A 56,448-nucleotide genomic window follows, 5' to 3' on the forward strand; every position below is an offset into this window, starting at 1 on the left:
CCTCATGCGGTTGTACGTGCTGACCGCCGGACTGCTCATCACCAACGCCCGGCGCTGGCAACGGTCACGCGACACCATCGCCCAACTCGGCGAAGCACTCACCTCGCGTTCGGTCATCGATCAGGCCAAGGGTGCGCTGCGGGCGGTGCACGGGTGCTCCGAGGAGGAGGCGTTTCAGCGCCTGGTCAAGGAGTCGCAGAACACCAACACCAAGTTGCACACGGTGGCGCTGAACTTCCTCGACTCGCTCAACCGGGCCGACTAGCTGCGGCGGTGCTCGGCGGGATCGGTGACCGACTCGCCGATCGCCCGTAACCGCGCGAGGTCCTCGGGGTGCAGACCGGGCTCGGCGCTCACCGAATCCATCAGCAGCCGCAGCTGTGTGCGCAGGGCAGCGATGACGTGCGGGCGGTCCGTGGTCTCCGCGTGCGCGATGAGCATGCGCAGCACCCGGATGAGCGCCGCCACGAGGTGGGGCTGCGTCGTCCCGGTCTGGCGGATCTGGCCGAACGCGTGCGCGATGTACTCGTCGTGGGACAGGTCCCATGGCCGCAGGAGCACTCGTCCGTCGGGACCCGACACCGAGGTGGGCGGCTCAGGTGACGCCAGCAGCGTACGCATGAGGCTGCCCAGCCGGAGCACCACCTCGGTCGCCGTCGTCGGATCGTTGATGGCCGAGCTGAGCGCGCGCAGTGCGATGTCGACGAGCTGACGGATCCCGAAGTCGATGTCCTGCTGCATGGTGCGGATGTCTGCGATCTCCACCGTCGAGAGCAGCCTCGCGCGTACCTTCTCCGGTTCCGCCGGCGCCGGCCAGATCGTCATCAGCACCTCGCCGCGGTGGATGTAGGCGCCGGTGCGGGTCTCCAGCCGAACGACCGTCGCGGGTGGGGCGGCGCCGAGAATGCTCTCGCTGGGTGACTGGGTGACCCACCCGTCGCGCAGCGCCGTCACCACCAACCGATTCTCCGGATCCGCGGACGGCACATCGGTGGCCGGTGTCTCCCGGCTCGCTTGACGTGCGATGTCCTGGATGACGGCGTCGGCCTCGGCGGCGATGGTGCGCACCACCTCACCCACCTGGAGTCCGTGGGCCAGGCGGTTGAGGTAGGCCATGATCAGCAACACGGCGGCCACCGCCAGCAGGATGGCCACCGTCATGGAGATCTGCGGCGCGAGATCGGCTGGGTCGGCAGGGATATGCCGCAGCAGCAGGACGCAGAAGACGAACGTCGCCACCAGCACACCGATGACGGACTGGCTCAGCCGATCCCGGATGAAGGAGCGCATCACCCGCGGTGAGAACTGGCTGCTTGCCAGCTGCAGGCTGACCACCGTCAACGAGAACACCACTCCCGCCGTGGTGATGGTGGCGCCGGCGACGGTACTGAGCAGCCAGACCGCGGCGTTGCTGTTGATGTGAATGGCCAGCGGTATCGGTCGGTCGAAACCCAACAGGCGGTCGAGGTAGGCGGTGACCTCGGCCAGCACCACGCCACCGACCACGACGAGGGCCGGTAGCGCGAACAGGCTCTCGCGGAAGCGGTAGACCGCCGTGGACAGGCGTAGCGCCGGCAACGGCGAGGCTTGTCGCGTCATGACTGTGGTGAGCCGCTCGTCATACCGTCCCCCTGCACGTCGCCGCACCCGTATGAGGAGCCGCGCTTACATGGTGACCGACCGTCAGCGACGCCTCAACACCGCGTCAGCTCACGCTCGACGATGGAGACGTCCTCCACAGGGACCTCGGCCTCGGGTGTGCACCGGCCGGGGTTCTGTCGCGCGGGCACGTCGAGCGCTCGCTGGACGCGGCGAAGCAGGCGGCCGGTGGCGGTGATCGGCAAACTTCGCATGACACCATCGTACGCGAGTGCTAACAATAGTTAGCAGTTGCTAGCAGTGAGATGCCCCGCACTTTCGCATGGCCGATCATGGTCGACTGGCGTGGTGACCGTGCGCCATGCCGGTGCCGTGGCATCGTGGCTCACGTGCTGGACGTGTCGATCGCGGAACCGGGCGAACTCAACGACGCGACTCTCGAGATCGCGGAGGCGCTGGTCCGATCTGCCTTCGGCGACGACTTCCGCACTCACGACTGGCTGCACGGGGTCCCCGGAGTCCATGTACTGGTGACCGAGAACGGCGAGTTACTCGCACACGCCGCAGTCGTGGCCCGCGAACTCCGGCAGGGCAACCGGGTCTTCGACACCGGCTACCTGGAGGGTGTCGCGGTCCGCGGCGACCAGCAGGGCCGCGGACTCGGACGCCTCGTCATGGACCATGCGGAATCGATCATCCGCACACGCCACCAGATCGGCGCGCTCAACGCCGTCGACGACGCTGCGTCCTTCTATGCCGCCCGCGGCTGGCACCCGTGGTCGGGCCCAACCGGAGGGCAATCGCCGGCCGGGATCATCGACACCTACGACGCCGCGGACCGGATCTTCGTCCTGATGCCGGGCTCTCACCCTCCGCTGAGGGCCACAGAGCCACTCATCTGTGACTGGCGAATCGGCGACCTCTGGTAGGGACGGCCGACGTCACGGGGTCAGCAGTACCTTGATGGCGCGTCGTTCGTCCATGGCCTGGTAGCCGGCGGCGGCGTCGTCGAGGGGCAGTTCCCGGTCGAACACGCGGCCCGGGTCGATCTCGCGGCGGTAGATCAGGTCGATCAGGTCGGGCAGGAACCGACGGACCGGGGCGGGACCGCCGTGCAGGTGGGTCGCGGAGAAGAACAGTTCACCACCGGGCAGCTTGACCCCGTGGGCGACGCCGACGTACCCGACATATCCGCCCGGGCGGGTCGAGCGGATCGCCTGCATCATCGACTCCTGGGTGCCGACGGCCTCCACCACGCCGTGGGCCCCGAGCCCCTTGGTGAGGTCCTTGATGGCCGCAACCCCCTCGTCACCGCGCTCCGCGACGATGTCGGTGGCGCCGAACTCGCGCGCGAGGGCCTGGCGGTCGGCATGGCGGCTCATCGCGATGATGCGTTCGGCTCCCAGCTCCTTCGCGGCGAGCACGGCGCACAGCCCGACGGCCCCGTCCCCCACGACGGCGACCGTCTTGCCGGGGCCGACGTCGGCCGCCACGGCGCCGAACCATCCGGTGCCGAGGACGTCGGACGCCGCCAGCAGGCTCGGGACGAGGTCGGCGGTGGGTCGATCGGGGGTGGCGACGAGCGTCCCGTCGGTCAGCGGGATACGGGCGTACTGGGCCTGCGTGCCGATCGCGCCCATGGGGCGTGCGTCGACGCAGCGGCTCTGGTACCCGGCCTGACAGATCTCGCAGGTGTTGTCCGAGGCGAAGAAGGACCCGACGACGAAGTCCCCGGCCTTGACGGTGGTGACCTCCGGCCCCACCTCTTCGACCACGCCGACGTACTCGTGCCCCATCGGGGACTGCCCGTCGGAGCTGCCGATGCCCCGGTAGGGCCACAGATCCGATCCGCAGATGCATGCGGCCGACACCTTGATGACGGCGTCGGTCGGTTCGAGAATCTTCGGGTCATCGCGGTCTTCGACACGGATGTCTCCGGGGGCGTACATGACCACACCGCGCATGGTGTTCCTCCTTGTTGAGTGCGCCGGCAGAGGTGTTCGTTCTGCCCTCCACCCTTCCTCCGGCCGCGTACCCACAACAGCGGCCGTCATTCCCTGTTACTGCCGGGCACTTGAGACGCGGTGCGAAGGAACAGCTTTCACGTTTGGTAGGTTTCGCGCATGCAGCTGTTGCGCGACGCGGTCGTGCTCGTCCACATCGTCGGATTCGCCCTCACCTTCGGCGCGTGGGCCGCAGAAGCCGCCGCCCGTCGTTTCCGCACCACCCGTTTGATGGACTACGGCCTGTTGGTGTCGCTGGCGACCGGCCTCGCGCTCGCGGCGCCGTGGCCTGCCGGGATCGTGCTCAACTACCCCAAGCTCGGGGTGAAGCTGGCGATCCTGGTGGTGTTGAGCGGCGTGGTCGGGATGAGCAATGCGCGTCAGCGCAAACGCAACGTGTCCGTGCCGCGTCCGCTGTTCTTCGTCATCGGGGCGCTCTCGTTCAGCGCGGCGGCGATCGCGGTGCTCTGGTAGATCGCCTAGCGCCCGGCGTGCACGACGCCGTGGGCGGTGAGCGCATCGCGCAGCTGGGCGGCATCGACGACGTTGCCGCGCAACGGGATCGATGCCGCCACGAAGTGGTCGGGCCGCACGAGGTAGAGCCGATCGGACCGCAACCTGCCGTGCGGATCGGCACCGAAGTCCTGCGGCCCGTCGATCCACTCCGGTGTTTCCGGGCGGACGACCGCGCCGGCGCCATAGACGTGCAGCTGCCAGGTCATCGTGTCGAGGGCCCGCTGATTGTCCGCGACCGGCGGTATCCGCAGACCGACCGCGCTATCGCGCGCCCAGTCGGGCCGACTTCCGGCCGGGTAGCGGTAGCGGATGCGGTACTGCCCGATGTAACCGCCGAGGCGCGTCCCGAGGGGTGTGCGGGTGATCACCGGGAACACACCGAACGCCAACGCGCCGAACGCGTTCCGGAGCAGTGCCGCCGACGGACCGCGGCGGCCGATCACGGTGAACGCGCGGTCGGTGACGTTGACCAGGGTCAGCGCGACCGGTCGCCGTTCCCGCTCGTAGCGGTCGAGCGCCCGCCCGTCCACGCGGTTCTGCGCGACATCGGCCAGCAGCATCGCGAGGTTGTGGGCGTCCTGCAGACCGGTGTTCATCCCCTGGCCGCCGACGGGGGAGTGCACGTGTGCGGCGTCGCCGGCCAGGAAGATCGACCCCACTCGGAACTTCGCCGACACGCGGTGATGCACCCGGTAGGTCGAAAACCATTCCACCGGACCGTGTGTCAGCCCGAATTCGCCGGCGACGGCGGCGAGCGCCTCGTCCTGGGTGATCGTGTCCCTGGCGGCCAGGCCGAGCAGCCTGACATGACCGCCCGGTCCCAGGGGGAAAACGGCCGTGAAGGTCTGCTTGCCGGGGCGGATGTTGACGGCGTCGTCGGGCACCCCGCGCACATCACGGACGTCCGCGACCCAGAACGTCGCGTCGTCGGTGCGGCCCTCGAAGGGGAGGTTGAGCTCACGCCGAACCGCCGAGGCGGCACCGTCGGCCCCGATGCACCACCGGGCCCGCACACGCAGCAGGGCGCCGTCCGGCCCTTCGAGCAGTGCCTCCACCCGGCCCTCGGGTGCCGAGCTCTTGTCCTGCAGATCGAGCAGACGGTGCCGCCAGTGGACGTCACCGCCGCCGGCGGTCAGCGCGGCGACGAGGAGCTCTTCATTGTGGCTCTGCTCGAAGATCTGGATGCCCGGGAATCGCGTGAACCCGTCCTGCAGCGCGGCCAGGTTCGGACCGACCGCGCGAGCTGAACCTCCGACCTGGATCCGCAACGCCGCGTTGGCTTTTTCGGCGACAGTGCCGGCGAGACCGAGCTGGTCGTAGACCTCCATCGTGCGGGCCTGCACCGCCAGCGCCCGCGATTCGCGGGTCGGGCCGGCCTTGCGGTCGACCACGACCGCAGGCACGCCGCGGCGGTTGAGGACCAGCGCGGCCATCAGCCCGGTGGGGCCGGCGCCGACGATCAGGACATCGGTGTCGGTGACCGGAAGGTCGTCGACGCTGTAGGCGGGCGACATGCGGCCACCGTATCGCCAAGCGGCGGTGAGCGGGCCGGGTCAGGCGAGCGTCGCCAGCGCCGTCTCGGGGTCGTATCCGCTGAAGCGGTCGAGTTCGCCGTCGCGCAGGCGGTTCACCCACGCCGGATCGGCGAGCAGCGCGCGTCCGATGGCCACGATGTCGAACTCGTCGGCGTCGAACTGTTCGACGAGGCGGTCGGTCGGCGCGGGCTTGATGACCTGTCCGCGCTTCTCGCTGCGGAACTGGGTCTCGAGCCCGACCGAGCCCACCGCGATCACCGGCACCCCGGTGACCTTCTTGGTCCACCCGGCGAGACTGAGCTCCCCGTGGTCGGGGAAGGCGGGCACGTAGTGCCTGCGCGTCGAGGGGTGGAAGACGTCGACCCCCGCATCCACCAGGGGAGCGAGCAGTTCCTGCAGTTGCGCGGGATCGTCGGCGATGGTCGCCGTGTAGTCGAGACCCTTCCACTGCGAGAAGCGGAAGATGATCGGATAGTCCGGACCGACGGCCTCGCGCACGGCGGCCACCACCTCGGCGGGGAAGCGGGTGCGGGCGGCGAGATCGCCACCGTAGCCGTCGGTGCGGGAATTGGTTCGCTTCCAAAGGAATTCGTCGAGCAGGTAGCCGTGGGCGCCGTGGAGCTCGACGGCGTCGAAGCCGACCTCACGAGCCGTTCGGGCGGTCTGCGCGAACAGATCCGCGATGCCCGGGAGTTCGTGGGTCTCGAGCGCGCGGCCCTTCGGCCGGCCCAGCCCGTCGACGCCCGACGGGCTGACCGGCGCCACGCCGTCCGCGTCGGCGCGCTCGGCGCCCTGGTGCCACAACTGGGCGGCGATGGTGCCGCCCTCGGCGTGGACCGCGTCGTTGACGCGCGACCAGCCGGCGAGCACGTCGTCACCGGCGAGCGTCGGGATGGAGAAGGGGTGGGCCGAAGCCGGGTCGGGCAGCCGGACACCTTCGGTGATGATCAGGCCGACACCCCCGGCGGCGCGGCGGCGGTAGTACTCCGCCACGTCGGCGCCGGGCACCCCGTTCGGCGACGCCTGCCGGGTCATCGGCGCCATCGCGAATCGGTTGGGCACGGTGAGAGAGCGGACGGTCAGCGGTTGGAACAGGTCTCGGATGGCCACGCCGCTGTGCAACACCGCGGGCGCGGTGGTGATTCCGAACCGGCTTCGGATGCCGCGAAACTGAACCCACGCAGGCGACGTCCGAGAGTCGACCTGCGTGAGTTCAGTCTCGCGACGGCGCGCGTCAACCCTCGGAGGGTTTGTCCACCTCGTCGTCAGGGAGCGGGAGTGCCTCGGCGCCCGGTGTCGCGGGGGCCAGCACCTCCTCCTCTTTCGTACCGGCATCGGGCGTTACATTCTCGTTCGCAGATGTCATGTCGACCTCGTACCCGATCACGCCCCGCGGTAACCCCTCCCCGGGCCATCGCCGCAATCCGCCACCTCGATGTCGAGAATGCCGTGACGACTCCGTCCCAGGGGTGAGCGACCAACTAGGGTCGCCATCTGGAGGGAGAAACACATGGCCAAGTACCTGTTCCTCAAGCACTATCGGGGTGCGCCCGCGGCGGTCAACGACGTGCCGATGGATCAGTGGACGCCCGAGGAGATCGAGGCGCACCTGAAGTACATGGACGATTTCGCCGACCGGCTCAAAGACAGCGGCGAGTACGTCGACAGCCAGGCCCTGTCCGCCGAGGGTGCGTGGGTCCGCTACGACGGGGAGGGCAAGCCCCCGGTGACCGACGGTCCGTTCGCCGAGACCAAGGACCTCATCGCGGGCTTCATGATCATCGACGTCGACTCCTATGAGCGTGCCCTCGAATTGGCCGGTGAGTTGTCCGCGGCGCCCGGTGCGGGCGGCAAGCCGATCCACGAATGGCTCGAGGTGCGGCCGTTCATGGGAGCGCCGACCACCGTCACCGAATAGTGGCCGCCGACGCGCTGGACGAGGGCCGGCTGCGCGACCTCATCCCGGGCGTGCTGGCCGCCCTCGTCCATCGCGGGGCGGATTTCGCGACCGCCGAGGACGCCGTACAGGAGGCGTTGATCCGTGCCGTCGAGACCTGGCCCGCGCATCCGCCCGACGATCCGAAGGGCTGGCTGATCACCGCGGCGTGGCGCCGGTTCCTCGACCTCGCCCGGTCCGACACGGCGCGGCGCCGGCGCGAGGAACGCGTGTCCGACGAGCCCCCGCCGGGACCGGCCGAGACGGCCGACGACACATTGCAGCTCTACTTCCTGTGCGCCCACCCGAGTCTGACCCCGGCGTCAGCGGTCGCCCTCACGCTGCGCGCGGTCGGCGGCCTCACCACCCGGCAGATCGCACAGGCCTACCTCGTGCCCGAAGCGACGATGGCGCAGCGGATCAGCCGTGCCAAGCGCACCGTCAGCGCTGTTCGGCTGGGAAGTCCCGGTGATCTGCACACGGTGCTGCGAGTGCTGTACCTGGTGTTCAACGAGGGCTACAGCGGGGACGTCGACCTCGCCGCCGAGGCGATCCGGCTGGGGCGTCAACTCGCTGCCACCACCGACGATCCGGAGGTCGCCGGGCTGCTCGCGCTCTTCCTGCTCCACCACGCCCGCTGCCCGGCACGGATCCGCGCCGACGGCAGCCTGGTGCCGCTGGCCGAGCAGGACCGCAGCCTGTGGCGTACCGACCTGATCGCCGAAGGCGTGTCTGTTCTGCAGGCCGCGCTGGCCCGCGACCGGCTCGGCGAGTACCAGGCCCAGGCCGCGATCGCGGCGCTGCATGCCGACGCACCGACGGTCGACGAGACCGATTGGGTGCAGATCGTCGAGTGGTACGACGAATTGGTCCGCCTCACGGACAGCCCGGTCGTGCGGCTCAACCGGGCGGTCGCCGTCGGGGAGGCCGACGGACCGCAGGCGGGCCTGGCGGCGCTCGCCGAACTCGATCCCGAACTCCCGCGCTACACCGCATCGGCGGCTCACCTGCACGAGCGCGCGGGTGACATCGCTACCGCCGCAGAGCTTTACGTGCGGGCTGCGGCGCAGGCGCAGAACCTCGCCGAGCGCAAACACCTCACGCTCCGGGCAGCCGCCCTCCGTCAGCGCCTCTGAAGAACGCTAGATCGGCGCGACGCGATCCGCCCACGGCATCGCCTGCTCGAGCTGTGCGGCCAACCGAATGAGCAGTGCCTCACCCGCCAGCGGCGCGACGAACTGCACACCCAGCGGAACACCCGAGGCCGTCCAGTGCAGGGGGAGCGAGATCGCCGGGCGCCCAGTCAGATTCGCCAGCTGGGTGTAGGGCACCCAGCCGAGGTTCTTGTCGATGATGTCGTCGACGAGTTTGGTGTGCCGCAGCAACCGGGCCGTGCGCGTCCTGATCAGCACGTCGGAGGCACGCTGCAGCGCCACCGGCAGGTCGAATTCGCCGATCCTCGGCGGCGGCGTCGCCAGCGTCGGTGTCAACAGCACGTCGTAGGACTCGAAGAAGGTGGTGAGCCGTCGCGTGTGCTCATGGCGGCGCTGCACCGCGTCGACGTAGTCCACACTGCTCGTCGCCCGACCGATCGCCGCGAGGATCAGCGTGTCCCGCTCGAACGCGTCGTCACCGGCGCCCGAAACCCGTTTGGCCTCATCGAGTTCCCAGGCGGTGTAGACGAACCAGGTGAGCAGGAAGTCCCGGGCGAGCGCGGCGTCGTCGAACGGTGCGACCGGCAATTCCTCGACGTGGTGCCCCAGCTCGGTCAGCGCCGCCACCGTGGCGGCCACCGCGGCGTATGCCTCGGGGTCGGGATTCGGGGTGATGGCCGACGGGATTCGCACGCCGATCCGCAGCGTCCCGGGGTCGGCGCCGACATTCGACGCGAAGGACTCGGCGGGGACGGCGGGCACGTAAGGGCCGCACGCCTCGCCACCGGCGAGCACGTCGAGCATCGCCGCGGTGTCGCGGACGGTGCGCGACACGACGCCCTGCACGGCCGCACCGTGCATGGACTCGCCCGTCGCCGGACCGGACGGGGTGAGCCCCCGGCCGGGCTTCAAGCCGACCAGTCCGCAGCACGCCGCCGGAATCCGGATGGACCCGCCGCCGTCGTTGGCTCCCGCACACGGCACGATCCCCGCCGCGACCGCCGCCGCCGAACCCCCGGATGAACCGCCCGGCGTACGCGACAGGTCCCACGGGTTGCGGGCCGGACCCCACGCGAGCGGTTCGGTGATGCCCTTGGCGCCGAACTCCGGGGTGTTGGTCTTGCCGAAGATGGTCAGCCCGGCATCGAGCCACCGTTGAACGACCGCCGCATGCTCGGGGGCGACGGCCGACTTCAGGGCCCGAGATCCCGCGGACGTGGGCAGCCCCGCGTAGTCCTGAGCGAGGTCCTTGATCAGGAACGGCACTCCGGCGAACGGACCGCTGACCGCCTCCGACGAGGGAGCGGGGACGTCCCGCACGATCGCGTTGATCCGCGGGTTCACCGCGGCGGCCCGCTCCCTGGCCACCTCCAGCAGCTCCGCCGCCGAGACCTCCCTGTCGGCGACCAGCTTCGCCAGGCCGGTGGCGTCGTGGGCGCGGTACTCGTCGAAATTCACTCCATGACCGTATGTCCCCGCACGGCGGCGCGGGACGTCACGTCCACTTCGCGCTCAAGCACCCGATTCGCGCCTGCCGTCGCGGTCCACCGCGTGCAGGCCGATCGAGAAGGCGGCCTGATCGTTGCGGTTCAGCGGATCCCGGCCGGTGAGCTCGAGGATGCGCGCCAGCCGGTGGCGCACGGTGTTGGTGTGCAGATAAAGATTGCGGGCGGTGTCGCTCAACGAGCCGTTCGCGGTGAGGAAGGCCCGCAGCGTGCGCACGTGCTGGGTGCCGCGGCGGCGGTCCATCTCCGCCAGCGGATCGATGAGCTGCTGCCGGAACGGCGCCAGCTGAGCCGGCGGAAGCTGGTCGAGCAGGCTGTCGAGCGTGCTCAACTGATCCGGTCCGACGCGGCGGCCGCGGCGCTGCGCCAAATCGAGGGCAATCCGTGCCTGACCGATGGCCGACCCGATCTCCGTCAGCGGAACGAGCGCCGAATGCCCTGAGGGCAGCGACAGATCTTCGGTCATGTCCAGCGACTGCGTGGTCAGCATCAGGCACAGGTCGGGCGCGTCACCCACCAGCGCATCGGGCACCGCCATCGACAGCAGCGCACCCGCACCGGCCGGCCACGCCGAACACGTCAGCTCTCCCGCCGCGAACCCCGGCCAGTCCAGCAGCTGGCTGAGCGCATCGGGCAGCAGCATGCGCCGCTCGACCAGGGACAGCAGCTGACCGACCCGCTCGCGGGCCAGGGCGGCCTCGACGTCGCGTTCGCCTTGGGTCGCCCGCACGAACCGGGCGATCAGATCGAGCAGCGCCGGCTCCGGGGGAGCGCCGGTGCCCATCCACCCGAGGCTGCCCACTCCCGGGACATCCACCGAAACGGTCGCCGACTCGCGCTCGCCGTCCGGTTCGAGCAGGAAATAGCACGCCAGGATGTCGCCCGCGGTGTCGAGCAATTCACGCGCCGACGCATGCCGTCGCAGCGCCGAGAGCATCTCCGGCACCAACGCGTTCGTCGCCCGCGCGACGGCGATCTCCGCGCCCATCTCGTATTCGGCGACGAAGCGGCTGACCGTGCTGAACGGCACATTCGGGGACGCGATCAGCACCGGCAGCCCGCGGCGCCGGCATTCGTCGAGCAGGGCGGCGGGCACCTGGTCGTGGCCGTCGCCGACACCGAAGCACACCCCGGCCGCCCCCGCGTTCGCCAGCGCGCCGGCGAACGTCCGGCAGTCCTGCGGGGTCTGCAGGCTCAGCCCGACCGTGCACACCAGCTCCCCACCGCGCAGATAGCGCGCCGGGTCGCGCATCTCGGTGATGTGCGTCCAGCTGATGGTGCGGTCGAGGTCCTGCGGTGTCGTATCGGGCACGGCGAGTCCCAGCCGTGAAGCGTCGAGCAGCGCGCGCAGCGTGGGCGCGCCCGCATCGCGGGGCTCCACCTCCGGCAGCCGTGCCGTCATTGGACGAGCGTAACGCTCCCGTCACACCAACCCCCGTCGGCATTGTGCGATCGTCCAATGCGATGCGGCCGACCGGTGGATTCACTGCGTGTTCGGCGCATGACCTGGCGCACATGTTGACCTGGGGTGATAGTCAGCACATGTCCTCACCCGCCAGCCAAGCCGAGCAGCCTCAACAGCTGCGCCGGGAGTTCTCGCTGTGGTCCGCGTTCGCGTTCGCGTTCGCCTTCATCTCGCCGATCGTCGCGCTCTACGCCATCTTCGGCCTTGCCCTGAGCGCCGCCGGACCCTCCTTCTGGTGGGGGTTCCTGCTGGTGTTCGGCGGGCAGTTCCTGGTCGCGCTCGTTTTCGCCCAGCTGGTGTCGCGCTGGCCCCTGGAGGGTTCGATCTACCAGTGGTCGCGGCGGCTGCTCGGCAACGGCTACGGCTGGTTCGCCGGCTGGACGTACATGTGGACGCTGGTGATCGCCATGGCCACCGTCGCCCTCGGTGCGGCGGGCTTCATCGCCAACATCGTCGGGCTGGAGGAGCCCTCCGGCGGGGCGCTCGCCTTGATCGCCCTGGTCATCCTGCTGGGCGGTACCGCGGTCAACCTGATCGGCCGTGGCGCGCTGAAGCTTTTCATGACGGCCAGCATCATCGCCGAGGTGATCGGCTCGGTCGGGCTCGGCACCTGGCTGCTGCTGTTCCACCGCCACAACTCGCTGTCGGTGCTCTTCGCCGGAGGCGGGGCCGATGTCGACTTCTTCGCCTACCTGTCCGGGCCGTTCCTGCTGGCGGTGGCGTTCATCGGCTTTTCGTTCGTCGGCTTCGAAAGCGCAGGCTCCATCGCCGAGGAGGTGCATGAGCCACGGCGCTACCTGCCCAAGGCGGTGCTGTTCTCGCTGACGTTCATCGCACTGGTGGTGGCCTACTCCAGCCTGGCGATCATCCTGGCGATCCCGGATCTCGATGCGGTCGCCGAGGGCAGCGTCTCCGACCCGGTGTACGACACCCTGACCGACGCCCTGGGCGCAGGCATCGCCAAACCGGTGCAGTTGCTGTTCGTCATCGGCTTCCTGGCCAGCTTCCTCGCGCTGCAGACATCCGCCTCGCGCGTCATCTGGGCGTATGCACGCGACGGTGCGTTGCCGGCGTCGGGTGCGCTCGCCCGGCTGCGCGGCCAGGCCCGTATACCGACCATCGCGATCCTGATCACCACCGTGGTCGGCGCGGCGCTGTTCGCCCTGAGCATTGTCGCCAACGACGTCTACACGATGATGGTGAACTTCACCTCCGGCGGCTTCTACCTGGCATTCCTCTTCCCGCTGATCGGATTCCTGGTGGTGCTGGTGCGGCGCCGGTGGACGCCCGCCCGATTCTCGCTCGGCAGGTGGACGCTGCCGGTCGCGGCGACAGCCGTGGTGTGGGCGGTGCTGCAGTTCATCAACATCGCCTGGCCGCGCGTCGCCTTCGAGGAGCGCTACCTGGACTGGTCGGTGTGGATCGGCGTCGTGGTGCTGCTGGTGCTCGGCGCCGCGCTCTTCGCGTCGGTGCGCAACCGGATCATCCCCGCCGCGGTGATCGACGACATCGAGGCCGAGGACGAATTGGCCGATCGCTCGTGACCACTCCGGTCGCCCTGGTCACCGGCGGAGCGAGCGGCATCGGCGCCGAGGTGGTCACCGCGCTGACGCGGCGCGGCTACGCCGTCGGCTGCCTGGATCGCAACCCCGCCCCCAACGTCGAACACGCTGTGGCCGCGGATATCTCGGATCCGCGTGCGGTAGCGGACGCGGTGGCCGACCTGCGGGACCGGCTCGGCCCGATCAGCGCGGTGGTGAACTCCGCAGGCCACTATCAGATGGCCCCGGTCGCCGACATCACCCGCGAGGCGTGGCACACGATGCTGCGCGTGCACCTCGGTGGCTTGTTCAACATCGCACGGGCCTGCCTGCCGGATCTGCTGGAGACCCACGGCACCCTGGTGGCCGTCACCAGCGAACTGGCGGTCGGCGGTGGCGAGGACGACGCGCACTACGCGGCGGCCAAGGGCGCGGTCATCGGCCTCGTCCGCAGCCTGGCCGCCGAGGTGGCAGCCGACGGTGTGCGGGTCAACGCGGTGGCGCCCGGCCCTACTGACACCCCGCTTCTGGCCGCCGACAACCCCTGTCGCACACCGGAGTACCTCAATTCGCTGCCGCTGCGGCGGCTCACCACACCGCAGGAGGTGGCCCGCGCCGTGGAGTTCCTGGTCTGTGACGCCACGTTCTGTACCGGTGACGTCGTCAACGTCAACGCCGGAGCCGTCATATGAGCACCGACCTCACCGGCCGGGTCGCCCTGGTCACCGGCGCCGCTCAGGGAATGGGCGCCGCCCACGCGCGCCGCCTGGCGGCCGCCGGAGCGACGATGGCGGTCAACGACATTCGCGACAGTGCGGCGTTACGCACGCTGGCCACCGAGATCGGCGGCCTGACCGCCCCCGGTGACGTGTCCGACCCGGGCGAGTGCGTCCGCATCGCCGACCACGTCGCGGGCATCGCCGGGCGGCTCGACGTGTTGGTGGCCAACCACGCCTATATGACGATGTCGCCGCTGCTCGACCACGACCCCGACGACTGGTGGAAGGTCGTGGACACCAACCTCGGCGGCACCTTCTTCCTGGTGCAGGCGGTGCTGCCGCACATGCGCGCGCTCGGGGCCGGACGCATCGTCGTCGTCAGCAGCGAATGGGGTGTCACCGGCTGGCCGGAAGCCACCGCCTACGCCGCGTCGAAGGCCGGGCTGATCGCGTTGGTCAAGACGCTGGGCCGGGAACTGGCCCCCGAGCGGATCATCGTCAACGCGGTGGCACCCGGGGTGATCGACACCCCGCAGCTGCAGGTCGACGCCGAAGCCGCCGGGGTCGACCTGGCCACCGTGCAGCAGCAGTACGCCGCGGGAATTCCGCTGCGACGCATCGGATCCGCCGACGAGATCGCCGCGGCAGTGGAACTGCTCGCCGACTTCGAGGTGGAGGCCATTGTCGGACAGGTGATTTCCAGCAACGGCGGTTCGACGAGGACGAGGGTATGACGACAGGGGGAGAAGGCGTGCAGTACGTGCAGTCACCGACAGGTGCGCTGGGTCAGGTGGACGCGCAGGCGGTACCCCGGTACGCCGGGCTAGCGACGTTCGCGCGGTTGCCGCAGCGCCACGAGGTGCCCGACTACGACATCGCCGTCGTCGGCGTGCCGTTCGACGGTGGGGTGACCTACCGCCCCGGCGCCCGCTTCGGTCCCGCCGCGATCCGTCAGGCGTCCCGGTTGCTCAAGCCGTATCACCCGGCGCTCGACGTCTCGCCGTTCGCCGCGGCGCAGGTGGTCGACGCCGGTGACATCGCGGCCAATCCGTTCGACATCACCGCCGCCGTCGACGAGATCCTCGCCGGGGTGCGGGGCCTGCTTCACCGGCCCGAACAGCGGGTGGTGCTGCTGGGCGGTGACCACACCATCGCGCTGCCCTCGCTGCAGGCGGTCAACGAGGTGCACGGCCCGGTGGCGCTGGTGCATTTCGACGCCCACCTCGACACCTGGGACACCTACTTCGGGGCGCCCTGCACCCACGGCACCCCGTTCCGTCGCGCGTCCGAACAGGGGCTGCTGGTCAAGGACCGCTCGGCGCACGTCGGCATCCGCGGGTCGCTCTACGACCGGGCGGACCTGCTCGAAGACGCCGAACTCGGGTTCACCGTGGTGCACTGCCGCGACATCGACCGCATCGGTGTCGACGGCGTGATCGAGCGCGTACTGGAGCGGGTCGGCGAGCATCCGGTCTACGTCTCCATCGACATCGACGTGCTGGATCCGGCATTCGCGCCGGGGACGGGGACTCCCGAGATCGGCGGGATGACCAGCCGGGAACTGGTCGCGGTGCTGCGGGCCATGCGCGGGTGCAACATCGTCGCCGCCGACATCGTCGAAGTCGCGCCGGCCTACGACCAGGCCGAGGTGACCGCGGTCGCGGGGGCCAACCTCGCCTACGAGCTGATCACACTGATGGCCGACCGATGACCGAATTGCGTTGGCCGCAGGGCAAATCCGCGGCGGCGGCGTTCACCTTCGACGTGGACGCCGAATCCGCGGTGCTGTGGAACAACGAATCCGTCGGGGCGCGGATGAGCGTGATGAGCCACCAGGCCTACGGCCCGCTGGTCGGCGTCCCGCGCATCCTCGAGCTGCTCGAGCGGCACCAGATCCCGTCGACGTTCTTCGTGCCCGGCCACACCGCCGATCGCTACCCGCAGGCGATCCGAAGCATCGTGGCCGCCGGACACGAGATCGCCCACCACGGCTATCTCCACGAACAGCCGACGGCGCTGACGCTCGAGGAGGAGATCGACGTCATCGACCGGGGACTGGCCGCACTCGCCGACGTCGCCGGGGTGCGGCCCGTCGGCTACCGGGCGCCGATGTGGGATCTGTCGTGGCGCACGCCCGCGCTGCTGGCCGAGCGCGGGTTCCTCTACGACTCGAGCCTGATGGACGCCGACCACCCCTATGAGTTGGCGGTGCCCGGCCACGACCCGCTGGTCGAGATCCCGATCCAGTGGGCGCTCGACGACTGGGAGCAGTACTGCTTCCTGCCTGACATCTCCGGCAGCGGTCTGATCGAGAGCCCCCGCAAGGCCCGGGAACTGTGGCAGCTGGAATTCGACGGACTGCGCCGCGCCGGCGGTTGCTGGGTGCTGACCAACCATCCGTTCCTGACCGGTCGGACCTCGCGCGCCGCGGAGCTCGACGACCTGATGCGCTACGTCCTCGACCACGACGACGTGTGGACCACCAACCTCGGGACGATCGCCGAGCACGTCCGCTCACTCGGGCTCACACCTCGGAGCATCACACCGCCCGATGTGCCGCGCTGAGGCGCGGCCATAATCTTCGGCGTGGATGCGAAGGTGGGCGCGCGGCGCCGGTGGGCCGTCTCGGCCGGCGACCTGACCCAGGCGGCGGTGTTCGCCGCGCTGATCGCCGCACTCGGCCTGCCGGGGACCCTCACCATCGGACCCAGCGGGGTGCCGATCACCGTGCAAACCCTCGGGGTGATGCTCGCCGGTTCGATCCTCGGCCCGCGCAAGGGCGCGCTGGCTGTCGCACTGTTCGCGATCCTCGCCATCGCCGGACTGCCCATCCTGGCCGGCGCCCGCACCGGCCTGGTGTCGCTGGCATCCCCGACCGCCGGTTTCTTCGTCGGGTGGCTACCCGCCGCGGTGGTGATCGGCGCGCTGACCGCGCTGATGATGCCGCGGTACCGGGTGCTGTGGGGCATCGTGATCAACGTCGTCGGTGGGATGGCGGTGATCTACGCGTTCGGCACCGTCGGCCTGATGATCCGCGCCGACCTGAGCTGGTGGGCGGCGCTGTCGACCAACGGCATCTATGTGGCAGGCGACCTCGCCAAGGCGGTGGTGACGGCGTTGGTCGCCGCGCAGGTGCACCGCGCCCGGCCCGGCCTGATCGCCCCCTGGGGGCGGCGCCGGGCCGCGACCGCCGATGACTGACGGCGTCGTCTTCGAGGGGGTGGCGCACGCATTCGGCGACCGCCCCGTCCTGCGCGGCATCTCGCTGACCCTGACCGAGCGCCGCGTCGGGGTGCTCGGCGCCAACGGCAGCGGCAAGTCCACCCTCGCGCGGATGGTCAACGGGCTGGTGCTGCCTGACCGTGGCACGGTACGCGTCCACGGCCTCGACACCCGGCGGGCCACCCGCAAGGTCCGCCGCCAGGTCGGATTCGTCTTCACGGACCCGGACCGGCAGATCCTCATGCCGACGGTGGCCGAGGACATCGAACTGTCGCTGTCGCGGCACGGCCTGAGTCGCGAGGAACGCACCGAGCGCACCCGGCGGGTGCTCGAACGGTTCGGCCTCGCCGGGCACGCCGACCACCCCGCCCATTTGCTGTCGGGCGGGCAGAAGCAGCTCCTGGCGCTGGCGGCCGTGCTGGTCACCGAACCGCGCATCGTGGTGGCCGACGAACCGACGACGCTGCTCGATCTGCGTAACGCGGCGATGCTGCGCGCCGCGTTCGCCACGCTGGACACACAGCTGATCGTGGTGACCCACGACCTGTCGCTGGTCGACGACTTCGACCGGGTGATCGTCCTCGACGAGGGGGAGGTCGTGGCCGACGACGTGCCCTCGGTCGCGCTGGCGGCCTACCGGCGGTTGATGACGTGACGACGCTGGGGGTGTACCGGCCCGGGAGCTCGCTGCTGCACCGTGTGCCGGCCGGGGTGAAACTGGTCGGTCTCGGCGGGCTGATCGCGCTCATGTCGATACTCGTCGACACGCCCGCCGACCTCGGCATCGCGGCCGCGGGCCTGCTCGTGGTCTTCGCGGCCGCGCGGATGAGCGCCAGAGACGTTGTGACACAACTTCGTCCGGTGTTCTGGGTGGTCGTCTTCATCTTCGCCTTCCAGCTGCTGTTCACCGACTGGCGGCGCACGCTGGTGGTCTGCGGCGTCCTGCTGCTGTCGGTCGCGCTGGCGGCCGTGGTCACCGCCAGCACCCGCACGACCGACATGCTGGCCGCCATGACCCGCGCGATGCGGCCGCTGCGCCGCATCGGTTTCCCGGTGGATCAGGTCGCCCTCGCGCTGGCGCTCACGATCCGGGCGATACCCCTGATGGTCGAGACGGTGCGCCAGGTCGAGGAGGCGCGGCGCGCCCGTGGCCTGCGGTTCTCCCCGCGGATCGTGGTGGCGCCGGTGGTCGTGGCGGCCCTACGTACCGCCGACGGTTTCGCCGAGGCGCTCGCCGCGCGCGGCCTCGACTGACGCGTCGCGGGGCGGCGTCGGGCGTTTCAGCGCCGCGCCAGGTCCACGGCGGTCGCCAGCTGTTCCACCGCGTCCTCGAGCTCCGGCTGCGACTTCGCCCGATCCTTGGCCCACGCCAACGCGATCTCGGCGGGCGGCCACTTGTCCCCGTCGATCGGGATCAGCTTGAACTCGGGCGGCGAGAAGATCCGGCCGATCGCCGAAGCGGGCGCGTAGCTCACGATCGCCACCAGGTGCCGGTGGGAAACCTGCGCCGCCATCTCTAACTCCCCGCCACGCTGGTTCGTGGTCCGCACGATCCGGTGCACGCCGCGCGCGTTCAGTTGCCGCGTCAGCGCCGCCAACACCACCGGGTTGGGCCGCGCGAAGTCGATCACCACCTCGCGGTCCCTCAACTGCTCGACCGCCACCGTGTCGTAGGCCGCCAGCGGGTCGTCGAAGCGGACCGCCACCGCGCCCGGGTAGGCGGCGATGACCCGGTGTGCGAGACGTCTGTCGTTGGCGGGCAGGTGGATCACGCCGATCTCCAGGTGTCCGGAGACGAGCTTGGCGATCACCTCAGCGGCCGACCCGGGGACGCTGAACACCGACGGATTCGGCAGCTCCGCCGCGGCGGCTTCCACCTGGGACAGCAGGTCCGACGGCGCGTACGCGGTGGCGCCGATCCGCAGCGCCGGTGCCCCCTGCAGCGCCTGGGCCGCGGTCGCCTTGAAGTCGTCGACCTGACGGAGGATGTCCCGGGCGGGACCGATCAGCCGCTCGCCCAGCGGCGTGAGCCGCACTTCGTGGTAGTTGCGTTCGAACAGCGGCCCGCCGAGTTCACGTTCCAGCAGCTTGATCTGCTTGCTCAGCGGGGGAGGGGTGATCCCCAGCCGGTCAGCGGCACGCGTGAAATGCAGTTCGTCGGCGACGGCGACGAAGTACTTCAGCCGCGTGAAATCGAGCTCCAACACACCTCGTCCGACGATCCGTTTGACTGGATCGTACGGAACCGCCTCAGACCCGACGCGCCTCCGGTGCCGTCTGCAACACGCCGCGCTCGAGCAGACCCGCCACGGCCGCATCGTCCAGGCCGAGCAGCGTGGTCGCGATCTCGACGGTCTGCTCACCGAGCAGCGGCGCCTGTCCCAGCGGCGGGTCCGCGATGCGCTCGGAGTGCAGCTGGGCGTTCTCCAGCACGTACGGCTCCTTGCCGTGGGGGTGCAGCTCCTCACGGAAAGCGCGGCGCTGCGCGTAGTACTCCCACTGCGGCAGGTCGGCGGCCTGCATGACGGCCCCTGCGGGCACACCGGCCGCTTGCAGGAGGATCATCCCGTCGGCGGGTGAACGCCGGCATGTCCACTCCGAGACCGCCTGATCGATACGCGTCCGGTAGCGGTCGCGGCCCGCCTTCGTGGCGAGCTCGGGATCGCCGGCCAGGTCCGGCCGCTCGAGCACTCCGCAGAGCGCCCGCCAGTCGTCGTCGTCGCGCACGGTGACTGCCAGCCAGGCGTCTTCACCGTCGGCGCGGAACAGACCCCATGGCGCGTCGTACGCCGCGGCGTCGGACCGTTCGTGTCCGTCGCGGGCGAGCGCCTCACCGGCGATCTCGGCGGCGAGGTGGCTGAGCATGACCTCGGACTGCGCGATGCTCGCCGCACCGCCCTGCCCGGTTCGCTCGCGGCGCACCAGCAGGCTCAACGCGGCCACGACGCCGATGCGCGCACTGACGTGGTCGGGATACACGGTGACGGTGTCGCAGAACTCATCAGGATCCGACGGATAGACCCATTGTTTGGTGAAGCCGGCCGCGGCACGGACCAGCGGGCCGTAGCCGAGTCGCTGCGCCCACGGCCCGGTCGGGCCGAACGCCGAACTGTCCACGACCACGATGCCGGGGTTGACCGACATCAGCGTGTCGTGGTCCATCGCGAGGCCCGCGGCGACTCCGGGTTTGAAGTTCGTCAGGACGACGTCGGCCTCCTCAACGAGCCGGTGCGCGAGGGTCCGGCCCTCGGCGGACCGCAGGTCGATACCGATCGCGCGCTTGTTGCGGTGTCCGCCTGCGAAGCTCGCGTTCATCAGGTTGCGGCCCGGGCGCATACCGTCCGGGAACGCCGCGTTCTCGATTTTGATGACGTCGGCGCCGAGATCACCGAAGAGCCTGCCGGTGTCGGCGCCGACGACGATCACGCCGAGATCGAGCACCCGCAGGCCCTCCAGCGGTAGGCCCTGATCGGTTCGCCTGCGCTGAGCCAGGATCGGCGCACTGGTCGGTCCCCGCTCGGCGTGAACGGGTGCGGTGACCGCGTACGCGCGCTGTCCGTCGACCTCGACCACCCCCCGGGGAACCGGGGCGACGAGCCCGGGGGAGAACTCGGCATGACCGAAAAACCCTCGCGCCGTAACCTGTTCGGCGGTCAGCGCCTCGGTCATGCTCAGCACCGCAGCGGTCGGCACCCCGTGCTTCTGACCGTTCTGTTCGAGATCGGCGCGCGTCTTGTCGGCGCAGAACGCCCCGATCGCCGACCACAGGGACGCCGACGTCAGCCGTTCCCGCAGACCCTCGAACCGGGGATCGGCGAACTCCTCCGGCCTGCCCATCCACTCGAACATGCCGTGCCACTGGCGTTTGGCCAGTAGGCAGATGCGGATGTAGCCGTCCCGGCAGGCGGTGATCGGATAGCGCAGCCGCTCGGCCGCCCAGTTGCGATTCTGTTGCGCGACAGGAACTCCCGCCGACGCCGTGCCCATCGTCCCGAACGGCGGGTCCAGTGCCTGCATCGCGCCCTCGACGATCGCGAAATCGATGCGGTCCCCGGCACCGGTGCGCAACCGGTCGAGCAGGACGCTGAGCACCGCCACCGCCGCCTGGGCGGCCGCGACGTGGTACGGCAGTTGTTCGCCCGGCGGGACCAGCGGCTCCCGGCCCGGCATCCCCGAGCGCGACAGTTCACTGGTCAACGCGTGCAGCACCGGGGTGGTGGACTGCCAGCCCGAGAAGTCGTTGTCGCGGCCGAAGTCGCTGAGCGACAACACGATCAGCCCCGGGTGGGCGGCGCGGATCTCGTCGACCCCGAGCAGGCGTTCCGCGGCGGATCCGGGCCGGGTGTCCTCGATGAGGATGTCGGCGGCGTCGACCAGGCCGTCCCACCGCTGCCGGCCGGCCGGTGTGGATGCGTCGATTCCGAGGGGCGCCACGCCCAGCCGATTGATGGCCGTCGCCAACGCCACCGGGCCGAACCGGGGACCGACCTCCACATTGCCCGTGACCCCGGCCAGCTCGACGGCCGTCACGTGCGCACCGAGGTCGGCGAGCAGGCGGCCGACCGCCGTCATCGGACCGGAGGACAGGTCGAGGATCCGGATGCCTGCCAGCGGCGGATCGTAGGAGGAGCCCACGGGTCAGTTCCGACGGGCGTCGCGGAAGGGGATATCGCGGTCGACCTCGGGTTCCTTGGGCAGGCCGAGGACTCGCTCACCGATGATGTTGCGCTGGATCTGGTCGGTCCCGCCGCCGATCGAGGTGAAGTACGCGTTGAGCGTCAGGAAGTTGATGTCGTCGGCCTCGGGGTTGTCCGGTCCGGCCAGCAGCGCCTCCGCGCCGATGATCTCGGTCTTCACCCGCGCCTCGGTGTGCAGGATGTTCGACATCGCCAGCTTGCCCAGCGACATGATCGAACTCGACGTGCCCTGCGAGGTCGACGCCTTCGCACGGGCGTTGTTGAGGCGGTTGAGTTCCCGCAGCGCCAGCACCGTGACCAGCGAGTCGCGGATCACCGGATCGTCGAGGCGGCCGTGTGCGCGGGCGAGTTCGACGAGGCTGTCGGCTCGCGAACTGTTGCGCGAGCCGCGGCCACTGTCGCCCATGATCGACCGCTCGTAGGCCAGTGCCGTCTGGAGCACCCGCCACCCGTTGCCGGTGCCGCCGAGCAGATAGCCGTCGGACACCCTGGCGTCGCTGATGAACACCTCGTTGAAGTGAGATTCGCCGGTGATCTGCACCAGCGGCCGCACCTCGATACCGGGCTGCTTCATCGGCAGGATGAAGAAGCTCAGACCCTTGTGCTTGGGCACGTCCCAGTCCGTGCGGGCCAGCAGCAGCCCGTAGTCGGCCGTCGCCGCGCCGGACGTCCACACCTTCTGGCCGTTGACCGCCCACTGGTCGCCGTCGCGGACGGCGGTCGCATGAACGCCGGCCAGGTCCGACCCGGCGCCGGGCTCGCTGTAGAGCAGACAGGTGCTCGCCCGCTCGGTGAGGAAGTCGCGCAGCAACTCCTGTTTGAGGGCGTCGGTGCCGAACGTCAGCACGGTGTTCGCCGGAATGCTGTACTTGTCGCGCCGGGCGCCCGGCGCCCTGGCGGCCCGGAACTCCTTCTCGATGGCGGCGGCCAGGTGGTTCGGATAGCCGCGGCCGAACCATTCGGTCGGATAGGTGGGCACCGCGTAGCCGGCGTCGAGCACCTTCTCCAGCCAGGCGACGCGCTCGGGAGAGGCCACCCAGGGATCGGTCGACTTGGGCAGACCGGTCCAGTTCTGCTGGAGCCAGCCGCGGACCTCGGCGCGCAGTTCGTCGGCGCTCGGATTCTGGGTCTCGGTCATGGGTCAGGCGCCTTTCGACTGGAGGTAGCGCTCACGGTGCAGGCGGGGGCCACCGAACAACTGCATGCCGGTGCGGGCCCGGCGCAGGTACAGGTGGGCCGGGTGTTCCCACGTGAAGCCGATGCCGCCGTGCATCTGGATGGCCGCGGCGGCGACGTCCTGGTACGCCTCCGCGCACGCGAAGCCCGCCAGCGCGATCGCCCCGTCGGCGGTGTCGAGGTCCGTCTGATCTGCCGACGCCTTCTGAGCGGCGGCATTCTGAGCGGCCGACGTCGCGGACTCGACTTTCAGCAGCAGATCGGCCGCCATGTGCTTGAGCGCCTGGAAGCTGCCGATGGGCCTGCCGAACTGGATGCGGGTCTTGAGGTAGTCGACGGTGATCTCGAAGATGCGCCGCGCCCCGCCGGACTGTTCACCGGCCAAGGCGATCACGGCGAGGTCGAGCGCCTGCTGCACCGCATCCCACCCGGCCGCGCCCAACCGCCGCGCCGGGGTGTCGGCGAACGTGAAGGTGGACAGCCGCACGGACGGGTCGAAGACCGTGGCGGCAACCCGCTGGAAGCCGGAGGCGTCGGGCTGCACCTCGTAGACGCCGATCCCGTCGGGGCCGCCGGCAACGACCAGAATGACGTCGGCCACCTGTCCGTCGGTCACGAAATGCGCCGCACCGGTCAGTGCGCCGGTATCGGTGGCGTGCACGCCGACGCCCTCGGCCGTCCAGGTGCCTGCTCGGCCGGTCACGGCGACGGTCCCGATGGCGCTGCCGTCCGCCAGGCCGGGCAGCAGCCGCTGCTTGTCGTCGTCGGAGCCTGCCGCGGCGATGAGCGCGGAGGCGAGCACCGCGCTGGACAGGAACGGTGACGGGAGCAGGGCGGCGCCGGTCTCCTCGGCCACCGCCTCGAGTTCGGCGGGCCCGAGCCCGACACCGCCGTACTCGGTGTCGATGACCAGGCCGGTGACACCCTGGTCGGCCAGCCGGCGCCACAGGTCGCGGTCGAAGCCGTCGTCGCCGGCCAGGACCCGCCGGACGTCCTGTTCGGTGCACCGGCTGCGCAGCAGATCGCGGACCGCCTCCCGCAACGCTTCCCGTTCGGCGACGTCGATCGTCATGGCCCAACCGCCTTCCTGTCGTCGCTGACAGCTTCCGCGCCGATTGGGCAGGTGTAAATCATCAGTTACGACACCCTCGGATTTCCGATGGCGACATGCCTTGATCTACTACAGAGCGTAGTGCTTCACTGGATCCGCTATCGGATCGCCGGCCAGCACGACGTCTGCCCCGTGCCGCCTCCCGAAGTGCGCAAACGCTTCCTCGACGCGCCGGGCTGACGCCTGACGGCGGCATGCGATCTCAGGTGGACGCGCGGGTGGCGTGCTGGATCTGGTTGCCGCCCCGCCGCTTGGCGGCGTACATGGCGGTATCGGCGTCGGTGACCAGGCGCTGGAATGTCTCGTCGGCCTGCTCGGACCTGACGTCGCGCAGCGGAACCGTGGCGGTGCCGACGCTCGCGGTCACCCGGAATGGCGTCGACGTCACCGCCGCGCACAGACCCTTCGCCCATTCGGTCGGGACCGCCTCCGTCACGATGTCGGCGATCAGGAACTCCTCACCGCCCATGCGGCACAGCAGCGCGGTGTCGGCGCACGCGGCGGTCAGTGCCTCGGCGACGTCGACCAGCGCGGCATCTCCGCTGGCGTGGCCGTGTACGTCGTTGATGGCCTTGAAGCGGTCGAGATCGATCAGCGCCACCGCCAGGTAGGCCCGGTCGGCGCGGGCGACCAGCCGCCCGACCACCGCGTGGGTGAACGCCCGCCGATTGAGCAGCCCGGTGAGCGGATCGCGGTCGGAGCGCAGCAGGTCGGTGCCCAGCGAGCGGACGATCACCTGGATGGCGAACGGCACGCCCACGTTCAGTTCGAGCACGAGAAAGTAGCCGGACAGCGCCAGCACGGCTTCTCCCTCGCTCGCCAGCCGGACCGCCTGCCATGCGCCGACCGTCATGGCCAGCACGAAGTTGACGAGCATGTACCTGGCCGTGTGGAAGAACGCGATGTACCCGCCGGAGACCGCCAGCGCGGTGCACGACATCAGCCCGATCAGCGGTTGGGCCTGCCAGAGGCACCCGAAAGCGATCGTCGCGCTGCCGATCGCCGCGAACAGCACCGACTCGGTTCTGGTCGGCCAGCGCTTGAGCCACAGCACGGCCAAACTGAGTCCGGCCAGCGCCGCGACGACCGCGAACGCCAGGGCTATCCGGTCATCGATCGACGCCGGCCCCCACAACGCGTTGATCGGCACCAACGCGAGTGATGCCGCCACAATGGCCATGCCCCGGCGCATCGGCGCGGCCATACCGCGTGTTTGCAGGTAACCGCTGAGCCAGTCGAAGTGATCCGGCTGGTGCCACCACTTGGCCACCCATTCCATCGACAGATCCCCCCGAGCCCCACGCCCCGGTGCGTGTTTGCTCAAAATACCGCTGACCCGGAGCAGGAACTGGCGAACGCAAGTATTCGGGGTGCCGAAGCGACGCCGGCGTCACCAGCGGATTCGCCGGGCCATGCGCGACATACGCGACTCCTGAGACGCAGGCGGTCCGCGACGTCGGGGCCCCGCACCGGCCGTGACGTCCGCCACACCATCACCTGAAAGTGCCTGGTGCCGACGGTATTTCGGATCAGCGCGGCGAACGGCACCCGCATCGTTGTAGCGCTCGGGCCCCCTGGGTACGACACCCTTGGCGGGAGCGTCGAGACAACTGCGGCGCTCCCGATGACTGTCCGAGAGGCACCTCGCGCCGCCGAGAGAGCGTGCATCGCGTGCCTGCGCCATCCGCCGGGGAAATGGCGTCCGAACCCGAGATCCGAAAGCAGGGCACTGCTACGTGACACCCACACCCGAGCACCGGAACGGGGAGATCCATCGCCGCACCCTCGGGCGCCGCACTGCGCTCAAACTGCCGGCACTGCTGACGGCGTCGGCCGCGGCGTCCCGGCTGCCCCGGGCGTCGGCCGAAACCGGCCGGTGGTCCGCGGAGCGCGCCCACACCTGGTACCGATCCCAGGGCTGGCTGGTCGGTGCCAACTACATCACCTCGAACGCCGTCAACCAGCTCGAGATGTTCCAGGCGGCCACCTTCGACCGGCGGCGCATCGACAGTGAACTGCTGCTGGCCCGCCGCATCGGGCTCAACACGGTGCGGGTGTTCCTCCACGATCAGCTGTGGGCACAGGACCGCAACGGGTTCGCGCGCCGGCTCGCGCAGTTCGTCGCGATCGCCGCGCGCCACGGTATCCGCCCGCTGTTCGTGCTGTTCGACTCGTGCTGGGACCCGTTCCCGAAGCTGGGCCGTCAGCAGCCGCCCCGGCCGGGAGTGCACAACTCCCGGTGGGTGCAGAGCCCGGGCGCCGAGTACATCGCCGATCCCCGCTACCGGCACGTCATGCGCGATTACGTCACCGGCGTGCTCAAACAGTTCCGCAACGACGAGCGCGTCCTGGGCTGGGATCTGTGGAACGAACCCGACAACCCCGCCAACCAGTACCGCGCGGTCGAGCGCAAGGACAAATTCGACCGGGTCGCCGAACTGCTTCCGCAGGTGTTCCGCTGGGCACGGGAAGTGGCTCCCGTGCAGCCGTTGACCAGCGGAGTATGGGACGGCGATTGGGACCCCGCGCGTCGCAACACCATCGTGCGCATCCAGCTCGACAACTCCGACGTGGTGACCTTCCACAACTACGGCGATGCCGACGAGTTCGACGCGCGGATCGACGAGCTGCAGCCACTCGGGCGGCCCATCATGTGCACCGAGTACCTGGCCCGTGGATTCGGCAGCACCATCGAGGGCGTGCTGCCCGTCGCCCGGCGGCGCAATGTCGGCGCGTACACCTGGGGTCTCATGTCGGGCAAGACCCAGACCCACCTCCCGTGGGATTCGTGGGAGAAGCCGTACACGGCACCGCCCGACGTCTGGTTCCACGACCTCCTGCGGCTCGACGGGCAGCCCTATCGGGACGGCGAGATCCGCGCCATCCGGTGGCTGACCGGCCGGGGCGGCCCCGCCTGAGGCGGCCGGATGGGCGTTGCGGGTTTCGCCGCCGGGATGCCCGGAAACACTGACGCCATGAGCCGGGCCGTTCGTGGTCTCGCCGCCGCGGCCGCCTCGACTGCGGCGGCCGTCGGCCTGCGAGACCTCTTCCAGCGCAAACACGCCCTCCTGCGGAACTTCCCGATCGTCGGGCATGCGCGATATCTGCTCGAAGCCGTCGGCCCGGAGCTACGCCAGTACATCGTCGCCGCCAACGACGAGGAGCGTCCGTTCACCCGCGACCAGCGTCGCTGGGTGTACGCGTCGTCGAAGAAGGAGAACAACTACTTCGGCTTCGGGACCGACAACGACGTGGAGCACTCGAGCGGCTACCCGGTGATCAAGCACCGCACCTTCGGCCGCAACGGCCCGGCGTCGGCGCCGAGGGCCGGGCACGAAGTCGAGTTGCCCAGCGCCAAGGTGATCGGCGCCGCCCGCCAACGGCCGGGGGCGTTCCGGCCCGCATCGGTGGTCAACATCTCCGCGATGAGCTTCGGCTCGCTGTCCGGCAACGCCGTCGAGGCGCTCAATCGCGGCGCTGCCCTCGCCGACTGTCTGCACAACACCGGTGAGGGCGGGATCTCGCGCTTCCACCGCTGCGGCGGTGAACTGGTCTTCCAGCTCGGCACCGCCTACTTCGGCTGCCGCGACGAGGAGGGGCGCTTCGATCTCGAGCGGCTCAAGGACGTAGTGGCCGGAGCGCCGGTGCGGGCGCTGGAGATCAAGCTCAGCCAGGGCGCCAAACCGAGCCTCGGCGGATTACTGCCGGCGCCGAAGGTGTCCGCCGAGATCGCCGCCGCCCGCGGTATCCCCGAGGGGCGCGACTGTGTCAGCCCGTCACGGCACGCGGAGTTCTCCGACACCGACAGCCTGCTCGACTGGGTGGAACTGCTCGCGGCCGAGACCGGTCTGCCGGTGGGCATCAAGTCGGCCGTCGGTGATCTGGAGTTCTGGTACGAGCTCGCCGACCTGATGCGCGACACCGACCGCGGTGTGGACTTCGTGACGATCGACGGCGGCGAGGGTGGCACCGGGGCGGCGCCGCTGATCTTCACCGACTCCGTATCGCTGCCGTTCCAGCTGGGCTTCGCGCAGGTGTACCGCATCTTCGCCGAGCGGGACCTGCACGAGCAGATCACGTTCATCGGCGGCGGAAAGCTCGGCCTGCCGGACAACGCGGTGGTCGCGTTCGCGCTCGGCTGCGACATGGTCAACGTCGCCCGGGAGGCGATGCTGGCGATCGGGTGCATCCAGGCGCAGAAGTGCCATACCGACACGTGCCCCACCGGCGTCGCGACCCAGAACGCGTGGCTGGCCCGAGGGCTGGTGCCGGAGGTCAAGGCCGAACGCGTCGCGAATTACATCAAGACGCTGCGCCGCGACCTGGTGAAGGTGGCCGAGGCCTGCGGGGTCCATCACCCCGGCCTGATCGGAACCGATTCGGTGGACATCCTCGACGGCCGCACGACGTCCACACCGCTGCACGAGGTCTACGGCTACACACCCGGCATGGGTCTGCCGTCGCGGGCCGACTGCGAGGAGATCACCCGGATGATGACAGCCGGGAAGACGCACGGTGGCTCTGCGCCGCCGTCGGCGTCGGCGGTGGGGTGATCAAGCCGGATGTTTCCGCCCCGGGAAAATGCCCTTGACGGCCTGGGCGCTGCGTTGCATGCAGATCGGCCACACCCATGTCGGTTCAACCGAGGGCGACGCCGAATGGACTAGCGGGCAGAGCTTTTCGTGTATACGGCGTTCAGAGCTGGTGAGCCGTGTGAGATTTGTCGACGACGTTCGACAGCCCGACCGATAACCCTGAGCGGCAACCTGTTTGGTGTCCGTGGTGTCGGCACGCGATGCGACTCAGTTGGTTGCTTGTGGTGGGGGTTGGAAGGGTGTGTACCACCACCAGTCGGCGCGTTCTCCGCTGGGTCCGCGGTAGGGCGGCACTGCAGGCGGGGGCTGATTCGGTGGGCGGGCCAGCGATCCGGATCGGAGTTGTCGGCCGGTGCTGTCGATGACGGTGAGGCTGGTTGCGGGTCCGGTGATGGTGATGATGCCGCGGTGGTGCAGCCGGTGATGGTAGGGGCACAGCAGCACGAGGTTGTCCAGATCGGTGGGTCCGCCGTCTTCCCAGTGCACGATGTGGTGGGCGTGTAGCCCGCGGGTGGCCTCGCAGCCGGGCATCGCGCAGGTGCGGTGGCGGTGTTCGAGCGCGCGCCGCAGTCGCCGGTTGATCAGGCGGGTGGTGCGTCCGGCGCCGATGACGGCTCCGTCGCGTTCGAACCAGACCTCGGCGGTGGCGTCACAGCCCAGGTAGCGGCGGTCGGCGTCCGAGAGCAGCGGCCCCACATGCAGGGCGGCGATGCGGTCTTTGACATCGACATGCACGACGACGGTGGTGCGGTGGCTGTGGGGGCGGCGGGTGGCTTCGGCATCCCAGCCGGCCTCGACCAGGGCGTTGAAGGCATCGACGCGGGTGGGCATCGGGGGCCGGTCCGCGGCTGGGCTGTCACCGTGGTCGCGTTTCCACTGCGCGATCAGCCCGTCGTGGTGGGATTGCAGCGCGGCCTCGAATGCTGCGGCTTCAATAGGCGGCAGTTTGATGGTCCAGCAGGTGAATTCGTCGTCGGTGGTCGCGGTGATCGACCCCCGCGACTCCGGCTCGGGCTCGGGTTCGTCGTCCGCGTCGGGGACGGGTACTGGTTCGGGTTCAGGTTTGGGTTTGGGTTTGGGTTCGAGTTTGATCGCGGTGCGCAGCTGGCTGACCGAGGCGTTGGCGGCGAGTTCGGCGTAGTGGTCATCGGATCCGGCGCCGGCGTGTTCGGCGATGACCCCGACCTGATCGAGTGACAGCCGGCCCTCGCGAAGAGCCGCGGCGCAGCGCGGGAATTCCGCGAGCCGTTGGGCCACCGCGGCGATCGTGTGGCCGTTCTTCGACGAAGACCCGGTCTTCCAGGCGATCAACGCCGCCACCGAGCGGGCGCCGGTCATCCCACACAAGCCGTCGCGGTCGATCTCGGCGGCGATCTCGACGATCTGTCCGTCAATGGCGTTGCGTTGGCCGGCCAACTCCTCCAACTTCTCGAACAACACCTCGAGCCGCGCAGCGCGGGGCGCGCTGGGGACGAAAGATGGTGCGCTCGAGGACATGACACCATCATGGCAGCAGGGTCTGACAAGTAGCCCCGATCGCTGTGTGGGCCCGCCTGTTCGGTCGAACCCGAACGCGTGCACCCACGACGAAGGACATTTCGAGCCTGACGGGGCCTCGGGGTAGTTGTTTCGATCAAGCTTGGTCGGGATGGTCTGACTTATAGCGCCGCCTACCGACGACCGATCAGGTGATGCTGACGACTGCCCGGTTTCCGAGCGGTGCCTGAAGTCCGACCGGAAGGCTGGCGAACACCCCGATCGCGATGCAGGCCCGGTTCACGGCTTCCGGCAGCGTGCCGTGCCGCACCTTCACCGCAACGATGTCGGCGGTCTCCTGCACCTCGGCGTGCACACCGAAGCACTCGGGCGTGCCGCTGGTGAAACGCACGACGAGCGCGCGGTCATCGGGCAGCCGGCCCCACGACTCGATCGACTGCGGGCGCGGGTCCACGATCGCCGGGTTGTCGACGAACGGCGTGAACCCGTCGGCCTGCGGACGCTCGGGCACCTGCGTGATCGTCGGGGTCGGCGGCGGCGCGGGTTGGGCCGCGGCCGGGATCGCCGCGCCGAGTGATACGGCGGTCAGCACAGTGGCCGTGACCGATCGGCAAACGATGCGCATCCGTCGACCCTAACTCGCGACCTCCCGGAGGGCAGACGGTTCGCTCAGCCCGGCGAGCGCAGCCGGCAGCGGGCCGCAGTGCAGCACGCCGAGGCGTTGGGTGGCGCGGGTGAGCGCCACATACAGTTCCGCGGCCCCGCGCGACCCGTCGGCGAAGATCCGTTCCGGTTCCACCAGCAGCACGGCGTCGAACTCCAGCCCCTTGACGTCCGACGGCGACACGGCACCCGGCACATCGGGCGGACCGATCACGACACACGTACCGTCCCGACCGGATTCCTCCCGCAGGAATTCGTCGATGGCCGAGGCCAATTCGTCTGCCGTGACTTGCCGCCGCCACGGCGGCACACCGGTGGAGCGGACTGATTCCGGCGGCGCCACCTCGGGTGCGAATTCGGCGAGCACCGCCGCCGCGACGGCCATGATCTCCGCGGGGGTGCGGTAATTGACCGTCAGCGACCTGTAGACCCAGCGGCCCGGCACATAGCGTTCCAGCATCTCCGCCCAGGACCGCGCCCCCGCCGGTGACCGCCGCTGGGCGAGATCACCGACCACGGTGAACGATTTGCTCGGACACCGCCGCATCAGCACCCGCCAGTCCATCTCGGACAGCTCCTGCGCCTCGTCGACCACGACGTGGCGGTACGTCCAGTCTCGGTCGGCCGCCGCACGTTCGGCGAGTTCGCGGTTGTCGCGCTCACTGAATCGGTCCGCGAGCTCCTCGCCGTGCAGCAAATCAGTGGCGAGGAGGACGTCTTCGTCATCCATCAGGTCCTCGTGGGCGACCATGGATTCGAGAACACCCTCGGCATAGTCGGTTTCGGCTTCCCGCTCCTTCGCGGCGGCGGCGTCCGCCGCGCTGTCCCGGCCCAGCAGGTCGACGAGCTCGTCGAGCAGTGGCACATCCGACACCGTCCAGGCGGCACCGTCCGCGCGCCACAACGCCTCGTCGGCGCCGGCCGCACGCAGGCGCTCTGGGGACTCGTAGAGCTCGGCCAGCAGGGTCTGCGGCGTGAGGAACGGCCACAACTCGTCGAGCGCCGCCATGTACTGCGCGCTGTCCGCGAGGTCCTCGAGCACATCGGCGCGCAGTTCCTCCCACGCGCCCTTGTCCGAGCGCGACAGCCAGCCCCTGCCGATCCGGCTGACCGCGCGTTCGGTGAGCACCCATTCGACCGTCTCGCGAAACACCTTGCGCGCGTGGTTGTGTGGCAGACCGCTGCCGCGGGCTTCCTCGATGGCCCACTGCGCGGTGTCGGGGTCGATCTGCACGGTGACGTCCGGCAGCTCGATCACCATGGGCTGCTCCGGCACCCGCTGCCGGTCGGCGACGGCCGCCGCCAGCACGTCGAGGATCCTCAGCGACCCCTTGACCGCGATGGCCTCCGCGTTGTCTTCGGCGGTGACGGTGAGTCCCGGCACCAGATCACCGGTGGTCATGAGCACGACGTTCGTCTCACCCAGCGACGGGAGCACGCGGCTGATGTGGTTGAGGAAGGCCGGGTTGGGGCCGATCACCAGCACGCCGTGGCGTTCGATCCGAGCGCGCTGGTTGTAGAGCAGATAGGCGACGCGGTGCAGCGCCACCACCGTCTTGCCGGTGCCCGGGCCACCCTCGATCACCAGCACCCCGGGATGGTCGTGCCGGATGACCGCGTCCTGTTCGGCCTGGATCGTCGCGACGATGTCCCGCATCCCCTCACCGCGCGGGGCGTTGACCGCGGCGAGGAGCGCAGATTCACCGCCGTGTTCGTCGCCCTGGGGGCGGCCGAACACTTCGTCGGTGAAGTCGAGCACCCGCCTGCCGCGGGTGTGGAACTGGCGGCGTCTGCGCATGCCCTCCGGGTTCGCCGCCGTGGCGGCGTAGAACGCCCGCGCCAGCGGCGCCCGCCAGTCGAGCAGGAGCGGTTCGAAATCATCGTCCCGGTCGAAGATGCCGATACGACCGATGTAGAGCCGTTCCCCGGAGTCGGCGTCCAGCCGGCCGAAGCACAGCCCGTCGTCGGCGACGTCGAGCCGCTGTATCTCCTTGGCCAGCGCCCGCACCTCGGCGTCGCGTTCCACGAGCGCACCGTCACCGCGCAGCGCCGCGGCGTACTTCTGCCTGGCACGGGCGCGTTCCCCGTCCAGCCGGGTGTAGAGCCCCGTCACGTAGCCGCGTTCGGAGTCCAGCTCGTCCTCGTACCCCGCCATGACTGCCTCACCACCCTCGATTCCGGCCGAAGCCAGCCATTTTGGGGGATGACCCCGGCCTTGCCGCAAGCCCCCGTACGCCCGATAGAATGGGCGCGGCATCGACCGGCGGCGCCCTACTTCTCTTGAGCGATCTGGATCAGGTTTCCGCAGGTGTCGTCCAGCACCGCCGTGGTCACCGGCCCCATGTCCGTGGGTTCCTGGGTGAACCGCACGCCAAGGTGGCTCAGCCGCTCGAATTCCGCCGCGATGTCGTCGACGGCGAATGACGTGAACGGGATGCCGTCGGCGACCAACGCCTCCTTGAACGGTTTGACCGCGGGATGGCCGTCGGGTTCGAGCACCAGTTCGGTGCCGTCGGGATTGTCCGGCGAGACCACCGTGATCCACCGGGCCGGGCCCATCGGGATGTCGTGCTTCTGGGTGAAACCGAGCACCTCGGTGTAGAACCGCAGCGCCTTGTCCTGGTCGTCAACGAGCACGCTCGTCAGGTGGATCCTCATCGCGCTTCCCCTTCGTCGTCAGCCACCGCTCGACGATCGGTTCGAGCGGTGCGGTGTTGAGGTAGTGGAACTTGTACCGGCCGTCGCGCCTGGTCTCGACCAGGCCCGCCTCTTCGAGGACGTCGAGGTGCTGCGAAATCGCCTGCCGCGACGAGCCGAGCCCGTGTTTGGTGGTCAGGCGCGCGCAGATCTCGAACAACGTCTGGCCGTTCCGGTCGGCCAGCTCGTCGAGGATCGTCCGGCGCGTGGGATCGGCCAGGGCTTTGAAGACGTCACCCACACCCGTCACGTTAGGCAAGTAGCCACTTGCATGTCAACGGCGGTGGAAGGATTACCGAGTGACGATCACCCCGCTGCACGATCCCGACTGGCGCGGCTTTGCCAGCGACAACTACGCCGGCGTACACCCGGAGGTGCTCACGGCGCTCGCCGCCGCGAACGGCGGGCACCAGGTGGCATACGGCGAGGACCGGTACACCGCACGGCTGCGGGAGGTCGTCCGGGAACATTTCGGCGAGCGTGCCGAGGTCTTCCCCGTCTTCAACGGCACCGGGGCCAACGTCATCTCGCTCACCAGCGTGCTACCCCGCTGGGGTGCGGTGATCGCGGCGTCGACCGCCCACATCAACACCGACGAGGCCGGCGCGCCCGAGCGGATGACCGGCATCAAACTGCTCACCGTCGCCGCGCCGGACGGCAAGCTGACCGCCGGCCTGATCGCCCGGGAGGCCTGGGGCTGGGGCAACGAGCACCGGGCCCAGCCGCTGGCGGTCAGCATCACCCAGACCACCGAACTCGGCACGCTGTACCGGCCGGAAGAGCTGCGGTCGATCACCGACTTCGCGCACGCGCACGGCATGGCGGTCCACATGGACGGGTCCCGGTTGTGGAACGCGGGGGCCGCGCTCGGGGTGCCGTTCCGCGAGTTCACCACCGACGCGGGCGTCGACGTGCTCAGCCTCGGCGGCACCAAGAACGGGCTGCTCGGGGTGGAGGCCGTGGTGGTCCTCGATCCCGACCGGGCAACGGGTCTGCGCTACCTGCGCAAGTTGACGATGCAGCTGACCAGCAAGATGCGGTTCGCCTCGGCGCAGCTGCTCGCGCTCTTCGACGACGACCTCGGCGTGCGCAGCGCCGCGCACGCCAACGCCATGGCCGCACGTCTGCGCGCCGCGCTCGAGGACGGCCTCGCCGACGGGACGCTGTCAGGCGTCGCGTTCACCCAGGACACCGACGCCAACGCGATCTTCGCGACGCTGCCGACGGATGCGGCGGACCGCATCCGCGAGCGCGTGCGCTTCTACGACTGGGACCGGTCCCGCGGCGAGGTGCGCTGGATGACCTCGTGGGACACCACCGAGGCCGACGTCGAGCGCTTCGTCTCCGTGGTCCGCGAGGAGTTGGGCCGGGGCTGACCTCGTACGGTGGGACGGTGACGATCCCCTATGACGAGGCGCTGCGCGAACGCATCCGGTCGCACCTGGCGGGCCACGACCGCCGCACGGTGACGGATCCGACGAAGCGGCACGCTGCGGTCGCGGTGGTGCTCGTCGACTCCGAGATCGGTGAGGACCGGGTGGACCCGGCGCCCGTCGACGACTGGATCGACGGCCGTCCGATGGAGGCCGGTCTCGACGGCCGGATGGTCGACGTGTCCGGAGGTGCGGCGTTCCTGTTGTGCCGCAGGGCGTCCCGGCTCTCGACGCATTCCGCGCAGTGGGCGCTGCCCGGCGGCAGGGTCGATCCCGGTGAGACGGTGATCGAGGCCGCGCTGCGTGAACTGGACGAGGAGGTCGGCGTCGCACTGCCCGACTCAGCGGTACTCGGCCTGCTCGACGACTATCCGACGCGCTCTGGCTACGTCATCACCCCCGTGGTGGTCTGGGGTGGCGGCCGGCTCGACCTGCGCCCGGCGCCCGACGAGGTCGTGGCGGTCTACCGGGTGGGGCTGCATCAGTTGCAGCGCGACGACTCGCCACGGTTCATCACCATCCCGGAGAGCCCGCGCCCGGTGGTGCAGATCCCGCTGGGCAACGATCTGATCCACGCGCCGACGGGTGCGGTGCTGCTGCAACTGCGGTGGCTCGGCCTCGAAGGCCGTCCCGACCCCGTCGACGACCTGGAACAGCCGGTGTTTGCCTGGAAGTAGGGTGCCTCCTGCAGGGTGCGTCCCGCGCCGAAACTGCTCACAGATCATGGTTTTCGCCGATCTCGTGATCTCACCGCAGTCTCGGCGGAACGGTCAGTCCAGCCGGCCCGCCTCGATCAGCTGGATGGCCGGCTCGCCCTCCTCGTCGGAGGCCTCCAGATCCACCTCCACCTCGAAACCCCAGTCGTGGTCGCCGGCGGGGTCGTCGAGGATCTGGCGGACCCGCCACACACCGGGCTGCCGGTCGAAGATGAGCAGCGCAGGTCCGCGCGCGTCGGCGCCGGTGCCCACGTCGTCGTGTTCGGAGAAGTACTCGTCCCCGATCTCCGCCCAGCGCTGCGCCGTCCACCCGGAACCGCCGTCCAACTCGCCGAGACCGGCCCAGTTGCGCCGGGCGAACAATTCCACCCGGCGGAACAGCGCGTTGCGGACCATCGCGGTGAACGCGCGCTCGTTGCCGGTCAGCGGGCGTGGGCGCGCGGGTACGGCCACCGGTTCGTCGAGTGGCTGGTCCGGACTGGTCAGCTGTTCCCACTCGTCGAGCAGGCTCGAATCGACCTGCCGCACAAGCTCTCCGAGCCACTCGACGATGTCGGTGAGTTCCTCGGTCCGCCCCGCGGCGGGCACCCCGGACCGCAGCGCCTTGTAGGCGTCGGACAGGTAGCGCAGCACCGCACCCTCGGAGCGGGTGAGCCCGTAGACGCTGACGTACTCGCGGAATGTGAACGCGCGCTCCCACATCTCGCGCACCACGGACTTCGGGGACAGGTGACCGTCCGCGGCCCACGGGTTGGTCTGCAGGTACACCTCGTAGGTGTGCTCGAGCAGTTCCTCGAGCGGTTTGGGGTAGGTGACATCGTCGAGCAGTTCGATCCGCTCGTCGTACTCGATGCCCTCGGCCTTCATCGCGGCCACGGCCTCGCCCCTGGCCTTCTTCAGCTGCGCGGCCAGGATCTGGCGCGGATCCTCCAGCGTCGCCTCGATGACCGAGACCACGTCCAGCGCATAGCTTTCCGACGACACGTCGAGCACCTCGATCGCCGCGAGCGCGAACGTGGACAGCGGCTGGTTGAGCGCGAAGTCCCGCGGCAAGTCGACGGTCAACCGGTAGCGTCTGCCGTCTGCGGTGTCGACCCGCTCGATGATCCCGGCCTGCAACAGCGAGCGGGCGATGCCGACCGCCTCGCGGATGAGCTGCAGCTGGCGTTTGCGCGGTTCGTGATTGTCGGTGAGCAGGCGGCGCATGGCCTCGAACGGGTCGCCGGGTCTGAATTTTTCCCCCGTCGCTTCGCTCGCCCTGGCGACGACATCCAGGATCATCGCCGTCGACACCCGCATGTTGCTGTGCAACGGCTCCGGCACGGCGTCGACGAGGCGGGTCATGGTCGACTCGCTCCACGGCACCATGCCCTCGGGGACCTTGCGGCGCACCAGCTTCCGGCGTTTCTTCGGATCGTCGGCGACCTTGGCGAACTGTTTGAGGTTCTCGACCTCGTGGTCGGGTGCCTGCACGACGACGGTGCCCGCGGTGTCGTACCCGGCGCGGCCGGCCCGCCCGGCGATCTGGTGGAACTCGCGGGCATTGAGCAGCCGGGTGCGGGTGCCGTCGTACTTCGACAGGGCGGAGAACACCACGGTGCGGATGGGCACGTTGATGCCGACGCCGAGGGTGTCGGTGCCGCAGATGACCTTGAGCAGCCCGGCTTGGGCGAGCTGTTCGACGAGGCGCCGGTACTTGGGCAGCATGCCGGCGTGATGGACGCCGATGCCGTGGCGGACCAGACGCGACAGGGTGGTGCCAAAGGCCGTAGAAAAACGGAAGCTGCCAATATGTTCGGCGATCGCCGCCTTCTCCGCCTTGGTGCTCACGTTGATGCTCATCAGCGCCTGCGCGCGCTCCAGCGCGGAGGCCTGCGTGAAGTGGACGACGTAGATCGGCGACTGCTTCGTCTCGAGCAGGTCGGCGATCGTCTCGTGCATCGGGGTGGTCGCATACGAGTAGAACAGCGGGACGGGGCGTTCGGCGTGGGCGACCAGCGCCGTCGGCCTGCCGGTGCGCCGGGTGAGGTCCTCGCGCAGGAACGTCACGTCGCCGAGCGTCGCCGACATCAGCAGGAACTGCGCGCGCGGCAGTTCGAGCAGCGGCACCTGCCAGGCCCAGCCGCGGTCGGGGTCGCCGTAGAAGTGGAACTCGTCCATCACCACCAGCCCGGCGTCGCACTCGGCGCCTTCGCGCAGCGCGATGTTGGCGAGCACCTCGGCGGTGCAGGCGATGATCGGCGCCGTGGAGTTGACCGCCGCGTCGCCGGTGAGCATGCCGACGTTCTCCGCGCCGAACAGCCCGCACAGCGCGAAGAACTTCTCGCTGACCAGCGCCTTGATCGGTGCGGTGTAGTAGCTGCGCCGACCGGCCGCCAGCGCCGCATACTGCGCGCCGGTCGCCACCAGGGACTTCCCGGAACCGGTGGGCGTCGCCAGGATGACGTTCGCGCCGCTGACCAGCTCGATCAGCGCCTCCTCCTGCGCCGGGTACAGCGCGGTCCCGGCCGCCTCGGCCCACGCGGCGAAGGATGCGAAGAGCTCGTCGGGGTCGGCGCCCTGCGCGCGCAGGGGCGACAGGTCACTGGGGTCGTCGAGCAGCGGGACGGTCATCGGGCGGGATGGTGGGTTACCAGCACAGTGCTCCAGCCTGCCTGACCCCCTCCCGCGCGTCTCAGGAGGCTTCGAGCCGGGCGCGGATGCTGTCCAGTCGCTGCCGCAGTTCGGCCTCGTCGATGACGCCACGGACGAGCAGCGAGTGCGCCAGCGAGACCAGCTGGTTCTCCGGGTAGGGCAGGTCGGCGTAGAGCGTGGCGGACAGTGCGTCCTCCTCGTCGCGGCGCTCCTTGAAGGTGGGGACGTTCGCCCCGGCGCAGTCGCCGTGGTCCAGTGCGTCGCAGAGGCCGTCGAGGCTGGTCTTCCACGGCGGCACCGGGTTCTCGACGCCGTACTTGGCGGCCATCCGCGGCCACACCTGACCGCGCTGCACGATGTGGGACAGGGTCTCGATGGGCTGGTCGGTCACGGGCTCAGTCGCCGATGGGGTGGATGGCCGGGCGCGTGTCGACGATGACGTTGGTGGTGACACCGGGTTTGGGCAGGGCCACCCCGATGAGGCAGTCCCGCGTGACGATCTCGGCGAGCTGGTCCTCGGTCCAGCCGTCGGTGCCGTCGGGACGCATCGGCATCACCATGAAGCGGTGCTTCTGGTTGGAGTCCTGTACGCGGACCTCGACGTCGTCGGGCAGGTAGAGCCCGAACTCGGCGAGCACCTGGCGCGGCCAGCGGACCAGCCGCCTGCGGTAGTTGGGGGTGCGGTACCACTCGGGTGAGTTGCCGAGGATGGGACGCGGATAGCAGGAGCACAGCGCGCACACGATCACGTGGTGCAGAGCCGGTGTGTCGGCGAGGATCTCGAAGGCGGTGAAGTCGCTGGGGGTGCCGAATCCGGTCGGTTCCATCCAGTCGACGCCGACCTCCTTGCTGGCGGTCATCGGCTCGCGCAGCGCCAGCTCCTTGAAATCCGGGTCCAGCCACGCCCGCGCCACGAGACGCGCGGCCGGGGTGGGGCCGATCTGCTCGGCGAACTCGGTGAAGTGGCGATGTTCCTCAGCGGTGAAAATGCCCTTCTCGATGCAGAGTTCGCGCAACGCGATCTCGAGCACCTCGAAGTCGGTGATCTCGTCGACCATCGGTTTGACGGTCCGGTCGTGGTCGTGGTCGTGGCTCACGGTGATGTCCTGTCGCGTTCAGTTGGCGGCTTCGAGCCAGCGCTCGGGCAGTTCGGTCTGCAGGGTGTCGGTCGCGGTGCCGGTGTAGCCGTGCCACAGCTCGGACTGGTTGAACCGGACGACGTAGAACCACTCCGGCGTCGCGTCCTTGCGGTCCCACGTCTCGTCCTCGGCGGCCGGGCTCTCGTAGGCGACGGTCGCGATCACCCCCGTCGCGCCGCGGGTGTACTCGGGGGTGCGGGTGTAGAACAGCACGGGCAGTTCGCGGACCCGCACCGCGTCGCCCACGGCGAACTTCGGCTGACCGGCCAGCCCGGCGTAGACCTGCGGATCGCCCTTGCCGACCGCGTGACGGTGGTGTTCGTTGCGGGCGACCTGTGAACCGTCGCCCTCGAACTTCGGTTGCGCCTGCGGTTTGCCGCCGTCGAGTCCGTCGGCGTAGCGCGCCTTGACCTCCGCCATGCGCTCGCTCAGCTCGGTGAGCCCGATGTGGTGTTTCTCCACCAGCACCCGGGCGACCGCCAGCAGCCACCGACCGTAGTACGGCAGACCCAGATACTGCGCGCGGCCGACGTCGACATTGCCGATGCGCCGCCGCTCCTCCGACAGCCAGATACCCCGCCACGCCAGCACTTCGCACATGACGTAGGTGGCTTCCTCCCACTGCTCGTACTGCTTGTTCTCGAACTTCATCGGGGCGTCGGGTTCACCGCCGACGTCGTGCACCGGTTTGAGATAGGCGGTGATGCGGCCGTGGTCGAGCAGATCGGGTGTCGGTGCGTCGGGGAGTTCGGGATAGGCCGACGCGAGTCGTGCGACGAGATCCAACTGTGCTGCGCGCTCGGCTGCTGTACTCACGGGTCTCCCTCGTGGCGCGGATGGCGGTCGGCTGACGTCGCACGACCGACGGCCGATGCGAGTCAGGTGCGATTCTCGGACACGGTGAGGACGGCCGTGGCTTGTTTGCCGAGATTGGCGGTGCCACAGGGCAATATCCGGCCGGTTGCGTGACGCCACCGCGGAATTGGCGCGCCCGCGTCGCCACCGCGTCAGGCGAATGAACGCCGGGGCTTTTTGCCCACGTCCGTGACCGTACGGCGGATCCCTGCGGGAGCCGCCGCGGACGGGTTATCGTCCCGGGATGAGCGATGGGGAGACGCCGTTGAGCGTGGCCGGTCCGACACGCGCCCCGACGAGCACCCGGCGGGCCGTCCTCAACACGATCAGGGGATCGGCGGGCAACCTCGTCGAGTGGTACGACGTCTACGTCTACACGGTGTTCGCGACCTACTTCGAGGCGCAGTTCTTCGATCAAGACGACGAGAACTCGACCCTCTACATCTACGCGATCTTCGCGGTCACGTTCGTGATGCGGCCGGTCGGGTCGTGGTTCTTCGGCCGGTTCGCCGACCGCCGCGGACGCAAGGCCGCACTGATGGTGAGCATCACCGTGATGTCGTCGTGCTCGTTCGTCGTCGCGGTCATGCCGACGCGGGAGGTCATCGGTTATTGGGCGGCGGTGATCCTGATTCTCGCCCGGTTGCTGCAGGGCTTCGCCACCGGCGGGGAGTACGGCACGTCGGCGACCTACATGTCCGAAGCCGCCACCCCGCGCAGGCGCGGCTTCCTGTCGTCGTTCCAGTACGTCACCCTCGTCGGCGGCCATGTGCTGGCGCAGTTCACACTGCTGATCGCGCTGAGCGTCCTCGACGTGGAGGCGGTGACGGCGTGGGGATGGCGGATCGGCTTCTTCATCGGCGGTATCGCGGCACTGGTCGTGCTGTGGATGCGCCGTTCGATGGACGAATCGCTGAGCGAGTCACACCTGGAGGCGATCCGGGAGGGCAAGGACCCCGAAGCCGGGTCGATGAAGGCTCTGTTCACCACACACTGGCGTGCCCTGCTGCTCTGCTTCCTCATCACCGCGGGCGGCACGGTGGCGTTCTACACCTACACCATCAACGCGCCGGCGATCGTCAAGTCCACCTTCGGATCCGACCAGGCGCTGACCGGCACCTGGATCAACCTGCTGGGGCTGATCTTCCTGATGCTGCTGCAACCGCTCGGCGGGCTGCTCAGCGACAAGGTCGGCCGCAAGGTGCTCCTGGTGTTCTTCGGAGTCGGCGGCCTGATGTACACCTACGTACTGCTGACGTTCCTGCCCGAGACCACCTCGCCGCTGATGGCGTTCGCGCTCACCGCCGTCGGCTACGTCATCCTGACCGGCTACACCTCCGTCAACGCCATCGTGAAGGCCGAACTGTTCCCCGCCGAGGTGCGCGCGCTCGGCGTGGGGCTCGGTTACGCGCTGGCGAACTCGGCGTTCGGCGGTACGGCTCCACTGCTGTACCAGGGCGCCAAGTCCGCCGATCGCGTCGGCCTGTTCATCGTGTATGTGACGGTGGTGATCGGGGTCAGCCTGCTGGTCTACATCTTCGCGCTGAAGAACAAGGGGACCACCGCCCTGGACCGCGAGCAGGGCAGCGCGTGGGAGGTTCCGGCGCCGGTCGGCGGCCGCTGACTCACGCAGCCTGACAGGCGCTGTCGATCAGCTGGGCCGCCGCCGAGCGGGCGTGGACGATGGGCCCGGTGTCGCCCACCGACGTGGCCAATGCGGTGGCGCCCTCGAAGACGACGAGCACCTGTTGGGCGAGCAGGTACGGATCGCGGGCACCGGCCTCGGTGGCGACGCGGGCCAGGCGGTCGGCGAACCACCGCTTGTGTTCCCGGACGATCTCGTCGACGCCGTCGAGTTCACCGGCGGATTCAACCGCCGCGTTGTGGAACGGGCACCCGCGGAATCGCGTGATGGCCGAGACGTCGAAGATCGCGAGCATCCGCTCACGCGGCGCGAGGTCTGCGAGATCGAGGCGCCGTTCCAAGGGCGAACCGCCGCTCTCCTCGATATTGCGGAGATAGGTCTCGACGAGTTCGGTCTTGCTCGAGAAGTGTTGATAGAAGGTGCGTTTGGAGACCTGCGCCTCGTGGATCAGCAGGTCGACCCCGGTGGCGTGGATGCCTCGGCGGTAGAAGAGCGTCGCGGCGGCGCGGGTGATCCGTTCACGCGCTCCACGGCCGCGGCGGCTCACCGGCCCTGTGCTCACCTCTAGCAGGATACCGACCTGTCTACTTCATGGTCAATGTGGCGGCTTGTCAACCAGTGTTAAGTACACAGATCGGTTTACATAGTGGCGAGATCGGAGTACCGTCACCGATCACCGACCGGTGAGTCGCTCTCGATTCGCCTGAGCGACAACGACGTCGGCGTACGGCCGCTGCGAGGAGGAACATGACCGAGACAACGCCGGGCAACCCGATCTTGGTGATCGGAGCCACCGGACGACATGGAAACACCGGTGAGCACGTGGTGAGGAGGCTGCATGAGGAGGGCAGGGCGGTCCGTGTGCTGGCCCGCACGCTGGGCGACCGCACCGAACGCCTCGCCGCCCTGGGCGCCGAGATCGTGCAGGGCGATCTCCACGACCGCCGCACCCTCGTGCCCGCCCTCGCCGAGGTGGATCTGGTCTACTTCACCTACCCGATCGCCGACGGAGTGGTGTCCGCCGCGGCGAACTACGCGTCGGCGGTGCGTGACGTCGGGCGTAACCCGCGCACCGTCGTGATGTCGATGGGACCGGCGAACCCGGACCATCCGAGCGACCTGGGTCGCGCCCAGTGGATGGCCGAACAGGTGATGGACTGGGCCGGCCTGGATCTCGTGATCCTGCGGATCGCCGCGCTCTTCCACCAGAACCTCCTGGTACTGCACGCGCCGTCGATCGGCAGGGAGGGGCTCTTCCGGAACTCTTTCGGCTCCGGTGCCGTCGGGTGGATCAGCGGCCGCGACGCCGCCGAGCTGGGTCTCGCGGCACTGCTTCACCCGGAACGCTTCGCCGGGCGGGTGACGTACCCGCTGGGATCCGAGCAATTCACCCACGCCGACATCGCCGCACTTCTGTCCGAGGTGCTGGGCACGCCCGTCGGGTTCCATCCTGTCACCCGCGAGCAGTGGCAGCGCGAGCTGACGGAGCTGGCCGATCTGGACGGCGGGCGCGTCGTCAACACCGCGATGGCCCAACACATCCCGGCGGTGGGCGAGGCGATCGTGCGCAGCGGCACCGCGCTACCGGCCGACGCCGCGACACTGCGGACACTGATCGGTCGGGAACCGGTGACGCTGCGCGACTTCCTCATCGCGAACCGGGAAGCGTTCGAACCGCTCGCATACACCCCCGTGGGCGCACCCGGTGTCGCGCGCGCGGACGTCTCCGGTCAGCACTGACCGACCGCCGACGGCTCCGGCGCGCTGGTGGCCACCGCGACGAGCGCTCTGCTGATCTTCGACGTCTGGCCGTCACCCCGGCGTCATCGACACCAGTGTGAAGATCCGAACGCGCCCAGGCACTTTCGCGTGGCACTGCGACAGCAGCGGTTCCGACCAGCCCTCCTCGAGGATCACCTCGACCGGACCGTGCTCACCGCTGAGCACGACGCGGTGGCTGTTGTCGCCGCGCTCGACCGACAGCGGCGCCAGACCGGCGATGCGGTCGTCTCCGTACTTCTCACGGGCGAAATACTGTGCGGCCTGGACCGCGTGCGGCAGCGAGGTGCGGCCGCGCAGGAACCGGTTGTCCAACCGTCCGTCGAGGTACATCCGCACCAGCTCCACGGGATCGGCCGAATCGACCCGGCCGTAGCACAGCCCCTCGGGCAGGACCAGCATGGTGGCCGCGAACCGGTCGCCGCCGAGATGTGAGCATTCCCAGGCAATGTCGGGGTATGCGGCGGTGATCGCGGCGATGGCCCCGCGGCCCCGCACCGCACAGCACTGGTCGTGCCTGCCGTGCGCGCAGACGGCGACGACCGGGTCGGGGGAAACGACGCCGTCGGATCCGTCCAACGCGAGGTCGAGATACCCCTGCGGACCGTCGACCTCACCGGCGTAGAGCGCCTCGTCGCCGAGAGTGGAGCGGGCCACGAACCACCGCCACCGCGGGGCGGCCGATCGGCGGCCGTGGCGGCGGATGGCGGCGATGCGCATCCCGGCCGCCTCGACGCGGCGCACGATCGCGCGGCCGAGGTCGGGATCGATCACCGCGGGCGACTGCAGGAACGCCGAAGGCCCCCAGCCGCCGGACAATTCGAGCAGCACCCAGGACGTGCCCGCGCCCGCGGTGCCGTACATCGGATCGTCGCGGCGCAGCGACTGGTCACTGCACGGGATGCGCTTCAGGATGTTCATGCCTGCGCGGGCGTCACGGGGACCACCACGGCCTCCCGTAGCAGCCTGCGGATCAGCACCGTCCCGTCTGCCCGGTCGAGGCCGGGCAGGCTGCCCGCGTCGGCCGTCAGGCCCCGGTGCAGGGCCAGCAGCGCCGGCCCACACGAGCCCGGGAAGGTGATGACCCGGTCGGGGAGCCGCAGCGTGATGCCGTCACCGGCGGTGTCCACCGCCGCGACGAGGCCGTGGCGCCACCGCACCGGCGTGGTGTCCGAGTGCGCGGCCGCGTCCAGAATCGCCAACGGCCGCACCGCCACCGGGCGGGTCCGCTCGGCGTGCCTGCGCGTCAACTGCCGCGCGGCGGCACCGCTGAGCGCGGTCGCGTCGTCGCGCAGGGTTTCGACGAGCTGCGCCATCACCTTGCTCACCGTCGCGATGATCTCATCCTGATCGGCCGGATCGCCGCCCATCGGCAACGATGCCCGAAACGTGGCGTTGTCGGCCAGCGCATCGACCACCGCACGCGCCACGTCCACGCCCGTCACCGCGGACACCCCGACGGTGAGGTGGACCGAGGTGGTGTCCAGCGCCTGCGCCGAATGCACCCATCCGCGCGGGAGATACAGCGCATCGCCCGCCGACAGCACGGTGTCGATCACCGGTTCGCCCCCGGCGCGGTCGGTGACGGCTGCCCGGTGCTGCGTCCACGGCTGCGAGGGCAGCGGGTGGGTGTGCACCGGTTCGTGGACGACCCAGCGCTTCTGGCCGGCCGTCTGCAGCACGAACACGTCGTGGACGTCGTAGTGCGGGTCGAACCCCCGGTTACTGGGCGGGGTGACATAGGCGTTCGCCTGTACCGGGTGGCCGAGGTCGTCGACCATGCGGTGGACGAAGTCGATCACCGGCGGCCACAGTCGGTGCAGACCCTGCAGCACGATCGTCGCGCCGGCGGCGAACTGTTCGAGCACCTTGGCGGAGTCGACCTGGTCGGGCATCTCCGCACCGAAACCGGCCGGCCCCAGATAGCAGTCCTTGGCCAGGACGTCACCCTCTTTGGCCAGTCGGATGAACGGCGCGCGTACCCCGCGTTCGGCTATCAGCTCGTCGACCATCGCGGGCGAGAGCAGGTCGGCGAAGTCGCGGGGTAGCGCGCCGGAACGGCTGAGCAGCGGTCGGCGACCCCAGTATTCAGTGGCGAATGTGCCCGGGTCGGTGGCGATGCAGCGGCTCAGCATCTCACTGGGTCACGCGGTTCCGTCGGCCCCGCCGTCGTGGCCTTCGGGGTTGGAGCCGCCGTCAGCGGTGCCTTCACCGGTGTTCGCGGTTCCGTCGGCCCCGCCGTCGTGGCCCTCCGGGTTCGAGCCGCCGTCAGCGGTTCCCTCGCCGCCGCCCGGAGTGGTGGTGATGTCGTCGTCGTCGAGCGCCATGGTGTTCCCTTTCTGTCGGCGCATCGCGCCGAATACCGGCTCCGGCCGTCAGGGCGACCCGCGAGCGGGCTGGGTACCGGCACGCTGCCCCCGCAGGGTTGCCAGCCACGGGCGTAACGAAACGACCCCTAATCGATGCCACTGGTACCGTAACCGGTCGACAGTGAGGAGAACCGATGCTGATCGGCGTCACCGGAGGAACCGGATACGTGGGAGCGCATTGCGTACGAGCCCTGCTGGCGGACGGCCACGGGGTTCGGCTGCTGGTCGGGCCCGATGCCGAGGGGGCGCCGGTGCTCGACCGTCTGGCCGGACTCGGTGGCGTCGAGGTGCTCTCCGGTGACATCCGCGACGCGACGACGATCTCCCACCTTCTCGACGGGTGTGACAGTGTCCTGCACGGCGCGGGCGTGGTGGGCACCGACAACCGTCGCAGCGCGCTGATGTGGGAGGTCAACGCATACGCGACCGAGGCGCTGCTCACCCAGGCGGTGCGCGCCGGTCTCGACCCCGTCGTGTCCGTGAGCAGCTACAGCGCGTTGTTCCCGCCGCCGGACGGGATCATCGGGCCGGACACCCCGACGTCGGCGGGCCGCAGCGCATACGCCAAGACGAAGGGGTACGCCGACCGCGTCGCCCGGCGCCTGCAGGATCAGGGCGCGCCCGTCGTCGTCACCTACCCGTCGAGCGTCGTGGGGCCGGCGTTCCACACCGCACCAGGTGTCACCGAACGCGGGTGGGCGCCGCTCGTGCGGTTCGGGGTGGCGCCCAGGCTGCGCGGCGGCATGCAGATGATCGATGTCCGCGACGTCGCGGCGGTCCACGCCGCGGCGATGAAGCCCGGTCGCGGGCCGCGGCGCTACGTCTGCGGCGGGGAGCTCGTGACCTTCGACGGAATGATCGACGCCCTCGAGCGGGGGTCCGGTCGGCGCTTCCGGCGAATCCCGCTGAGCCCTGGCGTATTCCGCGGCATCAGCAGAATCGGCGACACGCTGGCCGGCGTCGTCCCGCTCGGCGACGGGCTGACCTACGAGGCGGCGCTGCTCCTCACCGCGGCCACCCCGACCGACGATTCGGCCACACGGGCGGACTTCGGTCTCTCGTGGCGGTCGCCGGTGGACGCGATCATCGAGTCGTTCGCCGACCGCGCGCCCGCCTAGGGGTCAGGCGCCCCGCTGCGCCGTGCCGACCCGCCCGGGCATGGTCTTCGCGACCTGAATGGTCAACTCCCGCATGGCCGGAATCGCCGCCACGAGCGCATCGACCGTTGCCGCGGGCAATTCCGCGAGCGCCGCGGACACCGAACCCGCGATCGCGTCCTCGATCGCCTCGCGTTCGGCGAGCGCGCGAGCCGTCGGCTCCAGCAGCGACACCCGCCGGTCACGCGGGTCGGCCCGCTTGTCGATGAGTCCTCGGTCCATCAGCGCGCGCACCGCCGTGCTGACATTGCTCGACTGCATGTTCGTGACCCCGGCGACTTCCGACACGCTGCGGCCGGGTTCGTCGATGACCGCGCGCAGTACCGCGACTTCGGAGGCCGGCAGCGGTTCGAGTCCCACCTGCGCCGCCCCGAGCCGGGCGAGCCGCCAGGACAGGTCGTGCAGCGCGAGCGCCAGTTCGCGGTGTAGCGCGGCAGGCGCGCCGACTTCAGCCATATTCATATTTTGACACACATATCTTGAAATACGTATGATTTTATAATCAAGTGCCGGGTCGTCTGCCGTGCACGCCGGAAGGAAGTCCATGCCTCAGAAGGTCGCGGCGGTCGCATCGCCGCCGTCGGCGGTGCTCATCGCCGTCCTCGCACTGCTCAACGCGGTGACCCCGTTCTCCATCGACATGTACCTGTCGGCGTTTCCGGAGATGGCGGCCGACTTCAGCACCTCACCGTCGACGATCCAGCTGTCACTGACCACGTTCCTCGTCGGGCTGGCCGTGGGGCAGCTGATCATCGGGACGCTCTCCGACCGCTACGGCCGGCGACGCCCGCTCATCATCGGCACCGTCGCCTGCGTCGCCGTCAGTGTGGCGTGCGCCCTGGCTCCGTCCATCGCGCTGCTGATCGCGCTGCGATTCGCGCAGGGGTTCTGCGGCGCGGCGGGTGTGGTGATCTCCCGCGCCGTGATCGCCGACCGCTCGCGCGGGTCCCGGGCGGCACGGCTGTTCGCGGTGATGATGCTGATCGGCGTCCTGGCACCCATCACTGCCCCGATCCTCGGCGGCGTCATCGTCACCGGATCGGGTTGGCGCGCGGTGTTCTTCGCGCTGGCCGTTCTCAATGTGCTGACGCTGCTGGGTGTGGTGCTGGCCGTCAAGGAATCCCTGCCCGAAGAGCGTCGGCGGCCCGGAGGGCTCAAGGCACTGGGCGCCAGCGCGCGCGGGGTGCTGAGCAACCGCTACTACCTCGGCTACACCCTGGTCATGGCTTTCGCCGCTGCCGGGATGTTCGGCTACATCGCGGCCTCGCCGTTCGTCGTGCAGAACATCCTCGGATTCTCACCCGCGGCGTATTCGGTGACGTTCGGATCGTGCGCCCTGGCAATCGGCGCGGGCAGTCTCATCTCCGCGCGCCTGGTGCGGACCATCGCGCCACGCCGTGTACTCATGGGCGGTGTCACCGCACTGCTGGTGGCCACCACGCTGATGGTGCTCAACGTCACCGTCGGACACGTGACCCCTTGGGCCACCATCGCTTTGATGGCCTGTTTCATGGGCAGCATCGGATTCGTCTACGCCAACGCCACCGCCTTGGCGCTGTCGGAGGTGCCCCATGCAGCGGGGACGGGTTCAGCGGTTCTGGGCTTCCTGCAGTACGGCATGGGTGCGGTCACCCCGCCTCTGGTCGGCCTGCTCGGGGAGGGCAGCGCCCTGCCGATGGCGGTGGTGATGTTCGGCGCGGCGACGCTGGCGGCGCTGTCGCTGTTCACGCTCACCCGCGGACACGTGCCGTTCGCCGACGAGGTCGACGCGTTGCCCGAGCCCGTCCTCACGGCGTCAGCAGGTGACACCAGGAGTCGGTGAGCGACGCGAGCGGGGTGGTCGCGCTCGACCCGCGGTGGGGTATACCTCGTCCCATGTCGACCCCATCGCCGCTGCTGCTGGCGCTCGACTTCGCCGGGACCTTCGCGTTCGCGCTGAACGGTGCGCTGACTGCGGTCCGGGCTGAGCGGCTCGACATCTTCGGGGTGGTCACGCTCGGCATGTTCACCGGCCTCGGCGGTGGCACGATCCGCGACATCCTGCTCGACGACCTGCCACCGGCGACGTTCCTGGACTGGCGCTACCTCGCGCTCGCGGCGACCGGAGGGCTCATCGCGTTCGCGCTGAGCCGCAGGCTCGACCGGCTCGCCATGCCGATCACCGTCCTCGACGCGGTCGGTCTGAGCGTGTTCGCGGTCCTCAGTGCGTTCAAGGCGCTGGAGATGGGATTCGGTGTGCTGCAGGCGATGATCGTCGGCACCATCACCGCGGTCGGCGGCGGAACGATCCGCGACATGATGATCGGCCGGATCCCCACCGTCCTGCGCAGCGAGCTCTACGCCATCCCGGCGCTGATCGGCGCCGGCTGCGCTGCCGCCGCCGAGGCCGCCGGACAGCAGGGCACCGTGGCGGCACTCGGGGCTGCGGCGGTGTGCTTCGCGATCAGGATGGTCGGCGTGCGGTTCGACCTGCACGCACCGCGCCCGCCCGGCCGGCCCTGGAGTGACGACCCGCCGAATTAGTCGCGGGGCCGGTGCATTCCATACGGCACCGCCTTGAGCAAAGTGACCGGGACCGACGCACCACTGGGCACCGCGTAGGTGCGCCGATCGCCCGGGCGGGCCCCGATCAGCGCCTCACCCAGCGGCGAGTTCACCGAATAGACCTCCAGATCGCCGTACTCCGCGCCGCGGACACCGAGTAGGAACGTCTCCTCGTCGCCGGTCTCGTCGAACCGGACCGTCAGCACCATGCCCGGTTCGGCGATCCCGTCGTCGGGCGGATCCTCACCGACCACGGCGTGCAGCAGCAGATCGTGGATCTGCTGGATTCGCGTCTGACGGGCGCGCTGCACCGCGACGGTGTTCTCCTGGCTGTCGTCGGCGGCTTCGGTGGCGAGCAGAGTCCGCAGCTCCGTCAGCTCGTCCTGCAGCCGCGCGTAGGCGACCGGTGTCATCCAGAATCGTTGAGCGGTGGTCATATTCGTACTCCTCGTCCAGGTGAGAGATCGTCGTCAGGGGCGGGTCGACGGCTCCGCCCCTGACGACTCGATGCGGGCTTGCGGTCAGCGCAGCGGGTCGACGGCCCGCAGGGCCTCGGGCTGTTTGCCGGTGGTGATGTGCTCGGCCAGCAGCCGGCCGGTGACCGGCCCGTGGGCGAGCCCCCACATGCCGTGGCCGCCGGCGACGTAGACGCCGGGTGCCACCGCCCCGATGAGCGGGCGGCCGTCGGGGGTGACCGGGCGGGGGCCCACCCACTCGTGGGTGCGCTCTGCCCACCGCACTCCGTCGAACATCGGCGCGGCCGACGCCACGATCGCCTCGACACGGGCCGGGATGAGCGGTTCGTCCGGGCCGCGGAACTCCATGGTGCCGGCGACGCGCAGGGCGCCCTGGTACGGCGTGCACGCCACCCTCACCTCGGGCAGGTAGACCGGGCCGGGGATCGGCCGGTCCACGGGCACCGTGAACGAGTAGCCCCGGCCGGCGCGCACCGGGGTGCGCACCCAGCGGCCGGCGAGCGAGGACAGCCAGGCGCCCGTCGCGATCACCGCGGCGTCGGCGGTCAGCGGTGTGCCGGTGCGGGGATGGATCCGCACACCCTCGCGGTCGGGCAGCACGTCGACGACGTCGACCGGGCTGATCGTGGCGCCGCGCGACACCACGGCGCGGGCCAGTGCGTGGGTGAACCGGCCCGGATCGACGAACCGCTGGTTCTCGACGCTGATACCGACGCCCACCGCATTCGAGGCCAGCGGCACCTGCTCGCCGAGTTCGGCGCGGGTGAGACGGCGGTAGGCGACGTCCTGTCCCGCGTCGCGCAGACCGCGGAGTTCGTCGACAAGGTGGGCGGCGTGGCGATCCGAGGTGAACAGCGCGGTGATCGGGCCGTCGGTGGTGGGGACGTCGACGCCGTTGGCGGTGAGGACGTCGAACGCTTCGAGGCATTCGGCGTTGAAGGGCAGGTTCGCGGTGACCGCGCGGTTCCACGACGAGCGGCGGCAGTTGGCGGCGAAGCGGGTGAGGAACGACCACAGCCGGACGTCGGCGCGGGCCGGTACGTGCAGCGGAGCGGCCGGGTCGGCCAGCGACCGCAGGCCGTAGCCGAGCACCGACGGGTGGTTGAGCGGAATGGTCAGCGCCGGAGACACCCATCCGGCGTTCCCCCACGACGCGCCGGCCGCGACCCCGCCGCGGTCGACCACCGTCACCTCGATGCCGCGTTCCTGCAGGAACCACGCGGTGGACAGGCCGACGATGCCGGCACCCACCACGATCACCGATCGGGGCCCGCCGTCGAATCCGTCGCCGCCGAACATCACGTCACCTCCACTGAGACAGCACTGTCCCACCGATGATGTCCAGCGGACCGGCGGCGGCGGTTGCCCGCTCAGGACAACGCGGCTACGACGATTTGTCGGCTTCGGACAACGTGAAACCGTCGTCGTCGGTGGCGGCGAGCTCGACGGTCATGGCCAGCCGCTTGCGCGCATCGGTCAGGTCGAGGTCGGTCACCTCGGCCATCTTGCGTAGCCGGTAACGGACCGTGTTCTCGTGCACGCCCAGGCGCTCGGCCGCCTCGTGCAGGTCGCCCTGCGCGGCCAGCCACGCGCGCAGGGTGTCGACGTAGCGCGTCGCGTGGTGTCCGTCGTGGCGCCGCAGGTCGGCGACCGGCCCGCGCTGCGGGGTGCGGCCGACGCGGGCGGCGATCCGCAGCCGCCGCAGCACGATGTCGTCCCAGGATTCGTCGTAGGCCGGGGCATCCCCGGCGCCGCCCTGCAGCTCGTGCAGGGCCAGACATTCGTCGGCCTCGTCCCGTGCGGTGCGAAGCTCCAGAACCGTTGCGGTGCTGCTGATCCCGGCGAAGACGGTGGCGCGGTCGGGGAGCGCCGCGCGCAGACTGCCGACCCAGCGGCGGGCGCTGTCGGCGGGTTCGCTCGGTAGCACCGTGTAGACGGTGGTGTCCGACAACGTGCTGCGTCCCGGGCGCGACCATCCGAAGCCCATCGTCGCGCGTTCGAAGGCCAGCAGCAGTGCGGCGTGGCGTTCCTCGCCGAGGCGGGCGCGCAGCGCGATGACCCGCAGCCCCGCCGGCGGCAGCGCCAGCTTGCTGACCACCGTCGGGGCGTCGACCGTGCCGTCGAGCAACCCGATCACCAGATCCGACTCGACCTGTCGCTCGAGATCGGCGCTGGCTCGCGAGCGCAACAGGTGCAGCGCCACCATGCGGGCGCCGTCGGCCAGCGCCCGCAACTGCGCACCCCGCAACTCCTGCGCACACGCCACCCACACCGACCCGAGCAGCTCGCGGCCGGCGCGGGCGGCGATCACCATCCGCCCGGCCAGACCTTCTTCGGGGGCAGGGGCGATGAACATCGGCTCGTCGGAGGCGGCCAGGTGTTTGGCCACACCGCGTTCGGTGAACAGCGCGCGCAGCCGGTCGGGCGCCTGCCTGCCCAGGATGGTCTCGACCCTGGCGCTGTCGGTGTGCCCCTGCATCCGCGAATAGGCCAGCACCCGCCAGTGCCGGTCCTCGATCGTCACCGCACCGCCGATCGCGTCGGCCAGGCTGTCGGCCAGGGCGAACAGATCGGTGGGGCCGCGACCGGACTCGGTCTCGCGGCCCTCGAGCACCAACCCGAAGACCACCGCGGCCAATTCGCTCCACGACACGTCGGGGTCGACGGCCAGGACGGCGACCGGTCCCGGCACGGCCGCGCCGTCGACATCCGCGGTATCGGCCCGCACCAGCACCACCACCGCGTGCGCCGCGCGCGCCCACGCCAGCGCTGTCGCCACCGAATCCGCGCCGACCGCCAGCAGGACGTCGCCGACCACGTCGCGCTCCTCGCGCAGCGCCACGCTGCGCAGTTCGGTGGAGCGCGGCACCGAGGACGCCCGCAGCGCCACGCCGTAGCCGCCCAGCACATTGACGAGCCGGTCCAAAGTGACCACACACGCTCCCCACGCCGACCGTCCGACCAGCCTAATCCGTTCGCTGACGGCGACGCCATCAGCGCGAACACCGCCGCTCGCGGGTCGCACGGTTGAATTGCGGTGTGGAGGACGGAAGAACTCAGGGCCGGCCGAGGGACGCATCGATCGACGACCGGGTCCTTGCGGTGACCCGGGAGCTGCTGGTCGAGACCGGCTGGGACGAACTCAGCATGCGGCAGATCGCGGTGCGCTCCGGGGTGAGCCGATCGAGCATCAACCGCCGCTGGCCGTCGAAATCGGAGCTGGTGTTCAGTGCGATCCTCGGTGACACACCGGATCTGACGCCGTTCGCCGGCACCGACCGGCGCGGCTGGATCGACTGGGTGGCCCGCGGGAGCAGGCAGTTGTTCGCCCGCCCGGAGGTCCGGGCGGCGGTGCCCGGACTACTGCTGGCGATGGCCGAGAACGAACAGATGCGGCGCCGGCTCTGGGCGGTGTTCAGCGGCCCCGCGGTGGAACTGTTCAGTGCCCCTTCGGCTGCGGACTCCGCCGCGGCGGTCGACGACGCCGAACGCGACGCCCGCGCGGTCCTCGCCATGGCGGCCGGTGCGGCGCTGTTCCTGTCCACCGTCGCCGTCGAGGACGACACCGACGAGGTCCATCAACGCATCTCGCGGTTGCTCACCGCGGCGGTGACGGATCAGCCGAATTCGAGCAGCGTGTAGGCGCCGCGCATCTGTTTGGTCAGCTTCAGCTGCCAGAAGGCGGGGAACAGCCTGCGGAACAGCACACCCCGGCCCTGCGGCATCGGCAGATCGTGGACGGCACGGATTCCCGGGACGGTGTTTGCCAGATTCGCCAATTGTGCCGGGGTCAGGCTGAACGACATCGGCGGCACCCGGTAGCGGCGCGAGGCCCGCATCCCCTTGGGCGCCAGCTTCTTGACCAGCACCGGCGGCAGGTCGAAGATCATCTGCTCGCCGGGGAAACGCTTGGCGCACTCGGTGATCAGGCGCATCGACTCCTCGGGCTGCAGGTACATCAGCAGGCCCTCGGCGGTGATGAAGACGCCGTGGGCGGTGTCCACCCGGTCCATCCACGAGAAGTCGAGTGCCGACTGCGCGAGGTTGGTGATCCGGTCCGACGGCGGCAGCAATCGCTCGCGCAGTGCGATGACCGGTGGGAAATCGACAGTGAGCCAGCGGAAGTCGAGGTCCGGACGCGCACTGCTGATCCGCCAGAAGCTGGTCTGCAGGCCTTCGGCGAGCGCGACGACCGTGGCCGACGGATGCGCGCTGAGGTAGCGGATCGCCGCCCGGTCGAAGGCCAGCGAGCGCAGCGCCATCTCCTGGCCCTTGCGGCCGAACTTGTCGAAGTCGAAGTCGATCGAGTCGACGAGCCGGATCGCCATCGGATCGTCGATGATGGCCTGCGGGTGGCGGGCCTGATGGGCCCGGCCGTTGAGCGTCAACAGCGCCGTCTCCGAGACGCCGCTCAGGGCGCCCGCGTCGGCCTTGCCGCCGTCTGGGAGGTTCACCGGTACCAACGTACCGACGGGGCGATCCGTATACGGTCCAGCTATGAGTCCAATCTCGGTGATCACGGGCGGGGCGGGCGGTATGGGTGTGGCGACCGCCAGGATCGTCGGCCGCGACCACAGCCTCGTGCTCTGCGACGTCAGGAAGGACCGGCTGGACGCCGCCGTCGCCACCCTCGACGAACTCGGCATCGAAGCCACCGCCGTGCACTGCGACGTGACCGACCGCGACGCGGTCGCGACGCTGTTCGACACCGCATCGGGCCTCGGACCCATCGCGTCGGTGATCCACACCGCGGGGGTGAGCCCGAGCATGGGCGACGCCGAGTACGTCATGCGGACCAATGCGATCGGCACGGTCAACGTCGACGAGGCGTTCTACGCCACCGCGGGCGAGGGCGCCGCGATCGTCAACGTGGCGTCGATGGCGGCGCACCTGCTGCCCGAGGAGATCATCCCCACCAGCCTGTTCCCCCGCGCCCTCTCCGACGAGAGCGCGTTCATGTCGGACATGTTGTCCGCCTGCGAGATGGCTCCCGAAGAGGCGCGGTCGGGTCTGGCCTATGCGCTGAGCAAGACTTTCGTCCGCTGGTACAGCACCTCGCAGGCCGAACGGTTCAATGCCCGCGGACTGCGCATCGTGTCGGTGTCACCCGGCTCCGTCGACACCGAGATGGGTCGCCTGGAGGAACAGGCCGGGGCCGGCGCCATGGTGACCGACGCCGCGGTGCCGCGGTGGGGGAAACCGGAGGAGATGGCCGAACTGCTGGCGTTCTGCGCCGGCGAGCGGGCCGGCTACCTCACCGGCACCGACATCCTCAACGACGGTGGCGTGGTCGCCTCGATGCGGGAACGGGCCCGCGTCGCCGCGGATGAGGTCTGACCCGTGAAACCCCCTTTCACCCTGGAGACGGCGATCGCCAAAGTGCGCGCCGGAGAGGATCTCTGGAACACTCGCGATCCCCAGCGGGTTGCGCTGGCCTACACACCGGACAGCCGGTGGCGCAACCGCTCCACCTTCCTGCGCGGGCGTGCCGAGATCATCGCCTTCCTCACCGACAAGTGGGCCAGCGAACGCGACTACCGGCTGATCAAAGAGATCTGGGCGCACAGTGAGGACCGCATCGCGGTGCGGTTCGCCTACGAGTACCACGACGCGGACGGGGCGTGGTTCCGCGCGTACGGCAACGAGAACTGGGAGTTCGCCGCCGACGGCTTGATGACGACGCGGCACGCCAGCATCAACGACGTCCCGATCAGCGCGCAGGAGCGGCTGTTCCACTGGGATCGCAGCGGGCCTCGGCCCGGGGATCACCCGGGGCTCACCGACCTCGGATTGTGAACCGGTCCGCACAACGAAACGAGGGGCACCCTTTCGGGTGCCCCTCGCCGGTGGTCTGGGGTCAGCGGACGGTGACGTAGACGACGCGGTCGTCGTTGTCGTAGCGGACCGAGACGATGCTGGACTGGTCGAGCGGCTTCACCATGCCCTGATGGTCGACGCGCACGGCGTAGCCGCGGTCGTCCAGAGAGCTGATGGCGTCCTCGGCGTTGCCCGGACCGGCCGGTGCGGCCTGCGCGGGGGTGGCCAGACCCAGGAAGGCGGTGGCCAGTCC

Annotated in this window: 57 protein-coding genes (2 of these 57 only partly in view); 25 read left to right on the forward strand and 32 right to left on the reverse strand. The window is 69.8% G+C overall.

What is annotated here, in order from left to right; genetic code table 11:
• Positions 1-265: the end of an ANTAR domain-containing response regulator gene (locus tag G6N30_RS21415; protein WP_234880295.1), read on the forward strand. It extends 479 nt beyond the left edge of the window; 265 of the gene's 744 nt are visible here — the last part of the coding sequence; its start codon lies beyond the left edge, outside the window; the stop codon is at positions 263-265.
• On the opposite strand, the gene G6N30_RS21420 is transcribed toward G6N30_RS21415, so the two are convergent.
• Together G6N30_RS21420 and G6N30_RS21425 are read right to left on the reverse strand one after the other, a co-directional pair.
• A complete protein-coding gene (locus tag G6N30_RS21420; RefSeq protein WP_179965507.1) occupies positions 262-1,599 on the reverse strand; it encodes a DUF2254 domain-containing protein in 1,338 nt (445 codons plus the stop codon). The two genes, G6N30_RS21415 and G6N30_RS21420, sit on opposite strands and share 4 nt — an antisense overlap.
• A gap of 95 nt (positions 1,600-1,694) precedes the next feature.
• Positions 1,695-1,853 (reverse strand): hypothetical protein, encoded by a 159-nt coding sequence (locus G6N30_RS21425; protein ID WP_163687724.1) that lies wholly within the window; start codon positions 1,851-1,853, stop codon positions 1,695-1,697.
• A 126-nt stretch (positions 1,854-1,979) separates the two neighbouring features.
• On the opposite strand from G6N30_RS21425, the gene G6N30_RS21430 reads away from it, so the two are divergent.
• Positions 1,980-2,528: a GNAT family N-acetyltransferase gene (locus G6N30_RS21430; RefSeq protein ID WP_163687727.1), complete on the forward strand. Its 549-nt coding sequence runs from the start codon at positions 1,980-1,982 to the stop codon at positions 2,526-2,528.
• Positions 2,529-2,540: 12 nt separating this feature from the next.
• Here the strand turns inward: G6N30_RS21430 and G6N30_RS21435 are convergent, their stop codons facing one another.
• Positions 2,541-3,563, reverse strand: coding sequence for a zinc-dependent alcohol dehydrogenase family protein (locus G6N30_RS21435; RefSeq protein WP_134059070.1), 1,023 nt, complete (start codon positions 3,561-3,563; stop codon positions 2,541-2,543).
• A gap of 159 nt (positions 3,564-3,722) precedes the next feature.
• On the opposite strand from G6N30_RS21435, the gene G6N30_RS21440 reads away from it, so the two are divergent.
• On the forward strand, positions 3,723-4,076 hold the full coding sequence (locus G6N30_RS21440; RefSeq protein ID WP_134059073.1) for a Fe-S protein: 354 nt from the start codon (positions 3,723-3,725) through the stop codon (positions 4,074-4,076).
• 5 nt (positions 4,077-4,081) lie between these two features.
• On the opposite strand, the gene G6N30_RS21445 is transcribed toward G6N30_RS21440, so the two are convergent.
• The 3 genes from G6N30_RS21445 to G6N30_RS27360 form a co-directional block, all read right to left on the reverse strand.
• A complete protein-coding gene (locus tag G6N30_RS21445) occupies positions 4,082-5,632 on the reverse strand; it encodes an FAD-dependent monooxygenase (RefSeq protein WP_134059076.1) in 1,551 nt (516 codons plus the stop codon).
• A 39-nt stretch (positions 5,633-5,671) separates the two neighbouring features.
• Positions 5,672-6,763 (reverse strand): NADH:flavin oxidoreductase, encoded by a 1,092-nt coding sequence (locus G6N30_RS21450; protein WP_134059079.1) that lies wholly within the window; start codon positions 6,761-6,763, stop codon positions 5,672-5,674.
• A gap of 124 nt (positions 6,764-6,887) precedes the next feature.
• Positions 6,888-7,019 carry a hypothetical protein gene (locus G6N30_RS27360; RefSeq protein ID WP_264007059.1) on the reverse strand — a complete coding sequence of 44 codons (132 nt, stop codon included), beginning with the start codon at positions 7,017-7,019 and terminating at the stop codon, positions 6,888-6,890.
• Between the two features lie 144 nt (positions 7,020-7,163).
• On the opposite strand from G6N30_RS27360, the gene G6N30_RS21455 reads away from it, so the two are divergent.
• The gene (locus G6N30_RS21455) at positions 7,164-7,571 is read left to right on the forward strand and encodes a YciI family protein (protein WP_134059082.1); all 408 of its coding nucleotides are present in this window, start codon (positions 7,164-7,166) and stop codon (positions 7,569-7,571) included.
• On the forward strand, positions 7,571-8,725 hold the full coding sequence (locus G6N30_RS21460) for an RNA polymerase sigma factor (RefSeq protein ID WP_134059086.1): 1,155 nt from the start codon (positions 7,571-7,573) through the stop codon (positions 8,723-8,725). The genes G6N30_RS21455 and G6N30_RS21460 overlap by 1 nt, the downstream gene beginning before the upstream one ends.
• 6 nt (positions 8,726-8,731) lie before the next feature.
• Here G6N30_RS21460 and G6N30_RS21465 read toward each other — a convergent pair whose 3' ends face one another.
• Complete coding sequence (locus tag G6N30_RS21465) at positions 8,732-10,201, reverse strand: amidase (protein WP_134059088.1); 1,470 nt, start codon at positions 10,199-10,201, stop codon at positions 8,732-8,734.
• Between the two features lie 54 nt (positions 10,202-10,255).
• Complete coding sequence (locus G6N30_RS21470; RefSeq protein WP_179965508.1) at positions 10,256-11,650, reverse strand: PucR family transcriptional regulator; 1,395 nt, start codon at positions 11,648-11,650, stop codon at positions 10,256-10,258.
• Between the two features lie 140 nt (positions 11,651-11,790).
• Here G6N30_RS21470 and G6N30_RS21475 point away from each other — a divergent pair, with 140 nt between their 5' ends.
• From G6N30_RS21475 to G6N30_RS21510, 8 genes are read left to right on the forward strand one after another with little or no spacing between them, the layout of a single operon-like run.
• Positions 11,791-13,257, forward strand: a complete 1,467-nt coding sequence (locus G6N30_RS21475) for an APC family permease (protein ID WP_134059091.1) — start codon at positions 11,791-11,793, stop codon at positions 13,255-13,257.
• A complete protein-coding gene (locus tag G6N30_RS21480) occupies positions 13,254-13,946 on the forward strand; it encodes an SDR family NAD(P)-dependent oxidoreductase (protein WP_134059094.1) in 693 nt (230 codons plus the stop codon). The genes G6N30_RS21475 and G6N30_RS21480 overlap by 4 nt, the downstream gene beginning before the upstream one ends.
• Entirely contained in the window at positions 13,943-14,707 is a 765-nt protein-coding gene (locus tag G6N30_RS21485) for an SDR family NAD(P)-dependent oxidoreductase (protein ID WP_134059096.1), read from the forward strand. Before G6N30_RS21480 ends, G6N30_RS21485 begins: the two co-directional genes overlap by 4 nt.
• Entirely contained in the window at positions 14,704-15,684 is a 981-nt protein-coding gene (gene speB / locus G6N30_RS21490; protein ID WP_134059099.1) for an agmatinase, read from the forward strand. Before G6N30_RS21485 ends, speB begins: the two co-directional genes overlap by 4 nt.
• On the forward strand, positions 15,681-16,538 hold the full coding sequence (locus G6N30_RS21495) for a polysaccharide deacetylase family protein (protein ID WP_134059102.1): 858 nt from the start codon (positions 15,681-15,683) through the stop codon (positions 16,536-16,538). Before speB ends, G6N30_RS21495 begins: the two co-directional genes overlap by 4 nt.
• A gap of 21 nt (positions 16,539-16,559) precedes the next feature.
• Positions 16,560-17,174: a biotin transporter BioY gene (locus tag G6N30_RS21500; protein WP_134059105.1), complete on the forward strand. Its 615-nt coding sequence runs from the start codon at positions 16,560-16,562 to the stop codon at positions 17,172-17,174.
• Entirely contained in the window at positions 17,167-17,850 is a 684-nt protein-coding gene (locus G6N30_RS21505; RefSeq protein WP_134059108.1) for an energy-coupling factor ABC transporter ATP-binding protein, read from the forward strand. The genes G6N30_RS21500 and G6N30_RS21505 overlap by 8 nt, the downstream gene beginning before the upstream one ends.
• Entirely contained in the window at positions 17,847-18,449 is a 603-nt protein-coding gene (locus G6N30_RS21510) for an energy-coupling factor transporter transmembrane component T family protein (RefSeq protein ID WP_134059111.1), read from the forward strand. The genes G6N30_RS21505 and G6N30_RS21510 overlap by 4 nt, the downstream gene beginning before the upstream one ends.
• Positions 18,450-18,475: 26 nt before the next feature.
• On the opposite strand, the gene G6N30_RS21515 is transcribed toward G6N30_RS21510, so the two are convergent.
• The 5 genes from G6N30_RS21515 to G6N30_RS21535 form a co-directional block, all read right to left on the reverse strand.
• Positions 18,476-19,399, reverse strand: a complete 924-nt coding sequence (locus G6N30_RS21515; protein ID WP_134059344.1) for a LysR family transcriptional regulator — start codon at positions 19,397-19,399, stop codon at positions 18,476-18,478.
• 46 nt (positions 19,400-19,445) lie between these two features.
• Positions 19,446-21,830, reverse strand: coding sequence for a CaiB/BaiF CoA-transferase family protein (locus G6N30_RS21520; RefSeq protein WP_134059114.1), 2,385 nt, complete (start codon positions 21,828-21,830; stop codon positions 19,446-19,448).
• A gap of 3 nt (positions 21,831-21,833) precedes the next feature.
• Positions 21,834-23,030 (reverse strand): acyl-CoA dehydrogenase family protein, encoded by a 1,197-nt coding sequence (locus G6N30_RS21525; protein WP_134059117.1) that lies wholly within the window; start codon positions 23,028-23,030, stop codon positions 21,834-21,836.
• Between the two features lie 3 nt (positions 23,031-23,033).
• The gene (locus G6N30_RS21530) at positions 23,034-24,140 is read right to left on the reverse strand and encodes an acyl-CoA dehydrogenase family protein (protein WP_134059120.1); all 1,107 of its coding nucleotides are present in this window, start codon (positions 24,138-24,140) and stop codon (positions 23,034-23,036) included.
• A gap of 241 nt (positions 24,141-24,381) precedes the next feature.
• Positions 24,382-25,458, reverse strand: coding sequence for a GGDEF domain-containing protein (locus tag G6N30_RS21535; protein ID WP_134059123.1), 1,077 nt, complete (start codon positions 25,456-25,458; stop codon positions 24,382-24,384).
• Positions 25,459-25,915: 457 nt separating this feature from the next.
• Here G6N30_RS21535 and G6N30_RS21540 point away from each other — a divergent pair, with 457 nt between their 5' ends.
• Positions 25,916-27,097, forward strand: coding sequence for a cellulase family glycosylhydrolase (locus G6N30_RS21540; RefSeq protein ID WP_234880296.1), 1,182 nt, complete (start codon positions 25,916-25,918; stop codon positions 27,095-27,097).
• A gap of 57 nt (positions 27,098-27,154) precedes the next feature.
• Positions 27,155-28,732 (forward strand): FMN-binding glutamate synthase family protein, encoded by a 1,578-nt coding sequence (locus G6N30_RS21545; protein WP_134059129.1) that lies wholly within the window; start codon positions 27,155-27,157, stop codon positions 28,730-28,732.
• A gap of 249 nt (positions 28,733-28,981) precedes the next feature.
• Here the strand turns inward: G6N30_RS21545 and G6N30_RS21550 are convergent, their stop codons facing one another.
• The 5 genes from G6N30_RS21550 to G6N30_RS21570 form a co-directional block, all read right to left on the reverse strand.
• Positions 28,982-30,271: an HNH endonuclease signature motif containing protein gene (locus G6N30_RS21550; RefSeq protein ID WP_163687730.1), complete on the reverse strand. Its 1,290-nt coding sequence runs from the start codon at positions 30,269-30,271 to the stop codon at positions 28,982-28,984.
• 187 nt (positions 30,272-30,458) lie between these two features.
• Positions 30,459-30,896: a hypothetical protein gene (locus G6N30_RS21555; protein WP_134061130.1), complete on the reverse strand. Its 438-nt coding sequence runs from the start codon at positions 30,894-30,896 to the stop codon at positions 30,459-30,461.
• 9 nt (positions 30,897-30,905) lie between these two features.
• A complete protein-coding gene (gene helR, locus G6N30_RS21560; protein ID WP_134061129.1) occupies positions 30,906-33,089 on the reverse strand; it encodes an RNA polymerase recycling motor ATPase HelR in 2,184 nt (727 codons plus the stop codon).
• 116 nt (positions 33,090-33,205) lie between these two features.
• The gene (locus tag G6N30_RS21565; RefSeq protein ID WP_134061128.1) at positions 33,206-33,592 is read right to left on the reverse strand and encodes a VOC family protein; all 387 of its coding nucleotides are present in this window, start codon (positions 33,590-33,592) and stop codon (positions 33,206-33,208) included.
• Positions 33,561-33,881: an ArsR/SmtB family transcription factor gene (locus tag G6N30_RS21570; protein ID WP_407664667.1), complete on the reverse strand. Its 321-nt coding sequence runs from the start codon at positions 33,879-33,881 to the stop codon at positions 33,561-33,563. The genes G6N30_RS21565 and G6N30_RS21570 overlap by 32 nt, the downstream gene beginning before the upstream one ends.
• Before the next feature lie 49 nt (positions 33,882-33,930).
• Here G6N30_RS21570 and G6N30_RS21575 point away from each other — a divergent pair, with 49 nt between their 5' ends.
• Positions 33,931-35,007, forward strand: a complete 1,077-nt coding sequence (locus tag G6N30_RS21575) for a threonine aldolase family protein (RefSeq protein WP_134061126.1) — start codon at positions 33,931-33,933, stop codon at positions 35,005-35,007.
• A 17-nt stretch (positions 35,008-35,024) separates the two neighbouring features.
• A complete protein-coding gene (locus G6N30_RS21580) occupies positions 35,025-35,741 on the forward strand; it encodes an NUDIX hydrolase (protein WP_134061125.1) in 717 nt (238 codons plus the stop codon).
• A 93-nt stretch (positions 35,742-35,834) separates the two neighbouring features.
• Here G6N30_RS21580 and G6N30_RS21585 read toward each other — a convergent pair whose 3' ends face one another.
• From G6N30_RS21585 to G6N30_RS21600, 4 genes are all read right to left on the reverse strand, one after another.
• Entirely contained in the window at positions 35,835-38,393 is a 2,559-nt protein-coding gene (locus G6N30_RS21585; protein WP_134061124.1) for a DEAD/DEAH box helicase, read from the reverse strand.
• Positions 38,394-38,454: 61 nt separating this feature from the next.
• On the reverse strand, positions 38,455-38,742 hold the full coding sequence (locus G6N30_RS21590) for a thiocyanate hydrolase (protein ID WP_234880385.1): 288 nt from the start codon (positions 38,740-38,742) through the stop codon (positions 38,455-38,457).
• 67 nt (positions 38,743-38,809) lie between these two features.
• The gene (gene scnC, locus G6N30_RS21595) at positions 38,810-39,472 is read right to left on the reverse strand and encodes a thiocyanate hydrolase subunit gamma (protein WP_276027323.1); all 663 of its coding nucleotides are present in this window, start codon (positions 39,470-39,472) and stop codon (positions 38,810-38,812) included.
• A gap of 57 nt (positions 39,473-39,529) precedes the next feature.
• Positions 39,530-40,369: a nitrile hydratase subunit beta gene (locus G6N30_RS21600; RefSeq protein WP_134061121.1), complete on the reverse strand. Its 840-nt coding sequence runs from the start codon at positions 40,367-40,369 to the stop codon at positions 39,530-39,532.
• 283 nt (positions 40,370-40,652) lie between these two features.
• Between G6N30_RS21600 and G6N30_RS21605 the strand changes: the two genes are divergently transcribed.
• Positions 40,653-42,032, forward strand: a complete 1,380-nt coding sequence (locus G6N30_RS21605; protein WP_134061120.1) for an MFS transporter — start codon at positions 40,653-40,655, stop codon at positions 42,030-42,032.
• Between the two features lies 1 nt (position 42,033).
• On the opposite strand, the gene G6N30_RS21610 is transcribed toward G6N30_RS21605, so the two are convergent.
• Complete coding sequence (locus G6N30_RS21610; protein WP_134061119.1) at positions 42,034-42,627, reverse strand: TetR/AcrR family transcriptional regulator; 594 nt, start codon at positions 42,625-42,627, stop codon at positions 42,034-42,036.
• A gap of 173 nt (positions 42,628-42,800) precedes the next feature.
• Between G6N30_RS21610 and G6N30_RS21615 the strand changes: the two genes are divergently transcribed.
• On the forward strand, positions 42,801-43,793 hold the full coding sequence (locus G6N30_RS21615) for an NmrA family NAD(P)-binding protein (RefSeq protein WP_134061118.1): 993 nt from the start codon (positions 42,801-42,803) through the stop codon (positions 43,791-43,793).
• A 72-nt stretch (positions 43,794-43,865) separates the two neighbouring features.
• Here the strand turns inward: G6N30_RS21615 and G6N30_RS21620 are convergent, their stop codons facing one another.
• The 3 genes from G6N30_RS21620 to G6N30_RS21630 are packed head-to-tail and all read right to left on the reverse strand — an operon-like array spanning position 43,866 to position 46,159.
• Positions 43,866-44,753 (reverse strand): ferredoxin family protein, encoded by an 888-nt coding sequence (locus G6N30_RS21620; RefSeq protein WP_134061117.1) that lies wholly within the window; start codon positions 44,751-44,753, stop codon positions 43,866-43,868.
• Positions 44,750-45,967 (reverse strand): cupin domain-containing protein, encoded by a 1,218-nt coding sequence (locus tag G6N30_RS21625; RefSeq protein ID WP_134061116.1) that lies wholly within the window; start codon positions 45,965-45,967, stop codon positions 44,750-44,752. The genes G6N30_RS21620 and G6N30_RS21625 overlap by 4 nt, the downstream gene beginning before the upstream one ends.
• Positions 45,968-45,976: 9 nt before the next feature.
• Positions 45,977-46,159, reverse strand: coding sequence for a hypothetical protein (locus G6N30_RS21630; protein WP_134061115.1), 183 nt, complete (start codon positions 46,157-46,159; stop codon positions 45,977-45,979).
• 176 nt (positions 46,160-46,335) lie between these two features.
• On the opposite strand from G6N30_RS21630, the gene G6N30_RS21635 reads away from it, so the two are divergent.
• On the forward strand, positions 46,336-47,319 hold the full coding sequence (locus tag G6N30_RS21635; RefSeq protein WP_134061114.1) for an NAD-dependent epimerase/dehydratase family protein: 984 nt from the start codon (positions 46,336-46,338) through the stop codon (positions 47,317-47,319).
• 3 nt (positions 47,320-47,322) lie between these two features.
• On the opposite strand, the gene G6N30_RS21640 is transcribed toward G6N30_RS21635, so the two are convergent.
• Positions 47,323-47,814, reverse strand: a complete 492-nt coding sequence (locus G6N30_RS21640; protein ID WP_134061113.1) for a MarR family winged helix-turn-helix transcriptional regulator — start codon at positions 47,812-47,814, stop codon at positions 47,323-47,325.
• An 88-nt stretch (positions 47,815-47,902) separates the two neighbouring features.
• Here G6N30_RS21640 and G6N30_RS21645 point away from each other — a divergent pair, with 88 nt between their 5' ends.
• On the forward strand, positions 47,903-49,180 hold the full coding sequence (locus G6N30_RS21645; RefSeq protein ID WP_134061112.1) for a multidrug effflux MFS transporter: 1,278 nt from the start codon (positions 47,903-47,905) through the stop codon (positions 49,178-49,180).
• Between the two features lie 53 nt (positions 49,181-49,233).
• Positions 49,234-49,881 (forward strand): trimeric intracellular cation channel family protein, encoded by a 648-nt coding sequence (locus G6N30_RS21650; protein WP_134061111.1) that lies wholly within the window; start codon positions 49,234-49,236, stop codon positions 49,879-49,881.
• Here G6N30_RS21650 and G6N30_RS21655 read toward each other — a convergent pair.
• The 3 genes from G6N30_RS21655 to G6N30_RS21665 form a co-directional block, all read right to left on the reverse strand.
• A complete protein-coding gene (locus tag G6N30_RS21655) occupies positions 49,878-50,339 on the reverse strand; it encodes a GreA/GreB family elongation factor (protein ID WP_134061110.1) in 462 nt (153 codons plus the stop codon). The genes G6N30_RS21650 and G6N30_RS21655 overlap by 4 nt on opposite strands.
• Positions 50,340-50,423: 84 nt before the next feature.
• Positions 50,424-51,677, reverse strand: a complete 1,254-nt coding sequence (locus tag G6N30_RS21660; RefSeq protein ID WP_134061109.1) for an NAD(P)/FAD-dependent oxidoreductase — start codon at positions 51,675-51,677, stop codon at positions 50,424-50,426.
• A gap of 85 nt (positions 51,678-51,762) precedes the next feature.
• Positions 51,763-53,313 (reverse strand): PucR family transcriptional regulator, encoded by a 1,551-nt coding sequence (locus tag G6N30_RS21665; protein WP_134061108.1) that lies wholly within the window; start codon positions 53,311-53,313, stop codon positions 51,763-51,765.
• Positions 53,314-53,417: 104 nt separating this feature from the next.
• On the opposite strand from G6N30_RS21665, the gene G6N30_RS21670 reads away from it, so the two are divergent.
• Complete coding sequence (locus tag G6N30_RS21670; protein ID WP_134061107.1) at positions 53,418-54,020, forward strand: TetR/AcrR family transcriptional regulator; 603 nt, start codon at positions 53,418-53,420, stop codon at positions 54,018-54,020.
• On the opposite strand, the gene G6N30_RS21675 is transcribed toward G6N30_RS21670, so the two are convergent.
• Positions 53,996-54,832 carry a class I SAM-dependent methyltransferase gene (locus G6N30_RS21675; protein WP_179965509.1) on the reverse strand — a complete coding sequence of 279 codons (837 nt, stop codon included), beginning with the start codon at positions 54,830-54,832 and terminating at the stop codon, positions 53,996-53,998. The genes G6N30_RS21670 and G6N30_RS21675 overlap by 25 nt on opposite strands.
• Positions 54,833-54,875: 43 nt before the next feature.
• Between G6N30_RS21675 and G6N30_RS21680 the strand changes: the two genes are divergently transcribed.
• Complete coding sequence (locus G6N30_RS21680; protein WP_134061106.1) at positions 54,876-55,715, forward strand: SDR family oxidoreductase; 840 nt, start codon at positions 54,876-54,878, stop codon at positions 55,713-55,715.
• 3 nt (positions 55,716-55,718) lie between these two features.
• Positions 55,719-56,174, forward strand: coding sequence for a nuclear transport factor 2 family protein (locus tag G6N30_RS21685; protein ID WP_134061105.1), 456 nt, complete (start codon positions 55,719-55,721; stop codon positions 56,172-56,174).
• A 61-nt stretch (positions 56,175-56,235) separates the two neighbouring features.
• On the opposite strand, the gene G6N30_RS21690 is transcribed toward G6N30_RS21685, so the two are convergent.
• Positions 56,236-56,448, reverse strand: the 3' portion of a protein-coding gene (locus G6N30_RS21690; RefSeq protein WP_134061104.1) for a hypothetical protein. Its footprint extends 36 nt past the window's final position; 213 of the gene's 249 nt are visible here — the last part of the coding sequence; the start codon falls outside the window, past its right edge — the gene reads right to left on this strand; its stop codon occupies positions 56,236-56,238.

The organism is Mycolicibacterium litorale (genome assembly GCF_010731695.1).
Lineage (GTDB): Bacteria > Actinomycetota > Actinomycetes > Mycobacteriales > Mycobacteriaceae > Mycobacterium > Mycobacterium litorale.

Excerpts from the sequence above, each read along its gene's own strand:
- G6N30_RS21495 (WP_134059102.1), top strand. The coding sequence starts at position 15,681 with ATGACCGAATTGCGTTGGCCGCAGGGCAAATCCGCGGCGGCGGCGTTC.
- G6N30_RS21615 (WP_134061118.1), top strand. The coding sequence starts at position 42,801 with ATGACCGAGACAACGCCGGGCAACCCGATCTTGGTGATCGGAGCCACC.
- G6N30_RS21625 (WP_134061116.1), bottom strand. The coding sequence starts at position 45,967 with ATGCTGAGCCGCTGCATCGCCACCGACCCGGGCACATTCGCCACTGAA.
- G6N30_RS21620 (WP_134061117.1), bottom strand. The coding sequence starts at position 44,753 with ATGAACATCCTGAAGCGCATCCCGTGCAGTGACCAGTCGCTGCGCCGC.
- G6N30_RS21455 (WP_134059082.1), top strand. The coding sequence starts at position 7,164 with ATGGCCAAGTACCTGTTCCTCAAGCACTATCGGGGTGCGCCCGCGGCG.
- G6N30_RS21585 (WP_134061124.1), bottom strand. The coding sequence starts at position 38,393 with ATGACCGTCCCGCTGCTCGACGACCCCAGTGACCTGTCGCCCCTGCGC.
- speB (WP_134059099.1), top strand. The coding sequence starts at position 14,704 with ATGACGACAGGGGGAGAAGGCGTGCAGTACGTGCAGTCACCGACAGGT.
- helR (WP_134061129.1), bottom strand. The coding sequence starts at position 33,089 with ATGGCGGGGTACGAGGACGAGCTGGACTCCGAACGCGGCTACGTGACG.
- G6N30_RS21485 (WP_134059096.1), top strand. The coding sequence starts at position 13,943 with ATGAGCACCGACCTCACCGGCCGGGTCGCCCTGGTCACCGGCGCCGCT.
- G6N30_RS21445 (WP_134059076.1), bottom strand. The coding sequence starts at position 5,632 with ATGTCGCCCGCCTACAGCGTCGACGACCTTCCGGTCACCGACACCGAT.
- G6N30_RS21435 (WP_134059070.1), bottom strand. The coding sequence starts at position 3,563 with ATGCGCGGTGTGGTCATGTACGCCCCCGGAGACATCCGTGTCGAAGAC.
- G6N30_RS21565 (WP_134061128.1), bottom strand. The coding sequence starts at position 33,592 with ATGAGGATCCACCTGACGAGCGTGCTCGTTGACGACCAGGACAAGGCG.
- G6N30_RS21550 (WP_163687730.1), bottom strand. The coding sequence starts at position 30,271 with ATGTCCTCGAGCGCACCATCTTTCGTCCCCAGCGCGCCCCGCGCTGCG.
- G6N30_RS21660 (WP_134061109.1), bottom strand. The coding sequence starts at position 51,677 with ATGTTCGGCGGCGACGGATTCGACGGCGGGCCCCGATCGGTGATCGTG.
- G6N30_RS21545 (WP_134059129.1), top strand. The coding sequence starts at position 27,155 with ATGAGCCGGGCCGTTCGTGGTCTCGCCGCCGCGGCCGCCTCGACTGCG.
- G6N30_RS21425 (WP_163687724.1), bottom strand. The coding sequence starts at position 1,853 with ATGCGAAGTTTGCCGATCACCGCCACCGGCCGCCTGCTTCGCCGCGTC.
- G6N30_RS21505 (WP_134059108.1), top strand. The coding sequence starts at position 17,167 with ATGACTGACGGCGTCGTCTTCGAGGGGGTGGCGCACGCATTCGGCGAC.
- G6N30_RS21635 (WP_134061114.1), top strand. The coding sequence starts at position 46,336 with ATGCTGATCGGCGTCACCGGAGGAACCGGATACGTGGGAGCGCATTGC.
- G6N30_RS21680 (WP_134061106.1), top strand. The coding sequence starts at position 54,876 with ATGAGTCCAATCTCGGTGATCACGGGCGGGGCGGGCGGTATGGGTGTG.
- G6N30_RS21655 (WP_134061110.1), bottom strand. The coding sequence starts at position 50,339 with ATGACCACCGCTCAACGATTCTGGATGACACCGGTCGCCTACGCGCGG.
- G6N30_RS21640 (WP_134061113.1), bottom strand. The coding sequence starts at position 47,814 with ATGGCTGAAGTCGGCGCGCCTGCCGCGCTACACCGCGAACTGGCGCTC.
- G6N30_RS21650 (WP_134061111.1), top strand. The coding sequence starts at position 49,234 with ATGTCGACCCCATCGCCGCTGCTGCTGGCGCTCGACTTCGCCGGGACC.
- scnC (WP_276027323.1), bottom strand. The coding sequence starts at position 39,472 with ATGGTCGACGAGATCACCGACTTCGAGGTGCTCGAGATCGCGTTGCGC.
- G6N30_RS21420 (WP_179965507.1), bottom strand. The coding sequence starts at position 1,599 with ATGACGCGACAAGCCTCGCCGTTGCCGGCGCTACGCCTGTCCACGGCG.
- G6N30_RS27360 (WP_264007059.1), bottom strand. The coding sequence starts at position 7,019 with ATGACATCTGCGAACGAGAATGTAACGCCCGATGCCGGTACGAAAGAG.
- G6N30_RS21630 (WP_134061115.1), bottom strand. The coding sequence starts at position 46,159 with ATGGCGCTCGACGACGACGACATCACCACCACTCCGGGCGGCGGCGAG.
- G6N30_RS21475 (WP_134059091.1), top strand. The coding sequence starts at position 11,791 with ATGTCCTCACCCGCCAGCCAAGCCGAGCAGCCTCAACAGCTGCGCCGG.
- G6N30_RS21535 (WP_134059123.1), bottom strand. The coding sequence starts at position 25,458 with ATGGAATGGGTGGCCAAGTGGTGGCACCAGCCGGATCACTTCGACTGG.
- G6N30_RS21530 (WP_134059120.1), bottom strand. The coding sequence starts at position 24,140 with ATGACGATCGACGTCGCCGAACGGGAAGCGTTGCGGGAGGCGGTCCGC.
- G6N30_RS21525 (WP_134059117.1), bottom strand. The coding sequence starts at position 23,030 with ATGACCGAGACCCAGAATCCGAGCGCCGACGAACTGCGCGCCGAGGTC.
- G6N30_RS21605 (WP_134061120.1), top strand. The coding sequence starts at position 40,653 with ATGAGCGATGGGGAGACGCCGTTGAGCGTGGCCGGTCCGACACGCGCC.
- G6N30_RS21645 (WP_134061112.1), top strand. The coding sequence starts at position 47,903 with ATGCCTCAGAAGGTCGCGGCGGTCGCATCGCCGCCGTCGGCGGTGCTC.
- G6N30_RS21470 (WP_179965508.1), bottom strand. The coding sequence starts at position 11,650 with ATGACGGCACGGCTGCCGGAGGTGGAGCCCCGCGATGCGGGCGCGCCC.
- G6N30_RS21440 (WP_134059073.1), top strand. The coding sequence starts at position 3,723 with ATGCAGCTGTTGCGCGACGCGGTCGTGCTCGTCCACATCGTCGGATTC.
- G6N30_RS21590 (WP_234880385.1), bottom strand. The coding sequence starts at position 38,742 with ATGGCCGCCAAGTACGGCGTCGAGAACCCGGTGCCGCCGTGGAAGACC.
- G6N30_RS21555 (WP_134061130.1), bottom strand. The coding sequence starts at position 30,896 with ATGCGCATCGTTTGCCGATCGGTCACGGCCACTGTGCTGACCGCCGTA.